Below are 55,101 nucleotides of genomic sequence, written 5' to 3'. Positions count from 1 at the left end.
GGCTTCTGCGACTCGATGCCGCCATAGGGCTTCTTCCAGCATCGCTCGACCTGCTGCTTGAACATCGATCCCCAGGTCGCGGAGTTGTCTGCGGCAGTGCCCTTGGCGGTGCCCAGGGCGGCATTCGAATTCAAGGTGTCGCCGGTCGCGGCCTTTCGCGACGGGTCCCGCTTGTCGAGCAGCGCCGCGATACTGACCAACGGATCTTCCGACCTGGGCTTCGCGTCCGCTTTGGCTTTCGCCTCGGCTTCGGCCTTGGCTTTTGCCTCAGCCTTTGCCTTCGCTTCCGCCTTGGCCTTTGCCTTCGCCTCAGCCTTGGCCTTTGCTTCCGCCTCTGCGTTCGCCTTCATCATCTCTTCCGCGATCGGATCGACCTTGGGCGGATCGGGCTTCTTGTCCGGCTTCGGCTCTTCCTTCGCCTTTTCGGTAACCTTGGGCGGATCCGGCTTTTTCTCGACCGGCTTCTCTTCCGCCTTGGGCGGCGCCATTTCGGTGACCACGGGCGCTTTTTCGGTCACCTTGCCGACCGCGTCTTCGATCGGCTTGGCCTCGGCAACCTTGTCCACCAGCGGCTTCGGATTTTCCTTCTTGCCGGTCTTGGTCCCGGCCATGACCTTGGCGAGCTGGTCGGGCGAAATGACATCGACGGCGACCGATTCCTCCGGCGTCATTTCGTAAGCCTTGGTCGAGAACGACACCAGTCCGTACCCCAGCACGAGGACGTGCAGGGCGACCGACGCAGCCAGTGTCTTGTCGATCTTGAGCTTCACTTAAGTCTTTCCGCTCCGCTCACGTACGTTTTTCCGCTCCGCTCGCGCACTTCAGCTTCCACCCCGTGCCAAAACGCTGGCGCTCACGAGCCCTGCTCGGGGACGATCACGATGTTCGCCTTGAACCCCGCGGTCCGAATATAACCCAACAATTTCATCATATCTGTGTAACAGACGTCCTTATCGCCGCGCAGATAGACCACGCTCTCGGCCTCCGACCGGGTTTCCCTTATAGCCTTGATTTTGGGCAACAAGTCGGCGGCAGGGATCAATGTATCCCCCAGATATAATTCGACATTCGAGTTGCAGGCGCCGCCGGTGCGCTTGACCGACAGCGTCAATGGCGGGGCGTTCGACGCCAGCGACTTGCCGCCGCTGGCGACCGGCAAATCGATATCGATGGTCGAGGTCATCAAGGGCGCGGCCACCATGAAGATGATCAAGAGCACCAGCATCACGTCCACCATCGGCGTGACGTTGATCTCCGCCATCACGGCGGCGCGTCGCCGGCCGCGGCGTCCACCGCCACCTGCCGAACCTGCCATGTTCATCGCCATGATCGGATGCCCACAATGCTCACGATTGACCGCTCCTCACGCCGTTTATCCGGGGGCATGATCTGGTCCAAAAACCGGTTTCCACTTTTCGGGATCATGCCCGCTCGTCGATCTGGCGCGACAGGATCGCTGAAAATTCGTCGGCGAACCCCTCCAGGCGCTGGGCCTGCCGGTTCACCTCGGAAATGAACTTATTGTAGAAAATAGTCGCCGGAATGGCAGCGATAAGGCCGATCGCGGTGGCAAACAGCGCCTCCGCGATGCCGGGCGCCACCACCGCCAGCGAGGTGTTCTTCGAGGCCGCGATCGACTGGAAGCTCGACATGATGCCCCAGACGGTTCCGAACAGGCCGACGAACGGCCCGGCCGAGCCGACGGTGGCCAGCACCAGAAGCCGCCGTTCCAGCCGCTCGACTTCACGGGCGATGGAGACGTTCATCACCTTCTCGATCCGCATCTGCAGGCCGGCAAAGGACCTGGTCTGGCTCTCGAACGAACGTTTCCATTCGCGCATCGCCGCGACAAAGCACGCTGCCATGGATTGCGTCGGCTTGGCGGAGAGCGAGCGGTAAAGCTCCTCGATCGATTGCCCGGACCAGAACGCCTGTTCGAAACGGTCCATCGCGCGCTTGGTGCGCGCATAGAGAAAGATCTTGTCGATGGCGATCGCCCAGACCCAGACCGAACAGGCGAGCAGCCCCATCATCACTGATTTGACGACCCAGTGCGCCTGCAGGAACAGCGAAATCAGCGACACGTCTGACGCGGCAAGCGACAGCGATTGCGTTTCGACCTGTTGGGCGCTGGCGGACGAAGCCGTTGCCAGAAGGCAGGCCAGCGTCACGAACTGCAGGAATCTCCGGATCACCAGATCATATCCTCTCAATGCTCTCGTTTGGGCATGATCCGCTTCGGAAAACCGCTTTTCCGGATCATGCTCTATCTCTTGTTTGGAGCATGATCTTTTCGGAAAACCGGGCCCCACTTTTCCGGATCATGCTCTGCCTCTTGTTTGGAGCATGATCTTTTCGGAAAACCGGGTCCCACTTTTCCGGATCATGCTCCTTCCCAAATTCCTCCGGGAGCGACTGGCTGCCCGTTCCACAGCCGCGCATCGGGCGCGGCGAAAAATGCGCCAGCGCGAGAGCCTCATTGGTGTCGCATGGGGGGCCCGTCCAAAGCCGGGTCCTGCTTCCCCTGCCAACGTGTCAAAACGAGGGCTATCCGCGCGTCTTTACGTCCCTAACCAGACGCTAATCTTGGTTAATGCGAGGTTACCAAAGGACAATTTGACTGCCGGAAATCAAGGCAGACCGGGCGGTTACGGGGGCTGGAACCGGGTTCCCTTGAGGGTATTGGCCTAACCCGTCACCCTGAGGTGCGCGCTCCTGCGCGCCTCGAAGGGCGACGGCCCTTCTGTGGCCGATTCATCCTTCGAGGCTCGCTACGCTCGCGCCTCAGGATGACGGTAATCACACCTTCGCATTCTCGCGACGCATTGCGCCCGAGGTTTGCTGGAAACTTCCCGCCCATAGAGAGGGCGCAGGGAAGACCGGGTGCGCGCTGCACCCGCGGTCTCGTGTGCGATTGTGCAACAAGATGGTGCACACGAGCATACAGGGCAGCGGTGAACACCCGGCCTTCCCTGCGCAATGGCTTTACGGCTTATGCCGTGATCTCCCCGGAGACGAGTTCCTAATTGACTCCGTCACCACCGGTTCAGCTTGCGCCTAGCCGACAGCTTGACGCCTGCAACGGGCGCCAGGACCACACGGTTTTGCCGTACGCTCGTCCGCGCCATCGTCTCAGCGCAAACCAGCGTCCACCGCAACCCGCCCAACGTCCGTGACGACGGCCGACGCCCTCTGAGTGGGACGGGATGGCGATAGATGCGCACTGATTTGGGTCGGCCGACAACAGAAATATTTCTGATATACAGAAATTTTCTACTTGACACGATTTCCGCAAATCAGAACTGATTTGCCCGTCGGGTTGTTTTGTCGCAGTCGGCGCCCGGAATCGCGCTTGCGCGAGGAGCAACGCAGCTCACGCCGGCAGCCCCGCCTCGGCGCAATTGACGAGCCGCGCCGGCATGCCGACGGCGGTACATCCGGCCGGCACGTCTTGCTCGATGAGCGCGCCGGCGCCGATCTTGGCGAAGTCGCCGATGCGAACGTCGCCCAGGATCGTGGCGCCGGTGCTGAGCAGCACGCCGCGGCCGATCCGCGGCGCGCGGCCCGGCATTGCCTGTTTCCGGCCGATGGTGACGTTTTGCAGGATCGTCACCTCGTCGCCGATGACAGCGAAGGCGCCGGCGATGATGCCGGTCGCGTGATCGAGAAACACCGAGGTGCCGATCGAGGCGGAAGGGTGAATGCTGACCTGAAGCGAATCCGACGACAGGCTTTGCAGCAACAGGGCGAGGTCGGTTCGCTCGTGACGCCAGAGCCAGCTGGACACGCGCCAGGCCTGCAGCGCGACGTAGCCCTTGAAGTTGAGCAGCGGCGGCAGCAGTCCTTTGGTCGCAGGATCGTGAATGGCAATGCTTTGCAGATCGAGGCTTGCCGCGTCGATCAGGTCGGGCGCGGCGTGAAAGGCCTCACGGGCCACGCGTGCGAACAACTCGTGGTCATCAGCGGTCTTGCCGAGCCGTTCGCCGATCTGATGAGCGAGCGCGCGACCGAAATCGGCATGATCGAGGATGGCTGATGACAGCGAGGCGCCGAACAGCGGATCGTTGGCGAGGACGCTTTCGGCCTCGCGGCGGAGGGATCCCCAGAGCTGGTCGACGGGTGCAATTGCGTTCTGGATCATCGCCATCATCTCGGGTGCGCCGGCCCGAAATATAGGTCGTCCGGGGGACTTCGCCAGCGCAAAGCGGTGCACGGATAGCAAACCGTTCGTCGAAACGTCAGGACTGTTCAAAGGCAGCCCACGCCGACTCGGCGGCCTGGCTTTGCCGTGCAAGGGGGCGGAAAAGACGAATTTCGATAGGGATATGCAAATCCGCAGCGCCCGCTTCGACCAGCCGGCCGGCAGAAATGTCCTCTTCGGCCAGAGTCCGCGGCAGCCATGCCACGCCGTCTCCAGCGCGCGCCATCGAAAGCAGGGTTGCTGCCAGATGGGAAGTAAAGATCGTTTCGAGCGCAAAGGCTCGCTCTTTCGTTCCCCATTGGGCGGCCACGATGCGTCCCAATCCCGACTGCGCACTATAGGCCAGGTATTTGACCGGCTTGCCGCCACGAAGCCGCCAGTGCGGAGCTCCGTTTTTGCCCGGCGCACTGAGCGGAACGAGCGTATCGGATCCGACCACGATGCTCCTGAACTGGCGGGACTCTAACCTGCTGCTCATTTGCCGGTGGTAGTGGCAAAGCAGAAACTGCGCATCGCCGCGCAGCATCATCTGCTCGCACGCCTGCATGCTGTCGGAAATCAGGTTGAGATTCCCAAGCGCCAGAACCCTTTCATTGCCGCGAACCCACTTTGGAAAAAAAGTGAAGGAGAGCGCGTGCGTCGCCGCGATCGACAAGAGCTTTGCACCGCGGCCGGAAACTTCCAGCGTGTCGCGGCGCAGTTGATGCACCGCGCGGGTCAGCATCTCCGCCTGATTGTGGAAATGCTCGCCCGCCGGGGTCAGCGCGACGCCATGCGTCGTGCGGGTGAACAAGTCAGCGCCGACCCAGCTTTCGAGCGCGCGAATCCTGCGGCTGAAGGCCGGCTGGGTGACGTGGCGTGCCTCGGCCGCCCTTGAGAAGTTCAGGGTTCCGGCGAGCGCCAGGTAGTCCTCGAACCAGATCAGTTCCATTGGTAATGCCGTATCAACATAACCAGTTCAGGCAATAGCATTGGCCTTGAAGCAAATCCAGCTTTACCAACCATCCCGAACAGGCTTGCTGCTGTCGTTATCAGCATGACCGGCGCCTCCAAACAACGGCCGATGGAAGGAAAACATCATGCGTATCGTCGACGTCGTCGAAATCACCAAGCCGATCGCCTCTCCGATCCGCAACGCCTATATCGACTTCTCGAAAATGACGGCGAGCCTCGTCGCCGTGGTAACGGATGTCATGCGCGACGGTCGCCGCGTCGTCGGATACGGCTTCAATTCCAATGGCCGCTATGGCCAGGGCGGCCTGATCCGGGAACGCTTCCGCAATCGCATCATCGAAGCCGAGCCTGCAAGCCTGCTCGACGACGCCGGCACCAACCTCGATCCGCATCGGATCTGGGCAGCGATGATGTCCAATGAAAAGCCGGGCGGGCACGGCGAGCGCTCGGTGGCGGTGGGCACGCTCGACATGGCGGTCTGGGACGCCGTCGCGAAGATCGCCGGCAAGCCGCTGTTTCGTCTCCTCGCCGAAAAGAAGGGCCGTGAGGCCAATCCCCGTGTCTTCGTTTACGCGGCAGGCGGCTACTATTATCCGGGCAAGGACAATTCGGCGCTGCAAGCGGAGATGCGCGGCTATCTCAACCGAGGCTACAACGTAATGAAGATGAAGATCGGCGGCGCGTCGATCGACGAGGACCGCGGACGGATCGAAGCCGTGTTGAAGGAGATCGGCTCGGAAGCGCGGCTTGCCGTCGACGCCAACGGACGCTTCGATCTCGAAACCGGTATCGCCTACGCGAAGATGCTGCGCGGCTATCCGCTGTTCTGGTACGAGGAGATCGGCGATCCGCTCGACTACGCGCTGCAAGCCGCCATGTCGGAATTCTATCCGGGTCCGATGGCGACCGGCGAAAATCTCTTTTCGCATCAGGACGCACGCAATCTGCTCCGCTACGGCGGCATGCGGCCGGACCGCGACTGGCTGCAGTTCGATTGCGCGCTGTCGTACGGACTTGTCGAATATCTGCGGACGCTCGATGTCCTGGCACAGCATGGCTGGTCGCCGTCCCGCTGCATCCCCCATGGCGGGCACCAGATGTCGCTGAACATCGCGGCAGGTCTCGGCCTCGGTGGCAACGAGAGCTACCCGGACCTCTTTCAACCGTATGGCGGCTTTCCCGACTCCGTTTGCGTCGAGGACGGCCACATCGTCATGCCCGACCTTCCCGGCATCGGCTTTGAGGGAAAATCCGACCTGATCAAGGTGATGCGCGAACTGGCTGAATAGCGGAACGCAGCTTCACGCGCACAAAGCAAACCGCCCGTCTGTGCTGATCACAAACGGGCGGCTCGTTAGCCTTCAGGCGCTATGGGGGCACATCGCCCGAGGCGTTAGCTCACGACTTGAAGTTCAGCTTTGCGGCTGATCGTTCGGCGGGGTCGGACGCGGCTTGTGCTGCGCCATGAACTGGTCGAACTCTTCCTTGTCCTTGGCGTGACGCAGGCGATCGAGGAAGTTGCGGAATTCGACCTGCTCTTCCTCGAGACGACGCAGCGTTTCGGTGCGGTATTCGTCGAAGGCGCGGTTGCCGCTCGTGGGCGTCCCGAAGCCGCCGAAGCCGAAGCCACGGCTCTCCATGCGGCCACGCATCCGGTCCATCTTGTACTGCATCCGCTCCATCTTGTTCTGCCAGCGATCCTGGTGACTCCAGCAACCCATTTTTCTGCTCCCGAGTGTGAAAAAGAGAAGGGCAAGCCCGATCGGCCACCAGATGATGAAGCCGAGGATGGTTACGGCGATCCAGCCGGGATGCCAGGGGCTATCCAGCATATGCGGGGGCCGATTGGTTTCTTCAGCGGGGCCGCGCCATCGATTGACATCTGCGGTGTAGGCCATTTCCCTCTCCATGACGGCGATCACGCCGTTGTGAATGTAAATAACATTTACATACCTAAACCATCCACGTTTTTTGTCAAGCGGGCGGCAAGCGGCCGTCGTTAAATTATTTTGGAGTGCCCCAAGGACCCGCCGGTGGAACCGGCGGCGGGCCGGACGGCTTCTCGCTCGCCGGGTCCTTCGCGGCAGGCCTGCGATCGGTCGGGAAGCCGAGACCGCGCAGATAGATCAGCACTTCGGCTTCCAGGAGATCCTCGGCCGACATCGGCAGCTTACGGCGCGCCGCATCGCCCCGCGCAAACAGCGACGCCACGCCGTGCGACATCGACCAGATGTGCAGCGCCATCATCATCGCCGGCGGCCGCGGCATGCCCGGCGGCACCAGCGCGGCGAGACGCTCGGCTGCCGCCCTGATTACGGCGAAGGCCCGTTCGCTTGCCGCCTGCAATGTGGGGCTAACATCGACCGGAAGCCCGGATTCGAACATCGCCGAGTAGAATGCCGGCTCGTTGCGGGCGAAGGCGAGATAGGCTTTGCCGAGCCGCTCGAACGCCGTGACGGTGTCGGGACGGCCGTCGTCCCAGGCCTGCAGCAACAGTGCCTCGAACTGCTCGAAGCCGCGCTGGGCGATCGAGGACAGCAACTCATCGCGGTCGCGAAAATGCCGGTAGGGCGCCGCCGGGCTGACGCCGGCCATCCGCGCGGCGTCGGCAAACGTGAAACCGGCCGCGCCCTTTTCAGCGATCAGGCCAAGCGCCGCCTGCAGCAGCGCCTCTTTCAGATTGCCGTGATGATAGCCGCGCTCGGGGCGGCGGGGTTCTTTGCGCCAACTCATGTGAAAGGCTTTTACATGAGTTGGCTATAAAGGTCACTTATTTTGGGCGTTCAGGAAGGTTAACGGGCGGCGATTCCCGCGGCTCACCGCGCCTTGTTCGCATTAGTCTTTTGCAGTTCCACAAAACCTTTGGCGGCCTGCTGCACTTCGTCCGACCAATCGGACATCTCCTGCACCTGGCGGATTTCGATGATCTCGTTCTCGGACGCCGGGCACTTGCTGGCCCAGGCGATCGCCTCTTCGCGCGACTTGACGTCGATCATCCAGTAGCCGCCGAGCACCTCCTTGGCCTCGGTGAACGGACCGTCGGTGACGACAGGCTTGCCTGATGCGAACGACACCCGCGCGCCCATCGACGGCGGGTGCAACCCGTCGAGCGCGATCAGAACTCCGGCTTCACTCAGCGCCTCATTGTATTTCATCATCGCCGCGACGCGCTCGGGATCGAGCTGCACATCCGGCGCCGCGGTCTCATAGCCCAGGGGGATCATCAGCATCATGAATCGCATGGTGGGATTTCCTGTTTAGATTCGGCGTCATTCCGGGGCGCGCGAAGCGCGAACTCCGATGTGCAATTGCACATCGGAGAATCTCGAGATTCCGGGTTCAGCCCTGCGGGCTGCCCCGGAATGACTTCGTTATTTCTTCCCAGCATGCGCGCGCAGGCGATCTTCCTGCTCGCGCAGTTCGGGGGTGAACGCCTCGCCAAAATCCTCGGCCGCGAACACCTGGCGGATTTCGATCTCGGCTCCACCATCGAACGGCGCGCGCTTCATCCACGCGATCGCATCATCGAGCGATTTCGCGTTGATCAGCCAGAAGCCGGCAACGAGATCGCTGGTCAGGGGGAACGGCCCTCTGACGGCACTGCCCTCTCCGCCCTGATATTTGACCCGCGCGCCTTTCGAAGACGGATGCAGGCCCTCGCCGGCCTCCATCATGCCGGCCTTGACCAGTTCCTCGTTGAACTTGCCCATCGCGGCCAGCATTTCCGTGCTGGGCATCACGCCGGCTTCGGTATCCTTGCTGGCCTTCACAATCACCATGAATCGCATCGTTTCGCTCCGTTTTTCTGTCGGGCCGGCCGGCTGCTCCGGCGAACCTTCGTCAACATGACGAACCGGGTTTTGCGGCGCCGACATGTCGGTGACAATTTTTTTGGAGGTAATGGGGGGCTTCCCCCTCATCCCCGCGCAACGGCTTCGCCGTTGTCGCTGGAGGAGCGGCCACTTGGCCGCGTCTCGAAGGATGCAGGCCCGTCTGTGGCCTCATGGTTCGAGACGGCGCTACGCGCCTCCTCACCATGAGGGAGTTCCTGTGCGCCCCTACCCCTGCTGTTTGACAAAAACGCCGTTTTCGTACGTCGCCCCGAAATAGACGTCGATGCGCCTGATCCTGTCGCCGGCAAAAGCGAAGAACTCCGTATTGCGGAAACTCTTGCCTTCCCTGGCGACGCATCGATAGGTCACGAACGCCGCCTCGCCCTCGACCATGATACGCTCGAGATCCTGTCGTTCGATCCAGTCGCTGTTCTGCCAGCACCGCTCGAAATAGGTCGCCTTGTCGATTTCGTCGTCATAGGGGCTGGTGAATCGGAAGTCATCGGTGAACGCGGCCTCGACCGCCGCGCGGTCATTCGCCAAATAGGCGGCGAACAGGTTGCGGATGATCCCGGTCTTGCTTGCGGAACTCATTCAGCGCTCCTTCGGCACCATACTGAAATAGGGCTCGGCCTCCTTCAGCACCCGTGCGAACGATGGCCGCGCCTTCAGTCGTTCGAGATAGGCGGCGAGGTTTGTCTCGCCGTCGCCGAACGGCAGCGCCATGCTGCCGTAGAACAGCGACGGCGCCGCGGCGCAGTCGGCGAGGCCGAAATCATCGCCCATCGCCCAGGCTCCGCCGGCCATCTGCCGGTCGACCATCGCGTATGAAGTGCGCAGCTGCGCCCGCGCCTCCTCGACCCCGTGGGGATCCTTCTTCCCTTCAGGGCGAAGCCGGTCGAGCATGATCTTCTGCATCGGCAGATGCACATAGAGATCGTAGAAGCGGTCGCGCAGCCGGGTCTGCAGGGCCCTGTCAGCGTCAGCCGGAATCAATCGCGTACGTCCGGGATAATGGCGATCAAGGTACTCGATCACGATGCTCGATTCCGGGACGATCTCGCCCCTGGCATCGTCCTGCAGCACCGGAAACTTTCCGATTCCCCACAGTTGCAGCAGCGCGGCGCGTTCGGCCGGATTGCCGAGATCGACCAGCTTCGGCGTGAACGGGACGCCGTTCTCATAGAGCGCAATCAGCGCCTTCCAGCAGAACGACGCCAGCGGGTGAAAATACAACGTCAACGACATCTAGACTCCGGATAGTTGAGGCACGCCAGCATGACGAACCAGGTTTTGCCTAACCGACATTTGCGGCGAACTATTTCGAAGCTGCCGGCGCGTAGCGCAGGATCACGATCCCGGTCGACAACGCCCGGCTGTCCAGCAGCTTCAGCCTGGTCCGCGCGCCCTGTTTGAACAACGGCGTTCCGCCGCCAAGGATGATCGGGTTCAGCGCGATGCGGAATTCGTCGATCACGCCGTGCGGGATCAGGTGCGACGCCAGATCGGCGCTGCCGAACAGAAAGATATCCTTCGGCGAATCGCGCTTCAGTTTGGTGACGGTATCGGCCACATCGTCCGCGAACATCCGCGTGTTGCTCCAACCGGATTGCTTCAGCGTGCGCGAGAACACGTATTTCGGCGCCGCATTCATGAAGTCGGCGACTTCGCCGGTCGCCTTCGGCCAATGATTTGCCATCAGCTCATAGGTGACGCGGCCGAACAGCAATCCGCCGGCGGCGTTGAGCTGCTCGATCGACAATCGCTCCAGTTCTTCGCCCCAGACGTCTTCATGCCAGGAGATGTCCCGGTTCGGCGCTTCGACGAAGCCGTCCAGCGTCATCAGGTTCCACATGATCAGCTTTGCCATCTCAGCGCTCCCTTAACCGATTGCGATTTGCAACTGGTTGTATCCTGAGATAACCGGTGCAATATTGCAAGCAGTTTTTTCGGGGACGCTTCCATGACCGACGATCAACGCTCCGGCTGCCCGATCAACCTCACGCTGGAAGTGGTCGGCGACAAATGGAGCCTGCTCATCATCCGCGACATGATGTTCGGCAACCGGCGGCATTTTCGCGAGCTCTTGACCAAGTCGGAGGAAGGCATCTCCTCCAACATCCTCGCCGACCGGCTGAAGACGTTGCTCGACGCTGGCATCATCACCCGCGAGGACGATCCCAGTCACAAGCAGAAGGGAATCTATTCGCTGACCGAACAGGGCATCGAATTGCTGCCGGTCCTCGCGCAGATGGCGGCCTGGGGTTACAAATATCTTCCCGTTTCCGAAGAACTCGGCATCCGCGCCAGGCTACTCAGCGAGGGCGGGCCCAAAATGTGGGCAGAGTTCATGGACGAGTTGCGCGAGACTCATCTGGGTCAGGTCCGGCGCAGGAAGGGACCGACGGTCGGTGAGCGGCTCCAGGCGGCGTATGAGAGTGTCGTCAACCGGACATAACGTTCAAAAAGCTCAATAATTCGCTCCGTATGAATACGTAGGCCGCAGGCATGGTCGGAGGCCTTCACTCTGCCCATCAACGTGCACACACGACAAATTATCGCGATGAATGAAGGCGCACAGGAAGCTCACACCGGGGAGCGCGTCGCACGAATTTCATCAGGCGAAACATTGGTCGAGCGAGATGGTTTACCGTTGATAAACGGGTATCTGCAACTTTTTCCCGTACTGAATTATCAGCCATCCATTTTTAAACAGCGCGCGGAGCCTCATGTGTTCAATCTGCAAAAGAAAGCAAACACCCAAAGCGCGCTTGCCCAAGCCGCTGCCATCAACAAGTCGCAGGCCGTGATCGAGTTCAAGCTCGACGGCACCATCGTCACCGCGAACCCGAATTTTCTCGGCGCCGTGGGCTACACGCTGGCCGAAATCCAGGGCAAGCATCACGGCATGTTCGTCGATCCGGCCGAGCGCGAGAGCGCGGCCTATCGCGAATTCTGGGCGCGGCTGAACCGGGGCGAATTCCAGGCCGCGCAATACAAGCGGTTCGGCAAGGGCGGCCGCGAGATCTGGATCCAGGCGTCCTACAATCCGATCCTCGATGGCGGCGGCAAGCCGGTCGGGGTCATCAAGTTCGCGACCGACATTACGGCGCAAAAGATCCACAGCATGGAGGACGCCGGCAAGATCGCCGCGCTCAGCCGGGCCCAGGCCGTCATCGAATTCAACATGGACGGCACCATCGTCACCGCCAACGAGAACTTCCTCGGCGCGGTCGGTTACCCGCTCGATGAGATCCAGGGCAAGCACCACAGCATGTTCGTGGTCCCGGAAGATCGCGACAGCGCGGCCTATCGCGAGTTCTGGGCGCGGCTGAACCGCGGCCAGTACGAAGCCGCCGAGTACAAGCGGCTCGGCAAGGGCGGCAAGGAAATCTGGATCCTCGCCAGCTACAATCCGATCCTCAACGAGGCCGGCAAGCCGTTCAAGGTGGTCAAGTTCGCCACCGACGTCACCGCGCAAAAGCTGAAAGCCGCCGACAATGACGGCCAGATCGCCGCGATCGTCAAATCGCAGGCCGTGATCGAATTCAACATGGACGGCACCATCCGCACCGCCAATCCGAATTTCTGCGCCGCGCTCGGCTATTCGCTGCCGGAAATCCAGGGCAAGCATCACGGCATGTTCGTCGAGCCGAACGAGCGTAACGCGCCGGCGTATCGCGAATTCTGGGAAAACCTCAACCGCGGCCAGTATCAGGCGGCGGAATACAAGCGGATCGCCAAGGGCGGCCGCGAGATCTGGATCCAGGCGTCCTACAATCCGATCCTCGACCTCAACGGCAAGCCGTTCAAGGTGGTGAAATACGCGACCGACATCACGGCCCAGGCGATCGCGCGCAAGAAGGCCGAGAACGCCCGCGGCCTGATCGAGTCGGTAGCGGCGGGCAGCGAGGAGATGAGCGCCTCGATCCGCGAAATCTCCGAGACCATGACCAAGTCCAAGGCGAATGCCGCGAACGCGACCGCCCGGGTCGACGCCGCGGACGCGCAAGCCGTAAAGCTCAGCGCCGCTTCGCAGGCCATGAGCGGGATCGTCGAACTGATCGGCAACATCACCGGACAGATCAACCTTCTGGCGCTGAACGCCACGATCGAATCGGCCCGTGCCGGCGAGGCGGGCCGCGGCTTTGCCGTGGTGGCCTCCGAGGTCAAGAACCTCGCCAATCAGGCCAAGCACGCCACCGACACGATCTCGAAGGAAATCGAACAGCTCAACGGCGTCGCCAGCGAGGTCGTGGGCTCGCTCACGGCCATCAAGGAGGCGATCGCCAGCGTCAACGAGTTCATCGCCTCCACGGCGGCTGCCGTGGAAGAACAGAGCGCCGTCACATCGGACATGTCGTCCAACATGCAACGCGCCTCCGCGGAATTGGCCTGATACGGGACAGCCAGCCCCTCGTATCGGATCAATCAGCCTTCGGGAGCCATCCCGAAGGCGAGCTTAACCGGCACCGCGGGCGCAGAAGCCGGCGGTGCCGGCTTTTTTTTGGGCATCGGCGTTCGCTCAGACCTGGTCCCACCGCCGCGTCACTTCCGTTGCGCCCTCCACCGTGGCCTCGAAGATTGGCGACGCCAGTACGGCGTGGATGTGCAGCGTGGTGGTGCCGGAATTGCGGAAGCCGTGCAGTTGCCCGGCCGGCACGATCAGGGATTGCCCCGACGTGACGATGCTGCGTTCCTCGCCGAGCCACATCTCGGCTTCGCCTTCGCGCACGGTGAGCACCTCCTCGACGGGGTGCGAATGCGTCGGGGCGCCGGCGCCGGGCGCGATCCATTGCTCGAAGATGCATAAATGTGCCGCGCCGTTGCGCGCCGAAACCAGCATGCGGGTTTCCACGCCCAGCCGCCATTGCTCCGGTGGCATATCCCTGACGTCGACCACCATCATTGCCGGACCCTTTCGGTCGCCGTGACCCGCGTGGTTCGAGAACGTGCGCCGGATGCGGCGCAGCATGCAAGCGCGGGCTACCGGCAGGTTCGAGACACAATGAACGGCGTGGGGTATAGAGCCAAGGAATCAATCACCAGCGGACCTCCTCCATGCCTCCTTCCCTATCAAAAGTCGCACTCGTCACCGGCGCCGCGCGCGGCATCGGCCTTGCGACCGCAAAACGCTTTCTCGCCGATGGCTGGCGGGTGGCGCTGCTCGACATCGAGGGCGAATTGCTGCGTGGCGCGGTCGCGGCGCTGGCCGATCCCGACAACACACTGGCGCTGCATTGCGACGTCAGCGATGCCGGCGCGGTGGCCTCGGCGATGACAAATATGATCGGGCGCTTTGGCCGGCTCGATGCGCTGGTCAACAACGCAGGCGTCGCGGTGTTCGCACCCCTGCTCGAGACATCGGACGAGGACTGGAACCGGATCCTCGCGGTCAATCTCACCGGGCCGTTTATCTGCACCAAGGCCGCCGCGCCCCTGATGCGCGAACATGGCGGCGCAGTGGTGAACATCACGTCGATCTCGGCGGTGCGAGCCTCGACGCTGCGCTCGGCCTACGGCACCAGCAAAGCGGGGCTTGCGCATCTGACAAAGCAGCTCGCGGTCGAACTGGCTTCGCTCGGCATCCGCGTCAACGCCGTCGCGCCCGGCCCGGTCGAGACCGCGATGGCGAAGGCGGTCCACACCCCGGAAATCCGCGCCGATTATCACGACGCCATTCCGCTCAACCGTTATGGCCTCGAAGAAGAACTGGCGGAAGCGGTGTTCTTCCTCTGCAGCGACCGCTCCAGCTACATCACCGGGCAGGTGCTGGCCGTCGACGGCGGCTTTGATGCCGCCGGCATCGGCTTGCCGACGCTGCGCGGCGAGCGAAGGAACGGTTGACCGAGCCTTGCCGGAGGCGCCAACGCTGACTAATTCAACTGCTCCGGGACGAAGGAGCCGCACATGCGAATGGCGCTCATCAAGGCAATTGTTGCGGCGGCGCTGTGCGCTGCGGTCTCACCTGTTCGTGCCGAGGTGCGCATCCTCGCCAGCCCCGGCGGACAGGTCGGCCCGTTTCTCGACCTGTTCGAGCGTTTGCGTGCGTCCGGCGAGCGCGTCGTGATCGACGGGCCATGCCTGTCGGCCTGCACGCTGGTGCTGAGCACGGTGCCGAACGAACGCATCTGCGTGACGCGCCGCGCGGTGCTCGGCTTCCACGGCGCGCGGTCGATCGACCGCCGCGGCCGGATGTATGCCGAACCGGAAGCGTCGCAGGCGGTGCTGGAAGCCTATCCGGAGCCGGTCCGTAACTGGATCAGCCGCCGCGGCGGATTGACGTCGCGGATGTTGCTGCTGCGCGGGCGCGAACTCGCCGCGATTTACCCGTCGTGCAGGTGAAGGGCTTTGTAGCGCCGTAGGGTGGGCAAAGCGCAAGCGTGCCCACCAATCTCTGCGCGACGCAGATGGTGGGCACGGCGCAAGTGCGCCTTTGCCCACACCCTACAACTTCAAATACCCACCGTCATGACTGCATATCTGCCGGGCAGTTGACCATCCAGGGCGTGCCGAACTTGTCGATGCACATGCCGAAACCATTGGAGAAAAAGGTCTTGGCAAACGGCATCTTCACGGTGCCGCCATCGGCCAATGCCTTGAAGCGGCGCTCGGCGTCGGCGGGATCATCGACCTGCAGCGCGACCGCAAAGCCCTGCGGCTGATGGAAGTCGCCGGGAAATGCATCGGAGGCCATCACCACCTCGCCGTCGACCGTGAAACTGGCGTGCATGATCTTCTTCTTCCATTCCGCCGGGGTCGGCATGTCGGCCGGCCCGCCTTCATAGCGCATCATCGCGTCAACCTTGGCGCCGAGCACTTTTTCATAATACTTCAGTGCTTCCTCGCAGTTTCCGTTGAAGAACAGATAGGGATTGACCTGCATCGTTGGCTCCTTGGCTGAACAGATTTGGCGTGGACGAATTTGCGATGAACGTGCGCTACTTCTCGGTGAGCTTCTTCAGATTGGCAAGACCAGTCTCGAAATCCCTGCCGATCATGCGGTCCAGGTTCATGAACATCTGCATCACCTTGGACAGGAACACGGCGGGCCCGGTCATCGTCCAGGTCAGATGGGTAGCATCGCCCTGCGGCAGCATTGTGAATTCGGCGGTGTTGTGACCTTCGAACGGCTTGAAGAAATCGAGCTTGATGAGGATCCTCGAGGGCACTGACGTTTCGAGGATTTCCATGCGGCCGGAGCCGACATTCTTGTTGCCGTCCCAGGCATAGACCGCACCCTTGCCGCTGTCCGCGCCGTCATAGGTGCGCTTCAGCGCCGGATCCCTGTCCTCGTAGGGCGACCAGCTGCGCCATTGGTGAAAATCGTTGATCAGCGGAAATATCCGGTCCGCCGGCGCCTTGATGCTGATGGCGCGCTGGACCTGGAACGTATCCGGCTTGGTCGCGGCCAGAATCAGCACGGCGGCGATGGCGATCGCCAGCACGACGGCGATGATGGCAATGATGTCGAGCATGTCGGGCTCCGTACGGGTTGGTGATTATGATGCAAGTCGGCGGCGGAAAGGAATGAAGTTGCGCAAGGCCGGATCGCGCAGCCACAGCCCGCCCCATACCATCAGGCCGAGATAAAGCCCGAACAGCGTGTGGGTGAACAGCGGGCTGTCGATCCGGACATGGATGCCATCGCGCCGCCGAGATAACCGGTCAGCAGGATTGCGCCGAGGATCGAGGTCGGCGGTACCGAATACAGCACGGTGCAGACGATGGTGATGATGCCGAGGCTGCGCGCCAGCGTTTCGCTCGAACCATAACCCATCTTGTCCATCGTTTCCGTGACGACCGGCCACGGCACCAGCTTGATGGCGCCGTCGAACAGCAGGAACACGATGACCAGGCCGGAGAGAATACGGCCGGTCAAGCGGGCAGTTTTGGCGACCGGCGCGGGCTCGGCAATCGCAGACATGGTGGACATGGCTTTCTCCTGTCATTTGCACAATTCCAGGACGAACGAGCCTGACGCAAACAGACAGGCGGGCCGAATTTTTTTCAGCGGCCGCACCTCACGCCGCACAAGCAATGGGAGGTGGGCCGCATGAATCGACGGAGCACGCCGCCAACGCAGTCTCCGGCGAGGGCATCTCTGATCGAGATGGCACACATCACCATGGCCGATTTCATGCGTGGGATCAGCGACATGCGATTGAAATAACCGCGCGCCCGGCACGAACCTTTCATCGCGAAGGCGCGACTAACGGCTGTCAATCGAAACAGCCACCCCCGGCAAAACCCATCCATTCTGGAGCACGACCAATGTCCTGCGAACAAAAGACGCTTGTCAAAACAACCCGGCCTGAGGACTCGATGTCCTACGCCATGATCGTCATCGGCGGCGGTGTCGGAAATCTCGCCGCAGCGATTTATTCTGCTGTTGCAAGCCGCGTCCTGACTGCGCAAGCGCCGGCGAGGGAACGCCATCTCCCGGCTGCATATTCTCAGCAGGGTTAATTGCGATCGCAGCTTCCGCGCAGCTTTTATAGCGAAAGCACGGCCAACAAAATTCATCGAAGCCCAATCATTGCAGATCATTCATTCTGGAGCACGACCATGACCCCCGACCAGAAAGCGCTTGTCAAAACGACCTGGAGCCTCGTGGTCCCGATCGCCGATACCGCCGCGACATTGTTCTACGACCGGCTGTTCGAAATCGACCCCTCGACGCGCCCCATGTTCAAGAGCATCGACATGCCGGAGCAGCGCAAGAAGCTGATGCAGGCACTGGCGACCGTGATCGGCGGTCTCGACAACCTCGCGCCGCTGATCCCGGTGCTGGAAACGCTCGGCAGGAAACACGTCGCGTACGGCGTCCTCGACAAGCATTACGACTCGGTCGGCACCGCATTGCTGTGGACACTCGAACAAGGCCTGCAAACCGCATGGACACCGCCTGTGCAGGACGCCTGGATCGCGGCATACACGGCGGTTGCCGGCGTGATGCGCAATGCGGCGAAGACGGTTCCGAACGCCGCATGACCGGCGCCGCCAGTGCTTGTCGAACCTCGGGCGAGGTTGAGGCGACATAGGTCCGTTCATCTCGAACGAGAGTGGAAGGACATGGATCCGCAATTGGAGCTTGATTCGATCCTGATCGCCCTGCGCGGCGCAAGCCTCGAGGAGCAAGCGGAGATCGGCCGGGGCGATCTGGCGTCCCTGCTTCATGTCGCGCCGCCGCAACTGGTCGACAAGATCATCAAGATGGCGCGGCGCGACAACCGGGTCAGGAATGCGCTCGCCGCGTCACGCTATTATTGCGGCCTTGGAAAGACGATTTGCGACAAGATTGATTCGGTGGTCAGCGCGCCGTTTCCAGCGGCGCTTCAGCCCAGGCGGAAGCCGTCCTCCAGGCGCTAGCTATCGATCCTGCTTTCCAATTCCGTCCACGCAATCAGACCAGGCCACGCAGAACAACGTGAACACGAAGATGTTCCAGCTTGGCTGGATGTCACACCACGCCGCCACGACAGGAACGGGCAAGGCGAACAGAAGCGGCCGGGCGATCCAGCGCAGGCAGAAAAATCTCGCGCTGGCGGGCTCGCCGAAAGCGACTTTTCGCAAAATGCCGATCATCACGAGCCCGTGCTCCACCTTTGCCGGTTAGTCGCGGGCGTTTGGGCGCGGTTCAAATCGGGGAGGCCGCATGGCCTGACGCCGCGCGAAACGAGGCTATTTCCCGGCCTTGGCGCCGCGCGGCTTGCTGTCGCGCATCAGGCGGTCGAGGTGCATGCGGATGTGGGCGGCCTCGGCCGAGGTGTTGGCCAGCGCGATGGCGCGGTCGAAGGCGACACGGGCTTCGTCGTTGCGCCCGAGCTGCATCAGGAAGGCGCCGCGCACGCCGAAGTAATGAAAGTAATTCGACAGCCGCGTCGCCAGTGGCTCGATCATGTCAAGCGCGGCTTCGGGACCCTTCACCTTCGAAACCGCGACCGCACGATTCAGCGTGACCACGGGCGACGGCTGCATGATTTCGAGCGCGCCATACAGCAGATCGATCTGGGTCCAGTCGGTATCCTCGGGCTTTTCGGCGCGGGCATGCAGGGCGGATATCGCCGCCTGAATCTGATAGGGCCCGCTGCGGCGATGGCGCATGGCCTTGTCGATCAGCGCCAACCCCTCGGCGATCATCTTGCCATTCCACAGCGTGCGATCCTGGTCGTCGAGCAGGATCACGGCGCCGTCGGCATCGAACCGCGCCGCGGCGCGCGCGTGCTGCAGCAACAGCAGCGCGGTCAGCCCCATGATCTCGGGCTCGCTCTGGAACAGCCGCAGCAACAGCCGCGCCAGCCGGATCGCTTCCTCGCACAAGGGACTGCGGATCTCGGCGGTATCGCCGCTCGCCGAATAGCCCTCGTTGAAGATCAGGTAGATCATCGCGGCTACCGCAGACAGCCGTTCGGTGCGCTCCACCGCGCCCGGGGTCTCGAACGGCACATCGGCGTCGGCGACGCGGGCTTTGGCGCGGGTGATGCGCTGCTCCATCGCGGCTTCCGAAACCAGGAAGGCGCGCGCGATCTGCTTGACGGAGAGGCCCGAGACGATGCGCAGCGCCAGCGCGATCTGCTGCGTTGCCGGCAAATCCGGATGGCAGCAGATGAACAGCAGCCGCAGAATGTCGTCGCGGTAATGCGAGCCGTCGAGCCGCTCGGCGAGTTGCTCCTCGGCGTCGTCGGTATCCGAGATCGCGTGGTCGTCCTCGGGCAACGGCTCCTGCTTGCGGCCTCGCCTGATGTCGTCGATCGCGACATTGCGCCCGACCATGATCAGCCACGCCGCGGGGTCGCGCGGCGGGCCGTTCTGCGGCCAGCTTTTCAGCGCCCGCAGGCAGGCGTTCTGGAAGGCTTCCTCGGCGGTGTCGAGATTGCGGAAATAGCGCAGCAGCGCGCCGACCGCCTGGGGACGCGCCGAGGTCAGCGCGTTATCGATCCAGGCGGTGTCGGTCATTTCGGGGCGCTCCCGGGTGTGAAATGGCCGACCGGGCGGATTTCATAGGCGCCGCCGGGATTGGCCTTGCCGAGATCGCGCGCGACGTCGAGCGCCGCGTCGAGATTCTCGCAATCGACGACATAGAAGCCGAGCAGTTGCTCCTTGGTCTCGGCATAGGGGCCGTCGATCACGACCGGCGGATCGTCCTTGCGCAAGGTGGTCGCCGACGTGGTCGGCAACAGCCGCGCCACCGGGCCGAGCCGGCCCTGCTTGGTGAGCTTGTCCTGCACGACCCGCAGTTTGGTCATGACCGCGGCGTCCTGTTCCTTGGTCCAGGAACCCGTAAAATCTTCGTCGTGGTAGCAAAGGATGGCGTACAGCATGCGACCCGCATCTCCGTTCTCTGTTATGACGAACGATTATGCCTGTAGCCGACAGGGGAGCGAAAGAAATTTTCGAATGTTCCGCGCGCTGTCAGGGACGGACAATCGGCGCAGGCGGCGGATTGAAATGCCGGCAGGTGCATGACAGCCATGACCGCGGCCGGAATCACGGTGAATTTGGCCGTCGGTATCTCCCTTGCGCGGTGAAAGGAGGCTAGAGGAATGGTTCAATCCATCAGACGGTCACGCTGCGTGGCGATACGAAGGGAAAATCAATGAAAAAAGGGGCGCTTGCGCTGCTGGTGCGTGGCGGGACCGATAACTGGGCAGCGTCGCGGTGGATGAAGCGGTTTGGCGACGTCTGCCCGGATCGCTCCATTGTGGAGATGCCGGATGCGTCGTTCAACCCGGCCGAGGTCCATTACGCCGCGGTGTGGAAGCCGAAGCCCGGGGAGCTCGCCGCGTTCAGGAATTTGCGTATCATCTTCAATCTCGGCGCCGGCGTCGATGCGCTGATGGTGGATTCCACGCTGCCCGACGTGCCGCTGGTGCGGGTCGCGGTCCCCGATTTGACCGAACGGATGACCGAATATGTCGTGCTGCACGCGCTGATGCATCACCGGCAGGAGCTTTATTTGCGCGAGAGCCAGCGGGTGAAGCGCTGGTCGCCGCAGCCGCAATGGGCGGCGGGCGCAATCACGGTCGGCATCATGGGGCTGGGTGCGCTGGGCGCCCATGCCGCCGGCGTCCTCAAGCATGTCGGCTTCAAGGTCGTGGGCTGGAGCCGCAGCCCCAAGGAGATCGCCGGCGTCCCCTGCTTTCACGGCGAACAGCAACTGGAAACGTTTTTGCGGCAGACCGACATTCTGGTCAGCCTGCTGCCGCTCACTGGCGATACGCGGGGTATCCTCAATCGCGGGATCTTCGAAAAACTCAACCGCTCAAGCCCGATGGGCGCGCCGGTCCTGATCAATGCCGGCCGCGGGGCTTCGCAGAACGAGGCGGATATTTTGAGCTGCCTGGAAGACGGCACGCTCGGCGGCGCCTCGCTCGACGTCTACGTCACCGAACCGCTGCCCGCCGACAGCCCGTTCTGGACCCATCCGAAGGTGGTGCTGACCCCGCACAACGCCGCCGACACCGATCCTGAGGAAATTTCGAAATACGTCGCGCGCCAGATCGAACGCTTTGAAGCCGGAGGCGCACTGGAGAACGTGGTGGATCGCAAGCAGGGGTATTAGCGAGGATAGCGTGTGCACGATGTCGTCCCGGCGAACGCCGGGACCCATAACCACCGGCGCACGTTAGTTAGCACGCTGATCGTTGTCTTCCTTTTCCGGCAACACCCGCCACGGCGTATGGGTCCCGGCTCAAGGCCGGGACGACAGCTACGCCCGCACCATCACATCAACCGCGCCGTTGACGAGCGCTTCCAGTTCCGCGCGCGGGATCTGGGCACGGGCGCGGATTGCGATGGTGTGGATGGTCGCCGACGCGAGATTCGCCAGCACTTGCGGATCGGCTGTGGCGGGCAGTTCGCCGCGCTCCTGGGCGATCTTGAACAGCCGCGCAAAGAATCGATCCATCTCGCCGAGGCCGCTGACCACCAGGGCGCGGATATCAGGGTCGAACACCGCTTCGGAGGTCGCGGTCATCACCGTGAAGCAGCCGCGCGGGCCGCCCTCACCCGACAGATACATGTCGAGCGCGATGCCATAGATCCGAAGCAGCATCGGCCGCAGCGGCAGATCGGCCGCAAAGGCCTCGCCCATCCGCGCGCGGGCGCGGTTGCGGTAGCTCTCATAGGTCTTCTTGTAGAGTTCGCGCTTGTCGCCAAACGCGCCATAGAGGCTCGGCCGGTTCATGCCGGTGGCGGCGCTGAGATCGTCGAGCGAGGTCGCGGCAAAGCCGTCCTTCCAGAACACATCGAGCGCGCGGGACAGCGCCACATCGGGCTCATAGGCGCGCGGCCGGCCGCGGCGCTTCGGCGGGACGCCGCCGGCCGGAGGCTGCGGCCTCGCAGGCTGAGGCTTTGCGGACTTCAGCAATGCAGCCTCGGGCCGGGCGCGCGGCGGCGGCGGACTTCTTTTTTGTACCATCTTGCAAATAATCCTTGACGCTTATTTATACGAAGCGGTACATAAATCAAGCTCAGCCGTCGCAACCGTCTGAACCCGAGCGTGAAGCCCCAAAAGTGAACCCCACAGGGAGATTCGACCATGGACCTTTATTTCTCGCCCCTCGCCTGCTCGATGGCAACCAGGATCGCGCTGTATGAGGCCGGCAGCCAGGCCAACTTCATCGAGGTCGACCCCAAGACCAAACGCGTGTTGAAGGACGATTCGGATTTTTACGCGGTCAATCCGCTCGGCCTCGTGCCCGTGGTACGGACCGACGACGGCGTGACGCTGACCGAGAACGCCGCGATCCTGCAGCACGTCGCCGAGCGCTTGTCCGATTCCACCATCGGCGCCAGACCCGGCATCGAACGCTCGAAGCTGCAGCAATGGCTGTGCTTCATCGGCACCGAACTGCACAAGGGCCTGTTCACGCCGCTGCTCGGCAAGACCGTGCCGGCGGAGGTCAAGGCCTATACGCTGGAGCGGTATCTGTCGCGTCTCGACTACCTCAATACATATCTCGAGGGGCGTGAATTCGTGCTCGACCATTTCAGCGTGGCGGACGCCTATCTCACCACCGTGCTGAACTGGAGCATCGCCACCCCGATGATTGACTTTTCGAAATATCCAGCCGTGAAGGATTATCTCGAGCGGATGAAGAAGCGGCCGAGCGTGGCGAAAGCGCTGGCCGAAGAGTTCGATCTCTACAAGGCCGAGATCGCGCGCCACAAGGCGGCGGCGTAAGGCACGGTCCCCTCCACGAGTCGTCCCGGCGAACGCCGGGACCCATACTCCGCGGCGGTCGCGATTTAAGGCGGTCGTCGACCATCGTGGCTAAATAGGTGGGCCGCGGCGTATGGGTCCCCCGATGCGCAATTGCGCATCTGAGCTCAAGGCCGGCACGACGCGGATGGTGTGTCTCATTTCGCCAGCAAACGCGCCTTCATATCCACCATCGCCTGCCCGAACACTTTTGTATCGTCGAGCGCGCGCGCCAGCACCAGCGCGCCCTGAATGGTCAGCAGCGCATCCGCGGATCGTCGCCGCGCAACGCCCGCACTGAAGCCGGCGCGCCGCAGCGTCTGCGCCAGCGCATCGTTCCAACGGCTGAAATAGTCCGCTACCTGCGAACTGAAAATATCGCGCGATGCCCCGAGCGCAATCACGCCGACCAGGCAAACGCGGTGGCCCGAGCGGAAATAGCGGTCGACACAAGCGGTCATGTCGGCGATCGCCTGTGCGGGATCATCGGAGTTGCGCAGGACTGCGAAGATATTGGCCTCGAACCAGTGGTCGATCTCGGCCAAGACTTCCGCGGCCATCTGCGCTTTGCCGTCGGGGAAGAAATGATAGAGGCTGCCCTTGCCAAGGCCGGTGGCCTTACTGATCAGCGCCAGCGTCGCGCCTTCATAGCCGTGGCTGCGGAACACCTCCGAGATCAGCGGCAACAGATCGGCGCGTTCGGAAACGGTCTTGGCTATAGTTCCCTTGGCTATAGTTCCCTTGGCCATGGCTCCGCTAGAACGGGCTCTCGCTCAAGCCCGCGACATCCGCCGGACGCGGTCCGGGCGCGGCCCAGTGAAAGCGGCGGTCTTTCTCGGCTATCTCGACATCGTTGATGCTGGCCTCGCGCCGGCGCATCAGGCCGTGCTCGTCGAACTCCCATTGCTCGTTGCCGTAGGAGCGGTGCCACTGCCCGGCAGCGTCATGCCATTCATACTGGAAGCGCACCGCGATGCGGTTGGCGTCGAACGCCCAGAGATCCTTGATCAGCCGGTATTCGTGCTCCTTCGCCCATTTGCGGGTGAGGAATTCGACGATCGCATCACGGCCCTGAAATAATTCGGCGCGGTTCCTCCATCGGCTGTCCTCGGTATAGGCCAGCGAGACGCGCACCGGATCGCGCGAATTCCACGCGTCCTCCGCCATGCGGGCCTTCTGGGCTGCGGTCTCCCGCGTGAACGGTGGCAACGGCGGACGCGACATCTGACATCTCCAGCTTTGAACAGGGCTGGAGACTGTACCGATCGGTACAGAGAGTCAAGCATTCCGCAAAATCAATCCAGATCGGCCTTCAGCAGCAGCCGGAGCGATTTCGGGATCGGCTGCGCCTTGCCCTCGCAGATGAACGCGACGCGCACCTTGGCAGTGACCAGCGCCTCTTCGCCGCGCCGCACTTCCTGCGCCAGCGTGATCGAGGCGCCCTTCACCGCGATCGGCCAGGTCACCACATCGAGCAGATCGTCCATCCGCGCCGGGCGCAGGAAATCGATCTCCATCGATCGCACCACAAAGGCAAAGCCCGGCGTCTCCGCCTGCGCCTGCTCGAACAGCGCATGCTGATCGGCGCCCATCAGCCGCAAATGGTTGGTGCGGCCGCGTTCCATGAAGCGCAGATAATTGGCGTGATAGACGATGCCGGAGAAATCCGTGTCCTCGTAATAGACGCGGACCTGCATGTGATGGCGGCCCTCGCGGACCGCGCCGTCGATGTGGGGTAAAGTCAATTGCGGCCCTCGATCGCCTGGAAAGCCATCGTTTTGCGCAAAATCCGCCTGCCGCGCAAGCGTAACGCCTGCGGCGGATTACGCTACCACCGCGCCCTGCCCGCCCAGCGTCACCAGAACGATCTCCGGGGGAACGCCGATGCGGAACGGCATGATGCTGCAGCCGAGGCCACCGGATACGACGATGTCGTGCTTCATGCGGATGTGGCCATAAGCGAGCCGCTGGCCCGACGGTGCGACTGGCGACCAGCCCAGCAAGCGCACCTGACCGCCATGGGTATGACCGGAGAGCTGCAGTGACACCCGCTCCGGCACACGCTTGGCGATGTCGGGCTCATGCGCCAGCAGAATGATCGGCGCGTCATCGGTGACCTTCGCGAGCGTGGCGCCGAGATCGTCGACGCCGACCCGCCGCACCGGCCTGAAACGGCGTGCCGGGAAATAGGCCAGTTGATCGCCAAGGCCGGCCAGCCAGAACGGACGCCCGTCCTTGGTGAGGCGCCTGGCGTCGTTATCGTAGACCGGAATACCGGACGCTTCCAGCGCGCGGCGGGCGATGGTGTGGCCCTTGCCTTCGCGCTGCACTTCCTTGTCTTCCCACCAGTCGTGATTGCCGAGAATGGCGTGCACGCCGAGCGGGGCCTTCAGGCCGGCCAGCACTGGTGCCCATTCGCTCGCCGGTATGAAGCGCGTTACCTTGCGATGGCCGGCCACGTAATCGCCGAGCATGACGATGACATCGGCCTTCAGGGCGTTGGTTCGTTCAACGATTCCCTGGATGCGGTCGAGCGACATCCAGGGATCGCAGGCGTGCAGATCGGTGATGACGGCGATCTTGAGCTTGAGATCGGTGGGCCATTGCGGCGGCGCAAGGTTGTAGCGCGTGACGCGAAGCTGCAGCGCGGGTTCGGAGAATCCGTAGGCCGTGGTCGTGACGCCGAGGGCGCCCAATCCACCAAAGAGTCGAAAGAAATGTCGGCGTGAAATCATGGCTGGTCAATCGTGATGCATCGCAAACATGGGCGGGTATTGGGCCGGAATTGGGGAGCGTTTGTGCAGATCGTCAGCAGTTGCATTAAGGTTACCACCTGTTCTCTCCGACCAGCGCATCGAGCCGCGCCCTCAATTCGTCGGAGGCGCGATAGTACCAGACGCCGCCCAAAAGATCTCGAAAACGGTCGCTGGCCTGCGCCTCGCGCTCGATGCGGTCGATGGTTTCCATGCTGATGACATCCTCGAGCGGACCGGCGGCGAGCAGCGACAGCAGCGCCGGGTTGGTCTCGATCTCCAGGATCGCGACGATCAGGTCAATAGCCCCGTCCGGATCCTCACCACGCAATTCGCTCTCATAATCCATCATCGCGAAGAAATTGTCATCGCGGTCGCAGTCGGATTTCGAATGTTGGTCGACCCAGGCGCGCGCCAGCTCCGGCAGCGTCATGGCTTCGCAATCGAGCGGCTGTTTGGGGGTCCGTCGCGCGATGTCGTCGGCCTTCCAACCCTTGAGGTCGGCGATCGCCTGGATCCGTTGCTTCAACGGCTTGTTTGGACCGAGCAGAATGCCGCCGAGCAGCCAGCGCAGCCGGGCGTTATCCTTCGCCTCGGCCTCGATCCGGTCGATCACGCTTTCGCCGTGGGCATACATCAGCGACATCATGAACTTTTCATTGAGTTGCATCACGGTCGGCTTGTCGGATTCACTGCGCAGCACTTCAAGCGCAAGATCGAGCGCGCGATCCGGCTTGCGGTGCGGCAGATGATCGAAATAGAGCTTGGCCGCCCAGGCGCCGGAGGTCTGGTCGCGCTTGCTCAGCCGCTGCAACACAGCCCACAATGAGGCCAGTTCGCCGACCGGCATCGCGTTGAGGAAGGCGTCAGTATCGTCGGGCGTGCCGAGTTCCGGCGCCGCCGCGACAACGGCCAGCACCTTGGCGTCTTCGGTCGATTTCATCTGGCACTCCACGGCAAAAACAGCCGGTCCCGCGCGATGCGCGCGCCGCCGACTTGTTGATGTTTCCTGTTAGTGCGTGATCAGGCCGATCCGGTTCGAACGCGTTAGTCGTCGCTGTCGCTGCCGCCGAACAAGCCGAACTGCGCCGGATCGCGGGCGGGTTCGGCGAGGCCGAGATGCTTGAAGGCGTGCGAGGTCAACAGCCGGCCGCGCGGGGTGCGCTGCAGGTAGCCGCACTGGATCAGGAACGGCTCGATGATGTCCTCGATCGCATCGCGCGGCTCCGACAGCGCCGCCGCCATGGTTTCCACGCCGACCGGACCGCCGCCGTAGTTCAGCGCGATCGTCGAGAGATAGCGCCGGTCCATCGCATCGAGGCCGGCGGCATCGACTTCCAGCGCGCTCAGCGCGTGGTCGGCGATGGCGCGGTCGACGGAGCTGGCATCCGCGGCGGACGCAAAATCCCGCACCCGGCGCAGCAGCCGACCGGCGATGCGCGGGGTGCCGCGGGCGCGGCGCGCGATCTCGTTGGCGCCGTCAGGCGTCATGCCGATGTTGAGCACGCGGGCACCGCGGGTGACGATCTTCTCCAGCTCTTCGACAGTGTAGAAATTCAGCCGCACCGGAATGCCGAAGCGGTCGCGCAGCGGATTGGTGAGCAGGCCCGCGCGCGTCGTGGCGCCGACGAGGGTGAATTTTGCCAGCTCGATTTTTACCGATCGCGCCGCCGGGCCCTCGCCGATGATGAGGTCGAGCTGAAAGTCCTCCATCGCGGGATAGAGCACTTCTTCCACCGCCGGGCTGAGGCGATGGATTTCGTCGATGAACAGGACGTCGCGCTCTTCGAGATTGGTCAGCAGCGCTGCGAGGTCGCCGGCCTTGGCGATGACGGGACCGGAAGTGGCGCGAAAGCCGACGCCGAGTTCACGCGCCACGATCTGCGCCAGCGTGGTCTTGCCGAGACCGGGAGGGCCGACGAACAGCACGTGATCCAACGCCTCGCCGCGCTTGCGCGCCGCCTCGATGAAGATCGAAAGGTTTTTGCGCGCCTGCGCCTGGCCGACGAATTCGGACAGCAATTGCGGACGAAGCGCGGTGTCGCCGACATCGTCGCTGCGGCGCTCGGGGGTGACGATGCGGGAGGGCGTGTTCATGCGGCAATTCTAGCACGATGCAGGGGTTTCGCGAGCCACCAGCACAGGCTGGCCGGAATGAGCGCCAGCACGGCGAGGACCGCTGACAGCGACAGCGCCTGTCGTGCAGACCGGACGTCCGGCAAGATCACGGCCGATGATTCCGAGGGCACCATGAAGGTGCCGAATACGACGAAACCGGCGACGGCAATGGCCGCGGCGAGCCACGCCATCCAGATCATGTTGATGCCGCCATAGACCGCAACCAATGCGAATACCAGGCCGGCCGCGACCGATGGCAGAAACGCCGCGAGCATCGTTGCCAGTGCGAGCAGCACGATCGCGACAGAGACCATGGTGCGCAGCGCTTCGAGTTCGAGAAGCGCGAGAAACATCTGCAGCAGCGCGGTTCCGAAACCGACCACGATCAGCGATATCAGCGCCGCAAAGGTCAGCGGTCCTGCAATCGAAAAAATCAGGACGATGCCGATCGCGCGCGCGAAACGCCCGGCAACGGCGCCTGCCGAATAGTCGCGCGTGACGTTGCGGGAGGGCGTGTTCATGCGGCCGTTTTCGGAAACAATGGCCGGAAAAACGACCGTTCATAACGGATGAAGCAGCGCGTCCGCTGTGCAAAGGCGACGGCCTTCTGGCAGTCGGGATCGGTGCTGGCATCCTTGCGATACTGTTCATAGGCCGCGAGGCTTGGAAAGCTGAACATCGCCAAAGCGACGTCGCTCTCGCCTTCGGATGGCAGAAAGTAGCCGTGATGGATGCCGCCAAACCGCGGCAGCAACTCAAGCCACATCGCACCGTAAGCCTCGAAATCGGCGAGCTTGTCCGGATCGAGCTGGTAACGCAGATAACACGTAATCATTTTGTAATGCTCCAGCGCGGTTCGCTCACTTCGCGAGTTCCTTCAGGCCCAACCGGATCAGCTGCGCTGTTTCCGCATTCTCGCCGGCGCTGCGCGAGGCGGAGGCAATGGCGGCTGCGGCCTGCGGCTGGCCGTAACCGAGATTGACCAGCGCCGAGATCGCGTCGGTGACCGGACGCGGCGCGCGATCATTGTCGATGGCGCCGGAGAGATGCACCAGCGCCGGATCGACGTTGGCAAAGGCCGGCGCCTTGTCCTTCAGTTCGGTGACGATGCGTTCGGCGACTTTCGGCCCGACGCCGGGTGTGCGCGTCACCGCGGCCTTGTCGCGCAGCGCTATCGCGTTCGCAAGCTCGGCCGGCGGCAAGGTCGAGAGCACCGCCAGCGCGACCTTGGCGCCGACGCCCTGCACGGTCTGCAGCAGGCGGAACCATTCGCGCTCGATGTCGCCGCGGAAACCGAACAGCTTGATCTGGTCCTCGCGCACATAAGTTTCGATCGAAAGCACCGCGGCCTCGCCGGGCGCGGGCAGCGCCTGCAGCGTGCGCGACGAGCAATGCACCTGATAACCGACACCGCCGACGTCGAGGATCACGTAGTCCTCGCCGTAGGAGTCGACCAGGCCTTTGAGTTTACCAATCATTGCCACAATCCGGATTGGACGCTCGTGACCGCATTGGTGAGGGACGCACCGGCAGATGGGTTCCCTCCCCCCTTGCGGGGGAGGGTTAGGGAGAGGGGTGCAGCTTGCTCGAATGCCTGACGCATCGCAAAGGCAGAATCTTCATCATCGATCGCGCTGCAAAGCTCATTGATACATCGCGGTCGTGCATCTTCGGCCAGAGCCCGGGGCTTACCCCTCTCCCCAACCCTCCCCCGCAAGGGGGGAGGGAGCCTGAACAGCGCGCCCACCTCACTTAGTACTGTGCCGTAATTACCGATCATAGGCCCGCCACCTTCAGCCGCAGCGCCGTGCTGGCGCGGTGGTGGGCGTGCGTGATCGCGATCGCCAGCGCGTCGGCGGCGTCGGTGGATTTCGGCTCGGCCTTCGGCAGCAGGATCTTGAGCATGACAGCGATCTGGTTCTTGTCGGCATGACCGGCGCCGACCACCGTCTTCTTGACCTGGTTGGGCGCGTATTCGGCAACCGATATGCCGAACATCGCCGGCGCCAGCATGGCGACGCCGCGCGCCTGGCCGAGTTTCAGCGTCGCAACGCCGTCCTTGTTGACAAAAGTCTGTTCGACCGCGGCCTCCATGGGACGGAAATCGCCGAGCACGGCGGCGAGGCCTTCATGGATCGCGAGCAGCCGGCTCGCCAGCGGCTGATCGTCCGGCGGCTCCACCGAGCCGCAGCCGATGAAGACCAGCCGGTTGCCCTCGGTCTCGATCACGCCCCAGCCGGTGCGGCGCAGGCCGGGGTCGATACCGATAATCCGGACGGGTTGGCGAATCGGAGGAGATGTCATGGCCTGTGATAACGCCAGAGCACCGTGAACGAAACATAAAGAGAACGGTCATCCCCTGCCCAGGTCGGCAAGACCAGCGTTGTCATCCGCGCGAAAGCGGGGATCCAGTATTCCAGAGGTGGTTGTGAAAAGGCCGAAAGGCCGCGGCGTACTGGATCGCCCGGTCAAGCCGGGCGACGACAGTTGAGAATGGGGCGGCAATCGAGAGGCTACCCGCCCATCTTCGCCATCAGCGCGTCCGAGACTTCGAAATTGGCGTAGACGTTCTGCACGTCGTCGTGCTCGTTCAAATGGTCGATCAGCTTCAGCAGCTTCTCGCCGGTCTCGTCGTCTACCGGCACCGTGTTCTGCGGCTTCCAGGTCAGCGCCGCCTTGCGGGCCTCGCCGAATTTCGCTTCCAGCGCCTTAGCGACCTCGCGAAACGTTTCCTTGGAGGCATAGATTTCGTGGCCGTTCCCGCTCGAAATCACGTCGTCGGCGCCGGCTTCGATCGCGGCATCCAGCATCGCGTCATCGGACGCGACCTTGGCGTCGTATTCGATGATGCCGGTGTGGTCGAACATGAAGGAAACCGATCCGGTTTCGCCGAGGTTGCCGCCGGACTTGGTGAAGTAGGAGCGGATATCGGAGGCCGCGCGGTTGCGGTTGTCGGTCAGCGCCTCGACGATGACGGCGACGCCGCCGGGGCCATAGCCCTCGTAGCGAATCTCGTCATAGTTTTCGCCCTCGCCGCCGCTCGCCTTCTTCACGGCGCGCTCGATCGAATCCTTCGACATGTTTTCCTGGCGAGCGGAAATGATCGCCGCGCGCAGCCGGGCGTTCATCGCCGGATCGGGCTGGCCCATCTTGGCCGCGACGGTGATTTCCCGCGCCAGCTTGCCGAACAGTTTCGACTTCTGGGCATCCTGCCGTCCCTTGCGGTGCATGATGTTCTTGAATTGGGAATGGCCGGCCATGCGGGGTCTCTTGGATTCGTTCGTGAGCGGAATTGGATGAAAACGCGGCCTTATAGGCCGTCAACCGGCCAAAATCAAAGATTCAAGGCCCGTTCTGGTACTTAAGTAGTGCCCGTAAGATGGAATATGAGGCAGTTGTTAACCATGACTTCATGCCCGGATGAGAGGATGCGCCCCACATTCTCAACTTTTAAGAGCCCTCATGGCGTTCGGTTTATTTCGAAAGCGAGAGCCGGAAGCGACCGCGGCTGCCGTCGAGCTTAAGGTTCCGGCGGTTGTGGCTGCGACCGACGCGCCCGCGCCCGAAGGCGATTCGGCCAAGGATATCCTTGAACTGCTGGAACTCGAACTCGGCGGCATGATCCGCCAGCTCGAGCGCGCGGCCCATTCGGTCGCCGGCGGCGCCGAGGCCACCGCAACGACGCTGACCACCATCCGCCACCGCACCGATGCGCTGACCGGCCGCACCACCGCGGCCCAGAGCACCGCGACCACCTTCTCGCAGGCGGCCGACAAATTCACCCATTCGGCCCAAGGCATCGGCGAGCAGGTCCGCGACGCCGGCAAACTCGCCGACCAGGCCAGCGAGGCCGCCCGCGAAGCCCGCGCCAATGTGGACCGGCTGCGCGAATCGTCCGCGGCGATCGGCAATGTCGTCAATCTGATCGCGCAGATCGCGCGGCAAACTACACTGCTGGCGCTCAATTCCACCATCGAGGCCGCGCGTGCCGGCGAAGCCGGACGCGGTTTTGCGGTCGTCGCCACCGAGGTGAAGGCGCTCGCGGTGCAGACCCAGAACGCCACCGAGGAAATCACCAGGAAGATCGAAGCGCTGCAGCGCGACGCCGCCGGCTCGGTCGACGCCGTGCATCGGATTTCGCAGGCGATCGAATTGATCCGGCCGGTGTTCGACAACGTCAACGGCGCGGTTGCCGAGCAAAGCCAGACCACCGGCGAAATGTCCGACAATGCCGCCTCCGCCTCGCGCTTCATCGTCTCGGTCGGCGAAAGCGCAACCGAGATCGACGTTGCGACCAAGCAAGCCGAAGCGCATGGCGAAAGCGTCGCCAATGCCGGCCGCGCGGTCACCACCTTTGCGCAGAAGCTCAAATCGCGCTGCGCGGTGCTGCTGCGTCAAAGCGAGCGCCAGGGCCAGCGCAAACAGGAAAAGCTGCCTTGCAGCCTCCAGATCGAAATCCAGACCCCGCGCGGCCTGATCACGGCGCCGGTCTACGAGATTTCGATCGACGGCATTCTGATCAGCGGTCCCGACGCGGAGAAGCTGGCGCCAAACCAAAGCCTCGACGCCACGCTGCCGGATATCGGCGCCTGCAAAATTCGCGTCAGTGAGCGTTCCAAGGCCGGCGCGCAGGCGCAGTTCGAGCGGCCGGATGCCGCTTTGCGCGAGGCGATCGAAGACAAATTGTGGGCGATCCACGACGAGAACACCGAATTCGTCACCCGCGCCATGGAAGCAGGCGCGGCGCTGACCAGGATTTTCGAGCAGGGCGTCGCCAGCGGCGCGATCTCGATGGAAGACATGTTCGACACCAACTATGTCGAAATCCAAGGCAGCAACCCGGTGCAGTACCGCACCAGGATCCTTGACTGGGCGGACCGCGCGCTGCCGCCGTTCCAGGAAGCCTTCCTCGCCAAAGACAAGCGCATGGCGTTCTGCGCGATGATTGACCAGAACGGCTACCTGCCGGTTCACAACAAGATCTACTCACACCCGCAGCGGCCCGGCGACGTCACCTGGAACACCGCCAACAGCCGCAACCGCCGCATCTTCAACGATCCCGCGGGCCTCGCCGCCGGCCGCAACCAGCGCGCCTACCTGGTGCAGAGCTACGCCCGCGACATGGGCAACGGCAACACCGTGATGATGCGCGAGATCGACGTGCCGATCCGCGTCAAGGGCCGGCACTGGGGCGGTTTCCGCACGGCCTACAGGCTTTAGATTCTTGATTGACGCGTTTTCTTGACGCGAACCGGTAACCACCCACGGATCAAGTCCGAGGGCATGCTTCGCTCGAAAACGCTCCAGCAGTTCGCTCTCAGGCAAGACGCCAAGGCGCGAATCGCGTTCTAGACTTGGAATTGGAATGCGCTCGCCGCGGTGGGCCGATCATCGGCTCTGACTGGAGAAAGCTCGAGCATGTCCTTTGTGCAGCGTGCGGTCCTGGACACTCACTCCAACCAGACACTGGCCGAACGGCTCATTGACCAGCTTGCCGACCGCATCGGCGGGCTCGGCGTGGAGCTTGCCGACATCGCCGGCAACGTCCAGGAGGTCGCAAGCCGCGTCGCGAACCAGTCGGACCGGTTCCACCACTTGCAGAAGACGGCCCAGACGATGGTCTCGGCCAACCGCGACATCGCCAATGCATCGCAGGCGGTGCAATCGACCACGTCCGCAGCCGTCGGGGAGATCGTTCAGTCGCGCAGCGCGGTGGATACGGCCGTCAAGCACATCGCCGAACTCGTCGAAGCGGTCGGCCGCATCGAGGCCCGGCTCAGCGCCGTCGGATCGGCGTTGTCGCAGGTTGCAAAAGTCTCCGGCTCGATCGAGGCGATTGCGAAGCAGACCAACCTTTTGGCGCTCAATGCCACGATCGAGGCGGCGCGCGCCGGAACCGCCGGCCGCGGCTTTGCCGTGGTCGCGAACGAAGTGAAGAGTCTGGCGGAAGGAACGCGCCAGGCCACGCAGCAGATTTCCGAGACCATGCGCGATCTCGACGGCCAGATCGGCAGCCTGATCGGCGAAAGCAGCGACGCCTCGCTCCGCGCCAAGAGCGCTGGTGAAGGCGCACAGCAGATCAGCGGCATCATCGCGCGCGTGCATCAGGGCATCGCGTCCGTAGGCTATGAGATCGACGGCGTCGCCAGGGCCGCGACGTCCAATCTCGGCCATTGCGACCGCGTGATCGAGGAACTCAGCCAGCTTGCCCAAGGCGTCGATTTGTCTTCCAGCGAGTTGAAGCAGGCCGACGGCCGGGTGGCGAAGCTGCTCGAACTGTCGGAAGGCCTGATCGTGCTGATCGCCGACAGCGGCGTCGAGACGGCGGATGCGCCGTTGATCCGCGTGGTGATGGATACCGCAAAGCAGATTTCCGACGCGTTTGAGGCCGCCGTCGCGCGCGGCGAGATCACCGTCGAGCAGTTGATGGACGAGAAATACCGCGAAATATCAGGGACTGATCCGAAGCAATATCTGACCGACTATGTCGCCTTCACCGACCGCGTGCTGCCCTCCATCCAGGATCCGATCCAGAAGAGCGATCCGCGCATCGTGTTCTGCGTCGCCTGGGCCAAGGGCGGCTATCTGCCGACCCACAATCCGAACTACCGCCTGCCGCAGGGGCCCGACCCCGTCTGGAACAACGCCAATTGCCGCAACCGCCGCCTGTTCAGCGACCGCGCGGTGAAGAAGGTGGCTGACAACACAAAACCGTTCCTGCTGCAGACCTACCGCCGCGACATGGGCGGCGGCAATTTCGTGCTGATGAAGGACCTCTCCTCCCCCATCCACGTGCGCGGCCGCCATTGGGGCGCTTTCCGCATGGGCTTTCGGCAATCCTGAACGACAGACGTCAATACGCCCTGCCCGGCGCGCGCTGTCACACCACTGACATGCGCATTTGAAACTAACGGTGATGCTGTGCATTTCCTTTTGCGCTTCCCTGGGCGGAGTATTCTGATGACCCAAAAACCACTGAATGGCTCGATCCATGACCGCATCCACGCGGAAATGATGGACAATTTCGACGAGGAACTGGAACTGGAAATCGACGACGACCTCCTCGACGCGCTGACCAACGAATTCGAGGGGGATCCCGCCGAGAAAACCGTCGACCGCCGGCTTTATTTCAAGGAACTGTTCCGCCTGCAGGGCGAACTCGTCAAACTGCAGAGCTGGGTGCAGCACCAGAAGCTGAAAGTGGTTGTCATCTTCGAGGGACGCGATTCAGCCGGCAAGGGCGGCGTCATCAAGCGCATCACGCAGCGGCTGAACCCGCGGGTCTGCCGCGTCGCCGCACTGCCGGCGCCGAACGAGCGCGAACGCACCCAATGGTATTTCCAGCGCTACGTGTCGCATCTGCCGGCCGGCGGCGAGATCGTGCTGTTCGACCGCAGCTGGTACAACCGCGCCGGCGTCGAGCGCGTGATGGGCTTTTGCAGCGACGCCGACGTCGAGGAGTTCTTCCGCTCGGTGCCGGAATTCGAACGCATGCTGGTGCGTTCCGGCATCATCCTGATCAAATACTGGTTCTCGATCACCGACGAGGTGCAGCATCTGCGGTTCACCATGCGGATCCGCGATCCCCTGAAGCAGTGGAAGCTGAGCCCGATGGACGTGGAAGCGCGCAGCCGCTGGGAGCAGTACATCAAGGCCAAGGAAGCGATGCTGGAGCGCACCCATATTCCGGAAGCCCCGTGGCACCTGGTCGAGGCCGTCGACAAGAAGAGGGCGCGGCTGAACTGCATCGCCCACCTGCTTGAACAAATCCCCTACAGCGACGTCCAGCAGGATCCCGTCATCCTGCCGCCGCGCGTGCGCCATCCGGACTACCAGCGCGGGCCGGTCCCGCCGGAGATGTACGTGCCGGCGCGTTACTAAGCGCGTAGCCAATGCAGCGGGCCGCGCAGCTAGCGCAGGGCTGCGGGCAATTCGAAGCCCTTGTACTCGCGCAGCAGCATCGCCTTGAGCACCGGCGTTTCCGGGCGGGCATCGGGCGCCGGCATCGGATTGCTGTCCGCCTTGATGAAATCCGGTGGCGTCCCCGGCAATTTGTAGAGATTGAAGCCGTTCCGCCGCACCGCGAAATCGGCCTGCAGATAGCCGTCCGCCATCATGGTGCCGGCGGGCGCGAGGTAGAAGCCGTCCTCACGATAAGGCCCGAGCATCGAATAGGTCTTCGAGCCTTTCCGGACGCCGCTGAGCTGGCTGCTCAACCTGACCAGTTCGGTTTCGCGGCCGTCGATGTTCACGTAGACCCGGCGCAGCGGCAGTTCGGCAGCGTCCTGCGTCACCACGCTGACGAGCACGAGCACATGCTTGGCGAGCGCGCGGTGTTCCTCGGGACTGGAAGCCCAGGAGAAGTCCACCGACGATCCTCTTGCCGCGCCCTTCGGCGCGACTTTCGCCGTGTTGGTCGCGGACTTCTCCAGCCGCCCGGTCATGTCTTGCAGCGACACCGGGTCCTGCGATACCGGGCGCTGGGTGAGCTTTTGCGCGGACGCCGGCTGCGACAGCAGCAACGCCAGCAGGAGAACCAGAAACCTTTGCATCACACCTTCTCGTAAGCCGGTTCAGTGGCCAGTCCAAAATCCCGGCACCGCCGGCTCCAGCCTGCCGCCCGCCCGCACCGGCGCTATTCGCAGCGCCAGCCCGGTGGCATCGTCGGTTTCGACCGCGACGCCGCTTAGTGTCGCCACACCGAACGCCGGTTCGAATCGGCCGGAGGGAATGCCGGTGACGAAGCGGTGCAGCGGCTCTTCCTTCTGCATGCCGATGATCGAATCGTAATCGCCAGTCATGCCGGCGTCGCTCATATAGGCGGTGCCGCCGGGCAGCACCTGATGATCGGCGGTGGGCACATGGGTATGGGTGCCGACCACCAGGCTGGCGCGGCCGTCGCAGAAAAATCCCATGCCCTGTTTTTCGCTGGTCGCCTCGCCGTGGAAATCGACCACGATGGCGTCGGCGGCTTCACGCAGCGGACAGGCGTCGAGCTCCTTGCCGACCGCGTTGAACGGATCGTTGAGCGGCTCCATGAAGACGCGGCCCATCGCGTTGATGACCAGCGCGCGCTTGCCGTTCTTGGTGTCGATCAGCGCGGCGCCGCGGCCCGGCGTATGGCGCGGAAAATTCAAGGGGCGGATCAGGCGCGGCGCGCGCTCGATGAACACCAGCGCCTCCTTCTGATTCCAGGCGTGGTTGCCGAGCGTGACCGCATCCGCACCGGCGTCGAGGAAATCCTGATAGATCGCCTCGGTGATCCCGAAGCCGCCGGCCGCGTTCTCGCCGTTGACGATGACGAGATCGAGCGACCAGTCTCTGACCATGCCGGGGAGATGCTCGGAAATAGCGGTGCGGCCGGTCTTGCCGACGACGTCACCGATGAAGAGGATGCGCAAAATTCAGCTCCGGAAATCGAACACTTTCTTTTCCGTTAGCACATAATCCAGCGCCACGTCGTGCGGCTGCGCCGGAACCGCCTTTATTTGCTGCACGGCAAACGCAGCGCCGACGGCGATAATGGCTTTCGCCTTGCGCAAATGCTCCAGCGTGAAATCGTAATGTCCGGCGCCGTAGCCGATCCGGTGCCCGGCGGCGTCGAACGCCGCCAGCGGCACCAGCATGATGTCGGGAATGAGCTCGGCGGCGGCCGGTGACGGCTCGGGAATGCCGAGTGGCCCGAGCATCAGCCGATCGTTCCCGGACCACGCACGGAAGGCAAGCGACTTGCCACGCGCCATCACCGCCGGCAGCGCCAGCTTCGCGCCTGCTTCCGCGAGCTTGCGCATCAAGGGGGCCGGGTCGATCTCGTTGCGGATTGGCGAATAACCCGACACGACCATGCCCGGCGTGATCTCAAACGGCAGTCCGCGCTTGGCGAGGGCTTGCGCGGCAGCCGCGCGCTGCTCGTCGCTCAATGCATCGCGCTTTGCCAAAGCGGCAGCGCGAAGGTCTGCTTTCGAAGCACTTGCCGTCATGCAGCGTTCTGTTCCGCCGAACATCGCCCGCGAAGACGGACGAAGCGAAAGTTGCAGGGCCTGGGTGGTGAAGCCGGTAGAGTAAAAGCTCGACGCAAAAATCAACCGAAACAAAGTGCGAAGCCGCAGTGGCCGTTGAAGCGCTCGATCCCGGAGTTCCCTACGAAAGTAGGTGGGCACCATATGACCGGATCCACGGACCCGGCCAGGGACAGTTCCCTGAAGGATCGATAAGGCCCCGGGGATATATGGCTCCTGACGCGCGACGCAGCTTCGCCCACCCAATGTAGGCGTTAAAGGTCCAATCCGCCAGCACTAAGCAACGGGCAAGCCTCGATACCAAGACATCAACGGACTTCGCGCGCTTTCCACCCTCCCCTGGAGGGTAAGAAGTCAACCGATCGCGACGCCGCCGCCGATGGTGCGGTTCAGCATCTGCGTGGTCTTTTCGATGCGGTCGGCCGCGGCATTGAGCGCGTTGGCGACCGCGGTCTGCGTCGTCCTAGCGCGATCGGTGGCTGCGACGCGCACGTTGCGCAAGGCTTCGAGTTCTTCCTCGAGCGCACGGATACGATGGTTGGCGTCGAGCAGTTCGTCGCACACGGTCAGCGCCGCCATCACGGTAAGCCGCGCATCGCCGATCTCGCCGAACTTGCCGCGCAGCGATTCGACGCGCGTTTCCAGGCTCTCGGCGAGCTTGAGCAGACGCCACTTCCTGCCCTTCCTCGCAGGCCATGCGGTACTGCCGGCCGTTGATGGTGACGTTGATGTGGCTCATGAGCTTTCTCCGGCGTCCAGCACGGCGCGGATGGTGCCGATCGCGGCGTCGAGTTTTTCCGATATCTCGCGGTTGGTGCGCTCCAGCCGCCGGGTCTTCACTAGCGAGCCGTCGAGTTCGTCGGCGAGGCGCGAGCGGTCGGCGCCGAGTGCCTGGATCCGGCTCGCAAGTTCATTCTCGTCACGGTCGGCATCGCGCCGCCGCTCGGCCGCAGCTTCCAGCGCATCCAGCGCCGCCATCAGCCGCCTTGTTGCAGCGTCGATGTCGGCAAAGGCGAGCTCGGGGTTGCCGGCCCCGTTGGCGGGACGATCGCTCATGAGAGACAGCGCGCACCTTCGGTTAAGCCGGCCGCACAGCAAAATCTGCGGTTCGGCAAGCGGTTAGGCCGCTAAATTTACGTGGCAAGCGAGGACAGCGCAACGCCCGCGCGAAGCTATGCACCGGTAGATCGGGCGAGCTTCGCGCCGGTCCCGTGGAAACCCGGTATCCGCTCTTTTGGATCATACGGATAAGCAACCTTTCGCACCGGAAGTGCGTTTCCTGAGCCTTGGACTCCGGGAATTGAGGTGCTATCCAGCCCTTAAGTCCTTCTGCCGAAGGGCAGCCCCATCACTGCAGTTCGCCGGCGGGCGGACATCAACCTCCTCATTTCAAGCGGATTTTCATCATGACGCAGGTCGATCATTCCCGTATGGCCAATGCGATCCGTGGCCTTGCCATGGATGCCGTCGAGAAGGCTAAATCCGGTCATCCTGGCCTGCCGATGGGCGCCGCCGACATCGCGACCGTGCTGTTCACCCAGTTCCTGAAATTCGACGCCGCCGAGCCAAAGTGGCCGGACCGCGACCGTTTTGTCCTCTCGGCCGGGCACGGCTCGATGCTGCTGTATGCGTTGCTGTACCTGACCGGCAACAAGGACATGACGCTCGACCAGATCAAGAACTTCCGCCAGCTGGGATCGCTGACGCCGGGTCACCCCGAGAACTTCCACACCAAGGGCATCGAGACCACGACCGGTCCGCTCGGCCAGGGCATCGCGACCTCGGTCGGCATGGCGCTGGCGGAGAAGATGCTCGCCGCCGAGTTCGGCAAGAAGGTGGTCGGCCATCACACCTATGTGCTCGCCTCCGACGGCGACCTGATGGAAGGCGTGTCGCAGGAAGCGATCGCGATGGCCGGGCACTGGAAGCTCAACAAGCTGATCGTGCTGTATGACGACAACGGCATTTCGATCGACGGCCCGACCTCGATCGCCGATTCGGTCGATCAGGTGAAGCGCTTCAAGTCGGCCGGCTGGGCCGCCGAACTGATCGACGGCCATGATCCGAAGGCGATCGCCGCCGCCATCACCCGCGCCCAGAAATCCAACAAGCCGTCGCTGATCGCCTGCAAAACCACGATCGGCTTCGGCGCGCCGACCCGCGCCGGCACCGCAAAAGCCCATGGCGAAGCGCTCGGCGCCGAAGAACTGAAGGGCGCCAAGGAAAAGCTCGGCATCTCGCTCGAGCCGTTCTCGGTGCCCGACGACGTCCTGAAGGCGTGGCGCGCCGCCGGCAGCCGCGGCGCTGCCGCACGCCAGGAATGGGAAAGTGTCTTCGGCGAACTGGGTCCGCGCAAGCGCGCCGAATTCGAGCGCCGGCTGCGCCATGAGCGCCCGGCCTCGCTCGCCAAGGCGCTGCGCGACCACAAGAAGAAGCTGCTCGAGACGCCGCAGAACGTCGCGACGCGGAAATCCTCGGAATCGGCGATCGAGGCGATCGTCGGCGCAATGCCGATGGAATTCCTCGCCGGCTCGGCCGATCTGACCGGCTCCAACAACAACAAGGCGAAATCGGCTGTGGCATTCTCAGCCAAGACGCCGAAGGGTCGCTTCATCCATTACGGCATCCGCGAGCACGGCATGGCCGCGGCCATGAACGGCGTCTTCCTGCATGGCGGTTTTGCGCCCAATGGCGCCACCTTCCTGGTGTTCACCGATTACGCGCGTCCTGCGATGCGGCTCGCGGCGCTGATGGGCGCGGGCGTCGTCTATGTCATGACCCATGATTCGATCGGGCTTGGCGAAGACGGACCGACGCATCAGCCGGTCGAGCATCTGGCGGCGCTGCGCGCGATTCCCAACATGCGCGTGTTCCGGCCCTGTGACGCCGTCGAGGTCGCCGAATGCTGGGAGCTCGCGCTCAACCGCATCGACGGCCCGACGGTGCTGGCGCTGACCCGCCAGAACCTGCCGCAATTGCGCACCACTGCCCCATCAGACAATCCCTGCAGCCATGGCGCCTATGAACTGGTCGCCGCGCAAGGCGAGGCAAAGGTCTCGCTGTTCGCCTCAGGCTCCGAGGTCGAGATCGCGGTCGCCGCCCAGAAGCAGTTGGCCGAACGCGGCATCGCGTCGCGGGTGGTTTCGGTGCCTTCGCTCGAATTGCTGCTGGCGCAGCCGGCGGACCGCCAGAAGGCTGTCATCGGCAATGCGCCGGTCAAGATCGCGATCGAGGCCGCGGTGCGGTGGGGCTGGGACGCCCTGATCGGCCAGGATGGTGAATTCATAGGCATGCACGGCTTCGGCGCCAGCGCGCCCGCCAAGGACCTTTACAAGCACTTCGGCATTACTGCCGAGGCTGTAGTTAACGCCGCCCTGAAGCGCCTCTAGAGCCGGGGCTCTAGATTCTTGTTTTGACGCGTTTTCTTCACGCGAACCGGTATCCACTTCGCTCGAAAACGCTCTGGTGCCCGTTTCCGAAGTTCGCGCGCCATTTTCGGGCCTGCGAACTTCGGACACAAAAGGGCAGTAGACGACAGTTAACTTCGGTGTGCCGCTTATCGAAGTTCCTGACCGTGCTCTGCGCAACCATTGCAGGAACTTCAACTCGGCGGCGCGCTGCTGACGGTTGAGCTTGTTGGCAAAAAGGTCTACCTAAAAGCTCATCTTGACCGTTCTCGCCCGGCAGAACCGGGCGATCCGCCGTAAGCACCGCCGTGGAACCTCTCCACGGGGGTGACACCAGCTATTAAAGGAGAAACGAGCATGGCAATCCGGGTCGCGATCAACGGATTTGGCCGCATCGGCCGCAATATCTTGCGGGCGATTGCGGAATCCGGCCGCAAGGATATCGAAGTCGTAGGGATCAACGATCTCGGCCCGGTCGAGACCAACGCCCATCTGCTGCGTTTCGATTCCGTGCATGGCCGTTTCCCCGGCACCGTGACCGTCGACGGCGACTCGATCAACCTCGGCAACGGCAAGATCAAGGTTTCCTCCGAGCGCGATCCCTCGAAGCTGCCCTGGAAGGAGCTCGGCGTCGACATCGCGATGGAATGCACCGGCATCTTCAGCGCCAAGGCCAAGGCCACTGCGCACCTGACCGCCGGCGCCAAGCGCGTGCTGGTTTCCGCGCCGTCTGATGGGGCCGATGCCACGATCGTCTACGGCGTCAACCACGACAAGCTGACCCGCGACCATCTCGTGGTCTCCAACGGTTCCTGCACCACCAACTGCCTGGCCCCGATCGCCAAGGTCCTGAACGACACCGTCGGTATCGAAACCGGCTTCATGACCACGATCCACGCCTATACCGGCGACCAGCCGACGCTCGACACCCTGCACAGCGACCTCTATCGCGGCCGTGCGGCAGCGATGTCGATGATCCCGACCTCCACCGGTGCCGCCAAGGCGATCGGCCTGGTGCTGCCCGAGCTTCAGGGCAAGCTCGACGGCGTCGCGATCCGCGTGCCGACCCCGAACGTCTCGGTGGTCGATCTCAAGATCGTCGCCAAGCGCGCCACCGACGTGAAGGAAATCAACGAAGCGATGAAGCGCGCTTCCGAGCAGGAGCTGAAGGGCATTTTGGGCTACACCACCGCGCCCAACGTCTCGATCGACTTCAACCACGATCCGCACTCGTCCACCTTCCATGTGGACCAGACCAAGGTGCAGAACGGCACGCTGGTGCGGGTAATGTCCTGGTACGACAATGAATGGGGTTTCTCCAACCGCATGGGCGACACCGCCGTGGCGATGGGGAAGCTGCTGTAAGCTTACGTCTCGTGTCCCGGACGCGGCGCAGCGTGTCTTCACGCTGCTCCGCAGAGCCGGGACCCATACCGCGACCAGCCCCACCATAGGTCCCGGTTCTGCACAGCGGCGCTTCGCGCCGCAGTGCGCCCGGGACAAGAGACAGCCCCAATGACAAAATCATTCCGCACCCTCGATGACGTCGACGTGAAGGGCAAGCGCGTGCTGCTGCGCGTCGACCTCAACGTTCCCACCGACAATGGCCGCGTCACCGACGCCACCCGGCTCGAGCGCGTCGCCCCCACCATCACCGAGATCTCCGGCAAGGGTGGCAAGGTCATCCTGCTGGCGCATTTCGGCAGGCCGAAGGGACGCGACGCCAAGGAGTCGCTGAAGCCGGTCGCGGCGGCGCTGGCGCAGGTCATCAAGAAGCCGGTCGGCTTTGCCGATGACTGCATTGGCGAGGCCGCGGCGAACGCGGTTGCCGCGATGAAGGATGGCGACGTCCTCTGCCTGGAAAACACACGTTTTCACAAAGAGGAAGAAAAGAACGATCCGGCCTTTGTCGGCGAATTGGCAAAACTCGGCGACATCTGGGTCAACGATGCCTTCTCAGCCGCACACCGCGCCCACGCCTCGACCGAGGGCCTCGGCCACAAACTGCCGGCCTATGCCGGCCGCACCATGCAAGCCGAACTCGACGCGCTCGGCAAAGCGCTGGAAGCGCCAACCCATCCCGTCATCGCGATCATCGGCGGCGCCAAAGTCTCCACCAAGATCGACCTTCTGGAAAACCTCGTCAGCAAGGTCGACGCGCTCGTCATCGGCGGCGGCATGGCCAACACCTTCCTGCACGCGCAGGGCGTCGGCGTCGGCAAATCGCTGGCGGAAAAGGATCTCGCTGCGACCGCGCTGAGGATCATGGAAAAGGCCGAGGCCGCCAACTGCGCCATCATCCTCCCCGTCGACGCCGTAGTCGCCTATCATTTCGCGGCCAATTCGCCCTCGCATGCCTATGGCCTCGACGCCATTCCGGCCGACGGCATGATCCTCGACGTCGGCCCGCAATCGATTGCGCGGATCCACGCCGCGATCGACGACGCCGCAACGCTGGTCTGGAACGGCCCGCTCGGCGCCTTCGAAATGACGCCGTTCGACCGCGGCACCATGGTATCGGCCAGGCACGCCGCCGAGCGCACCAAGGCCAAAAAGCTGATCTCGGTCGCGGGCGGCGGCGACACCGTCGCGGCCCTGAACCAGGCCGGCGTGGCCGGCGATTTTTCCTATGTTTCGACCGCGGGCGGCGCGTTTCTTGAATGGATGGAGGGGAAACCCCTGCCCGGCGTCGAAGTTCTAAAAGTTCGCTAGTACCTTCAACTGACAGCAGATCGAGCGCTTAGGCGCTGTAAATACAAGGAGAATTCGGATGGCTCGGATTACGTTGCGTCAACTGCTCGACCACGCGGCGGAGCATGATTACGGCGTGCCGGCCTTCAACATCAACAATATGGAGCAGGCACTCGCCATCATGGAGGCCGCCTCCAGCCTCGATGCGCCCGTCATCATCCAGGCCTCGCGCGGCGCGCGCTCCTACGCCAACGACATCATGCTCAAGCACATGATGGACGCCGTCACCGAAATCTATCCGCAGATCCCGGTCTGCGTGCATCTCGATCACGGCAATGCTCCCGACACCTGCATGACCGCGATCCAGGCCGGCTTCACCTCGGTCATGATGGACGGCTCGCTGAAAGCCGACGGCAAGACGCCCGGCGATTGGGATTACAATGTCGGCGTCACCAAGACCGTCACCGGCATGGCCCATCTCGGCGGCATCTCGGTGGAAGGCGAGCTCGGCGTGCTCGGCTCGCTCGAAACCGGCATGGGCGACAAGGAAGACGGCCACGGCGCCGAGGGTAAATTGTCGCACGACCAGCTGCTGACCAACCCGGACGAGGCGGTAAAATTCGTCCAGGAGACCAAGGTCGACGCCCTGGCGATCGCAATGGGCACCTCGCACGGCGCCTACAAGTTCACCCGCAAGCCCGACGGCGACATCCTCGCCATGAACGTGATCGAGGAGATCCACCGCAAGCTGCCGAACACGCATCTGGTGATGCATGGTTCGTCCTCGGTGCCGCAGGACCTGCAGGAAATCATCAACGCCAACGGCGGCAAGATGAAGCCGACCTGGGGCGTACCGGTTTCCGAGATCCAGCGCGGCATCAAGCACGGCGTGCGCAAGATCAACATCGACACCGACAACCGCATGGCGATGACCGGCCAGATCCGCAAGGTTCTGAAGGACAATCCGGAAGAGTTCGACCCGCGCAAATATCTCAAGCCGGCGATGGAAGCGATGACCAAGCTGTGCAAGCAGCGGCTGCAGGAATTCAACACCGCGGGCCAGGCCAGCAAGATCAAGAAGGTGCTGACCACGGCCGAAATGGCCAAGCGCTACAGCAAGGGCGAGCTTGACCCGAAGGTCGCCTGAGACAGCGCCATCGCGCCGCGGAGGCTGCCGGCCGCGACGAACGTTTTCTAGGCAATTGCCCGAGAACCGCCTATTTTGGTTTGCAAGGCAGGTGTCTGGAGAACGGATCGATGAATCTCGCTGACCTCAACAAGGTCGCCCTCGCCATGGTCACGCCAGGCAAGGGCGTACTCGCCGCCGACGAATCCTCGGGCACGATCAAGAAGCGCTTCGACGCCATCAGCGTCGAATCGACCGAGGAGACGCGCCGCGACTACCGGGAAATGCTGTTTCGCTCGCAGGAGGCGATGAGCAAATACGTCTCGGGCGTCATCCTCTATGACGAAACCATCTGGCAGAATGCCAAGGACGGCACGCCACTGGTCAAGCTGATCGAGCAGTCCGGCGCCATCCCCGGCATCAAGGTGGATGAGGGCACCCAGGGTCTGCCGGGCTGCCCCGGCGAACTGATCACGGCCGGGCTCGACAAGCTCGCCGAGCGCCTGAAGAAATATTACGAGCGCGGCGCACGGTTCGCCAAATGGCGGGCGGTGATCGACATCGGCCAGAACATTCCCTCCATGACCGCGATCCATGTCAACGCGCATGCGCTCGCCCGTTACGCCGCGCTGTGCCAGCAGGCGCAGATCGTGCCGATCGTGGAGCCGGAAGTGTTGATGGACGGCGATCACGACATCGACCGCTGCTACGACGTAACCCAGCGCGTCCTGAACAAGACATTCCAGGAATTGCGGGTCCAGCGCGTCGCGCTGGAGGGCATGATCCTGAAACCCAACATGGCGATCGCAGGCAAGAAAAGCGCAAAGCCATCGCCCGTCGAAGAGGTCGCGGAGAAGACCATTCGGCTATTGAAGAGCTGCGTTCCCGCGGCCGTGCCCGGCATCGCCTTTCTCTCCGGCGGACAATCCGACGAGGATGCGACCGCGCATCTCAATGCCATGAACCGGATCGGTGGCCTGCCCTGGAAACTGACCTTCTCCTACGGCCGCGCGCTGCAGGCGGCGCCGCAAAAGGCGTGGTCGGGCAAGGCCGAGAACGTCGCGGCCGGCCAGCGCGCCTTCACGCACCGGGCGCGGATGAATGCGCTGGCGAGCAAGGGTGAGTGGGACGCCGGCCTGGAAAAGAAGGTGGCATAGCATTGGCCGCCAAACCCGTTCCGCAGCGCCCGGTGCCGCGCCTCTATCTCGCGACACCGGTCGTGGACGACCCGTCGCAGCTCATCGCCAGCCTCCCCGGCCTGATCGCCGCGGCCGACGTCGCCGCGGTGCTGCTGCGGCTGCGCGAGACCGACCAGCGCACCATGATCTCGCGCATCAAGGCGCTGGCGCCCATTGTTCAGGACGGCGGCGCGGCGCTGCTGCTGGATGGCCATGTCGAGCTGGTGGCGCGCGGCGGCGCCGATGGCGCGCATCTGACCGGGTTAGCTGCCATCGAGGACGCCTTCCCGTCCCTGAAGCCCGATCGCATCGCCGGCGTCGGCGGCCTCGCCACGCGGCACGATTCGATGGCCGCGGGCGAAGCGGGTGCGGACTACGTGCTGTTCGGTGAGCCCGACGCCAAGGGCGAACGCCCCTCGGCGGAGGCGATCGCCGAGCGCCTGCAATGGTGGGATGAATTGTTCGAACCGCCCTGCGTCGGCTATGCGGCCTCGCGCGAGGAGGCCTTCGAATTTGCCGCCGTGGGTGCGGATTTCGTGCTGGTCGGCGATTTCATCTGGGCCGATCCGCGCGGGCCCGAGGCGGCGCTGATCGATATCGAGCAGGCGATCACGCAAGCGCACGCCGCCGCGTTTGGAAAAAACAAGAGCACGGACGACACCACCGAGCAGACGACCGGACGGGGATAGCGCCGGAGATGAGACTGCTGCGTCCGATATCGATCCTTGGCTGCTGCCTGATGGCGGCGGCCGGCGCATCGGCGCAGATCTCGCTGACGCCGTCCGCAGCGCAGACGCCCGCGCCCGCCAGCAAGCCGGCCGCGAAGAAAGAGGCGCCCAAGGATGCTCCCAAGGAGGCCCCGAAGCCGAAGGCGCCCGCCGTCGCCAAGAAGCCTGCGGCCACGCCCAAGCCGGCCGCGACGCCCACTCCGACAGCGTCACCGACGCCCAGCTTTGACGATCCCAATGTCGATCTCGTCTACGGCGCCTATCAGCGCGGCCTCTACAAGACCGCGCTCGATCTGGCGCTGACGCGGGCGCAATATGCCGGCGACGCCAAGGCGATGACGATGATTGGCGAACTCTACTCCGGCGCCCTCGGCGTCAAGCGCGACTACGCGAAAGCCATCGAATGGTACCAGCGCGCCGGGGACGCCGGCGACCGCGAGGGCATGTTTGCGCTGGCGATGATGAAGCTTTCCGGCCGCGGCGGCCCGGTCAACCGCGAGCAAGCCGTCAAGCTGCTGGCTTCCGCCGCCAAGCTCGGCAGTCCCAAGGCGGCGTATAACCTGGCGCTGCTGTATCTCGACGGGCAGACACTGCCGCAAGACGTGAAACGTTCCGCCGAATTGCTGCGGATCGCAGCCGACGCCGGCAATCCGGAAGCGCAATACGCGCTCGCGACCTTCTACAAGGAAGGCACCGGCGTGCCCAAGGACCTCGACAAGGCGGTGCGCCTGCTGCAGGCCGCGTCGCTGGCCGACAATGTCGATGCCGAAGTCGAATACGCGATCGCGCTCTATAACGGCACCGGCACGCCGAAGAACGAGGCCGCCGGGGTGGCGCTGCTCCGCAAGGCGGCCCGGCAAAACAGCCCGATTGCGCAGAACCGCCTCGCCCGCGTGCTGGTCAGTGGACAGGGCGCGCCGGTCGACAAGGTCGAGGCCCTGAAATGGCACATTGTCGCCAAAACCGCCGGCAAGGGCGATCCGATGCTGGACGAGGCGCTTGCGAGCCTCAGTCCCGAGGACCGCGCCAAGGCCCAGGAGGCCGCCCGCAAATGGATCGGCAACGACAAGAAATGACGCCTTGACGGCGACACATCGTCAGGGCACCCAGTCCCTCACCCCTTAGCTCAGCCCTTGGGCGGCATTGGCCGTTTTCCTCCTAACCCATAAGCCTCGCATCATGCTGCATTCAGCCCTTATCAACGTCATGGTGAAAGCCGCGCGCAACGCCGGCCGCAGCCTCAAGCGCGACCTCGGCGAGATCGAGCATCTGCAGGTGTCGCTGAAGGGGCCGGCGAATTTCGTCACCAAGGCCGACAAGCGCGCCGAGGAACTGCTCTATGCGGATCTGACCAAGTCGCGTCCGGGTTACGGCTTCATCGGCGAGGAAGGCGGCACCCGCGAAGGCGCCGACAAGAGCCACACCTGGATCGTCGATCCCCTGGACGGCACCACCAACTTCCTGCACGGCATTCCGCAATTCGCGATCTCGATCGGCCTGCAGCGCGAAGGCGTCATCATTGCCGGCGTGATCTACAATCCCGCCAATGACGAGCTCTACATCGCCGAGCGCGGCAAGGGCGCCTTCCTCAACGAGCAGCGGCTGCGTGTCGCCAACCGCCGCAAGCTCGACGAATGCGTGATCGGCTGCGGGCTGCCGCATATCGGACGCGGCGATCTTGCCCAGTCCCGGCAGGAAATGACCGCGATCCAGGAAAAGGTCGCAGGCCTGCGCCGGTTCGGCGCCGCCTCGCTCGACATGGCCTTCGTCGCCGCCGGCCGCCTCGACGGCTATTGGGAACGTAATCTGCAGCCCTGGGACATGGCGGCCGGACAGATCATGATCCGCGAAGCCGGCGGCGTCGTGTCAGGCATGGCGGGCGACGACGATCCGCTGCAGACGGGACACCTGATCTGCGGCAACGAGTTCGTGCACAAAGAGTTGGTGAAGATTCTGAAGCCGCTGTAACGGCGCTGGAGCCTGCCGGTCGAGGCGGGGCAGGCCGGTTCTGGCGAATGATCGCTACTCCGCGGCCCTCGGCGCCGCCTGCGGCGGCTTCGCTTCCGCCACCACTTCCCGGTCCCCCGCCAACGCCCGCTGCACCACGACGAAGAACACCGGAACCATCAACAGCGCCAGGATCACCACCGCGATCATGCCGCCCATCACGCTGGTGCCGAGCGCCTGCTGGCTGGCGCCGCCGGCGCCGGTCGCGATCACCATCGGCAGCACGCCGCAAACGAAGGCGAGACCGGTCATCAGGATCGGGCGGAAACGCAAGGTACAGGCTTCGATCGTCGCTTCAACCAGCGGCTTGCCTTGCGCGCGCAGCTCCTTGGCAAACTCGATGATCAGAATGGCGTCTTTCGCAGCCAGTCCGATGATGGTGATCAGGGCGACGGTGAAGTAAACGTCGTTCGGCAAGCCGCGCAACGACGCGGCCAGCACCGAACCGCAGATGCCGAGCGGCACCGTCAGCAGCACGGCGAGCGGAATGGTCCAGCTTTCATAGAGCGCCGCCAGACACAGGAACACCACCAGCGCCGACAGGCCGAGCAGGAACGGCGCTTGCGAGCCCGAGAGCTTCTCCTGCAGCGATTGTCCAGTCCACTCATAGCCGAAGCCGCGCGGCAGCTTGCCCGCGAGCCGCTCCATCTCGGCGATGGCATCGCCCGAGGTGAAGCCGGGCTTGGCTTCGCCGCTGATGCGTACCGCGGGATAGTAGTTGAAGCCGGCGATCTGCGTCGGCCCCTTCGACCATTCGACGGAGGCGAACGAAGACAGCGGCACCAGCTGGCCGCGGCTGTTCTTGACGTTGTAGTTCAGGATGTCGTCGGCATTCATGCGGCTGCCGCGGTCGGCCTGCACGATCACGCGCTGCATCCGGCCCCGGTTCGGGAAGTCGTTGATGTAGTTCGATCCGAGATTGGTCGAGATGGTGTTGTTGATGTCCTCGAAGGTGACGCCGAACGCGCCGGCCTTTTCGCGGTCGATCATCAGATTGACCTGCGGACCCGGCGGCAGGCCTTCGACATAGACCTTTTGCAGCACGCGGCTGGCATTGGCTTCCGCGATCAGCTGCTCTGCGGCGCTGACCAGCGCCGGATAACCCTTCTGGCCGCGGTCCTGCAGGCGGAACGAGAAGCCCGAGGAGTTGCCGAGATTGTCGATCGGCGGCGGCTGCAGCGCGGAAATCCGGGCGTCACGGATCGACGACAAATCGCGGTTGATGTCGTTGACGATGGCGGCTGCCGAATCCTTCGGCCCGCGATCCGACCAGTCCTTCAGCGTGATGAAGGCCTGGGCGGTGTTGATGCCCTGGCCGAGGAAGCTGAAACCGGTGAGGAACGTGACGTTCTCAACGCCGGAACGCTTGGCCAGATATTGCTCGACCTTCTCGACCGCCGCCTCGGTGCGGGCATAGGACGAGTCAGCCGGTGTCTGCACGTCGGTGGTGATGAAGCCCTGGTCGTCGACCGGCAGGAAGCCGCCGGGCAGGCGAATAAAGGCCCAGCTCAGCCCGACGATCAGCGCCGCATAGATCAGCATCAGTCGGCCGGTTCGCTTCAGCGAATGTCCGACGACGCGCGTATAACCGTCCTTGGTGCCGTCGAGCGCGCGGTTGAACCAGCCGAACACGCCCTTCCTGGCATGGCCGTGGCCGGCCGCGACCGGCTTCAGCAAGGTCGCGCACAGCGCCGGCGTCAGCGACATCGCCAACAGCGCGGAGAACGCGATCGCCGCGACCATCGTTACCGAGAACTGCCGGTAGATGACGCCGACCGATCCCGGAAAGAACGCCATCGGCACGAACACCGCGATCAGCACCAGCGTAATGCCGATGATGGCGCCGGTGATCTGCGACATCGCCTTGCGGGTGGCCTCCTTCGGCGGCAGGCCCTCTTCGGCCATGATACGCTCGACGTTCTCGACCACCACGATGGCGTCGTCGACGAGGATGCCGACCGCCAGCACCATGCCGAACATCGTCAGCATGTTGATGGAGTAGCCGGCCGCAAGCAGGATCGCGCAGGTGCCGAGCAGCGCCACCGGCACCACGATGGTCGGAATGATCGTGTAGCGGATGTTCTGCAGGAAAAGGAACATCACGATGAAGACCAGCACGATGGCTTCGACCAGCGTCATCAGCACCTTCTCGATCGAGGCCTTCACGACAGGTGTGATGTTGTAGGGGATCTCATAGGCGATGTTGGCCGGGAAGAAGCGCGACAGCTCCTTCATCTTGGCCTCGACCGCGCTTGCTGTCGCCAGCGCGTTGCCGGTCGGCGACATCAGCACCGACAGACCCGCCGTCGGTTTGCCGTTAAGCCGCGTGTTGAACTGATAGCTTAATCCGCCGATCTCGATCCGGGCGACGTCGCGCAAACGCACCGTCGAGCCGTCCGCATTGGCACGCAGGATGATCGCGCCGAATTCGTCCGGCGACGAGAGCTGTCCCTTGACCAGCACCAGCGCCGAAATCTTCTGGTCATCCGTGCTCGGCTCGGCGCCGATGCTGCCGGAGGCGACCTGCGCGTTCTGCGCCGTGATCGCCTTGTTGACGTCATCGGCCGTCAGCCCATAGCCGACCAGCCTGGCCGGATCGACCCAGATACGCAGACTGCGTTCGGTGGAATAGAGCGTGGCGCGGCCGACGCCGGGAATGCGCCTGATTTCGCCGAGAACGCTGCGAATCATGAAGTCGCCGAGGCCGACCTCGTCGAGGCTGCCGTCGGTCGAGCGCAGCGTGATGATCTGCAGCACGGCGCTGGAAGCTTCCTCGATCAGGATACCCTGCTGGATCACCGCGCGCGGCAGACGTGCCTCGACGCGCTTGATGCGATTCTGCACCTCCACCGACGCCGTCCCGGTGTCGGTGCCCGGCACGAAATTGGCGATGATCTCGACCTGGCCCAGCGAGTCGCTGGTGGACTCGAAGTTCAGGATGCCGTTCGCGCCGTTGAGCTCTTCCTCGATCAGCCGCGTGACGCTGTTGTAGAGGTTTTCCGGCGACGCGCCGGGATAGCTGGTCGAGATCGAGATCGAGGGCGGTGCGATGATCGGATACTGCGCGATCGCCAGCAGCGGGATCGAGATCGCGCCGATCAGACAGATGAAAAGCGCGACGACCCAGGCGAAGATCGGCCTGTCGATGAAGAAACTCGGCATGGAGTCTACCGTGTCGCTTGCGCGGACGGCCTGGCACCGGCGAAATCGGCGGACGCGTCGGCCTCGGTCAGCAGCTGCGGCCGGACCTTATCGCCGGCGGCAAACTTCTGGAAGCCCTCGACGATGACCCTGTCACCCGCCTTCAAGCCCTCGGTGACGAACCACTGGCCGCCCTGCAACGAGCCGGTGCGTACCGGCTGGACGGCGACGAGGTTGTCGCTCTTGACCACGAACACTTCGCTGCCGCCACCGCCATTGCGCTGGATCGCCTGCTGCGGAACTGCGATGGCGTCGGTATCGATGCCCTGCTCGATCAGCACGCGGACATACATGCCCGGCAACAATTCGCGCCTCGGATTGGGGAACTCGCCGCGCAACGTCACCTGCCCGGTATGGGCATCGACCTTGGCCTCCGAGAACAGCAATCGGCCGGCAATCGGATAGACCGAGCCGTCGTCCAGCACCAGGCGAACCTTCATGGCGTCAGGCGCGATACGGTCGAGATCGCCGCTCTCCACCGCCCGGCGCAGCTGATTGAGCTCGTTCACCGATTGGGTGAAATCGGCATAGATCGGATCGAGTTGCTGGATGGTCGCAAGGCTCGTGCTTTCGTTCTGCACGACGAGCGCGCCTTCGCTCACCAGCGCGGCGCCGACGACGCCGTCGATCGGAGCGCGGATGGTGGCATAGTCAAGATTGAGTTTCGCGCGGGCGACGTCGGCCTTGCGGCCCTCGACGTCGGCAGCCGCCTGACGCTCGGCCGAGATGGCCTTTTCGTTCTCGGCTTCGGGGGCTGCGCGTTGGCTGGTCAGCGTGGCGATGCGGCGCGCATGCGATGCGGCCTGATCGAGCGTGGCTTTGGCGCGCGCCAGCGCCGCTTCTGTCGATTGCACCTCGACCTCGAACGGCCGCGGATCGATCCTGTAAAGGGCGTCGCCGGCCTTGACCTCGCTGCCCTGATGGAACAGGCGCTCGACTACGATACTCGACACGCGCGGGCGCACTTCGGAAACACGGGTCGGCGCGATACGGCCCGGCAATTCGCGGACGATCGCACGCGCCTGCGGCCTCACGGTGACGACGCTGACATCTGGCTCGGAGGAAGGTGGCACAGCAGCCGTTGCAGCTGTCGGCTCTTTACATCCTGCCAACAACGGCGCCATCGCAACGAGCACCAGCGCGATGCATGATTGCGCACGAATTCCAGACATCAGAAATATCGCCCCTTTAGTCGAGTTGAAGCGCAAACATCTGTTTGCGCGATCGCGAAGACACCGCGTTCTTGTTGAGGCAAGGATAGGGTGAGTTTGCTGCGATGCAATGCGCATTCGCGGCGGCCCAATGTCACACGACGCTATCGCACTGAACAAACAGCGGTTTTGTTGACTCACCGGATTGTGACAACGTCACGCTTCAGCGCGTTGGAATGGAACGCAACAAGTGTGAGCGGGAACCCAGCGCGCAAAAAGCGGCATCCCGCGAATTTGCGGAAAACTGACGCGAATCACCGGCACCCGTTAACCAGCCACCTTCATCCGGTAGTGGCTGATGCCCCATTCGCTGCCGTCGGCGTAACCGAACAGGCCTGACGTCGCGAGAAAGAACCAGCGCCAGCGCCGCATCCACAACGCGGTCTCACCGCCATAGACGGGACGCAACACCGCTTCGATCTCCTCGCGGTGCAGATCGAAATTGGCCAGCCAATCCTGCGCGGTGCGGTGATAATGCAGTCCGCTCCAGCGCCATTCCTTTTCGATTTCGAGCAGATCGGAATACTGCCGGATCAGATGGTGGCTCGGCATCATGCCGCCGGTGAAGAAATGCTGCGCGACCCAGTCCTCGCCATCGGCGCGGTCGAACAGATATGCGCCCGAGCGATGGGTGAAGATGTGCATGAAGAAGCGGCCGTCGGGCTTCAGCCACGAACGGAGCCGCGACATCAATTCGCGCCAGTTCAACAGGTGCTCGAACATCTCGACGGAGACGATGCGGTCGAACTGCGTCTGCGGGTCGAACAGATTCATCTCCGAGGAAACCACACGCAGATTCTTCAATCCGCGCTTGCCGGCTTCGCCCTCGATGAATTCGCGTTGTGAGGCGGAGTTCGATACTGCCATCACTTCCGAATGCGGGAATTGCCGCGCCATCCACAGCGACAGCGAACCCCAGCCGCAGCCGAATTCGAGAATCGATTGGCCGTCGGCGATATCGGCATGCCCGACGGTCTGGCGCAGCGCCTCCTCTTCGGCCTCCTGCAACGTCGTGGCCGGCTCGCGGTAGAAGCACGAGGAATATTTGCGGTGTGGCCCGAGGACGAGCGAGAAGAACGCCGACGGCACCTCGTGATGCTGCGTGGTGGCCTCGTCGCTGTATTCGGCGATGGCGCGCGCGGCCATCTCGTCGGCAAACCAGGCGTCGCTTTCGGCGTTGCCGATGGCGAGCCTTGTTGCGGTGCGCGAACACAGCCGGTGGATCGCCGCACGGATGATGACGTCAGGCAGCGGCACCCGCTCAGCGGTGCCGATGATCGTGGAGACAAAGCTCATGTGACCACTCCCTTTTCTGAGCACGATCCTTTTTAGAAAACCGGCCTCCACTTTCGGGGACCATCTTGCGGCGACAGCGAGAAGAACTGACGGGCACACAACTGACAGCCGCGATAGCGGTCATGACGCGAGCGCAGCAGTTGCGGCTCCAGCGACGGAATGCCGGTTACGC

Annotated in this window: 58 protein-coding genes, 1 other RNA gene and 2 pseudogenes (2 of these 61 running past the window's edge); 20 read left to right on the top strand and 41 right to left on the bottom strand. The window is 63.4% G+C overall.

Going from position 1 to position 55,101, the window contains the following annotated elements:
* The 5 genes from tolA to ABIE49_RS26360 all read right to left on the bottom strand — a co-directional run.
* A protein-coding gene (gene tolA, locus ABIE49_RS26380) for a cell envelope integrity protein TolA (protein WP_192736828.1) crosses the window boundary here: on the bottom strand, nt 1-770 show its 5' portion. It extends 208 nt beyond the left edge of the window; only the first 770 of its 978 coding nucleotides appear in the window; its start codon is at nt 768-770; its stop codon lies beyond the left edge, outside the window.
* Between the two features lie 83 nt (nt 771-853).
* On the bottom strand, nt 854-1,327 hold the full coding sequence (locus ABIE49_RS26375; RefSeq protein ID WP_192736829.1) for a biopolymer transporter ExbD: 474 nt from the start codon (nt 1,325-1,327) through the stop codon (nt 854-856).
* 94 nt (nt 1,328-1,421) lie between these two features.
* Nucleotides 1,422-2,105 carry a protein TolQ gene (gene tolQ, locus ABIE49_RS26370; protein WP_192736952.1) on the bottom strand — a complete coding sequence of 228 codons (684 nt, stop codon included), beginning with the start codon at nt 2,103-2,105 and terminating at the stop codon, nt 1,422-1,424.
* Nucleotides 2,106-3,373: 1,268 nt separating this feature from the next.
* A complete protein-coding gene (locus ABIE49_RS26365) occupies nt 3,374-4,141 on the bottom strand; it encodes a serine acetyltransferase domain-containing protein (RefSeq protein ID WP_192736830.1) in 768 nt (255 codons plus the stop codon).
* Between the two features lie 97 nt (nt 4,142-4,238).
* On the bottom strand, nt 4,239-5,132 hold the full coding sequence (locus ABIE49_RS26360) for a LysR family transcriptional regulator (protein ID WP_192736831.1): 894 nt from the start codon (nt 5,130-5,132) through the stop codon (nt 4,239-4,241).
* 148 nt (nt 5,133-5,280) lie between these two features.
* Here ABIE49_RS26360 and ABIE49_RS26355 point away from each other — a divergent pair, with 148 nt between their 5' ends.
* Nucleotides 5,281-6,444 carry a mandelate racemase/muconate lactonizing enzyme family protein gene (locus tag ABIE49_RS26355; protein WP_192736832.1) on the top strand — a complete coding sequence of 388 codons (1,164 nt, stop codon included), beginning with the start codon at nt 5,281-5,283 and terminating at the stop codon, nt 6,442-6,444.
* 123 nt (nt 6,445-6,567) lie between these two features.
* Here the strand turns inward: ABIE49_RS26355 and ABIE49_RS26350 are convergent, their stop codons facing one another.
* The 7 genes from ABIE49_RS26350 to ABIE49_RS26320 all read right to left on the bottom strand — a co-directional run bounded on the left by ABIE49_RS26350 (nt 6,568) and on the right by ABIE49_RS26320 (nt 10,858).
* Nucleotides 6,568-7,053 carry a DUF2852 domain-containing protein gene (locus ABIE49_RS26350; protein ID WP_192736953.1) on the bottom strand — a complete coding sequence of 162 codons (486 nt, stop codon included), beginning with the start codon at nt 7,051-7,053 and terminating at the stop codon, nt 6,568-6,570.
* A gap of 106 nt (nt 7,054-7,159) precedes the next feature.
* Nucleotides 7,160-7,888 carry a TetR/AcrR family transcriptional regulator gene (locus ABIE49_RS26345; protein ID WP_192736833.1) on the bottom strand — a complete coding sequence of 243 codons (729 nt, stop codon included), beginning with the start codon at nt 7,886-7,888 and terminating at the stop codon, nt 7,160-7,162.
* A gap of 83 nt (nt 7,889-7,971) precedes the next feature.
* Nucleotides 7,972-8,397 (bottom strand): YciI family protein, encoded by a 426-nt coding sequence (locus ABIE49_RS26340; protein WP_192736834.1) that lies wholly within the window; start codon nt 8,395-8,397, stop codon nt 7,972-7,974.
* 129 nt (nt 8,398-8,526) lie between these two features.
* Nucleotides 8,527-8,943, bottom strand: a complete 417-nt coding sequence (locus ABIE49_RS26335) for a YciI family protein (protein WP_192736835.1) — start codon at nt 8,941-8,943, stop codon at nt 8,527-8,529.
* 270 nt (nt 8,944-9,213) lie between these two features.
* Nucleotides 9,214-9,582, bottom strand: a complete 369-nt coding sequence (locus ABIE49_RS26330; RefSeq protein WP_192736836.1) for a nuclear transport factor 2 family protein — start codon at nt 9,580-9,582, stop codon at nt 9,214-9,216.
* The gene (locus ABIE49_RS26325) at nt 9,583-10,236 is read right to left on the bottom strand and encodes a glutathione S-transferase family protein (protein WP_192736837.1); all 654 of its coding nucleotides are present in this window, start codon (nt 10,234-10,236) and stop codon (nt 9,583-9,585) included.
* 70 nt (nt 10,237-10,306) lie between these two features.
* Nucleotides 10,307-10,858 carry a dihydrofolate reductase family protein gene (locus ABIE49_RS26320; RefSeq protein ID WP_192736838.1) on the bottom strand — a complete coding sequence of 184 codons (552 nt, stop codon included), beginning with the start codon at nt 10,856-10,858 and terminating at the stop codon, nt 10,307-10,309.
* 93 nt (nt 10,859-10,951) lie between these two features.
* On the opposite strand from ABIE49_RS26320, the gene ABIE49_RS26315 reads away from it, so the two are divergent.
* Together ABIE49_RS26315 and ABIE49_RS26310 are read left to right on the top strand one after the other, a co-directional pair.
* On the top strand, nt 10,952-11,446 hold the full coding sequence (locus ABIE49_RS26315) for a winged helix-turn-helix transcriptional regulator (RefSeq protein ID WP_192736839.1): 495 nt from the start codon (nt 10,952-10,954) through the stop codon (nt 11,444-11,446).
* Nucleotides 11,447-11,719: 273 nt separating this feature from the next.
* Nucleotides 11,720-13,387, top strand: a complete 1,668-nt coding sequence (locus ABIE49_RS26310) for a methyl-accepting chemotaxis protein (RefSeq protein ID WP_192736840.1) — start codon at nt 11,720-11,722, stop codon at nt 13,385-13,387.
* A gap of 126 nt (nt 13,388-13,513) precedes the next feature.
* On the opposite strand, the gene ABIE49_RS26305 is transcribed toward ABIE49_RS26310, so the two are convergent.
* Complete coding sequence (locus ABIE49_RS26305) at nt 13,514-13,897, bottom strand: cupin domain-containing protein (RefSeq protein WP_354066982.1); 384 nt, start codon at nt 13,895-13,897, stop codon at nt 13,514-13,516.
* 152 nt (nt 13,898-14,049) lie between these two features.
* Between ABIE49_RS26305 and ABIE49_RS26300 the strand changes: the two genes are divergently transcribed.
* Nucleotides 14,050-14,835: an SDR family NAD(P)-dependent oxidoreductase gene (locus tag ABIE49_RS26300; RefSeq protein WP_192736841.1), complete on the top strand. Its 786-nt coding sequence runs from the start codon at nt 14,050-14,052 to the stop codon at nt 14,833-14,835.
* A 69-nt stretch (nt 14,836-14,904) separates the two neighbouring features.
* A complete protein-coding gene (locus ABIE49_RS26295; protein WP_354067613.1) occupies nt 14,905-15,333 on the top strand; it encodes a hypothetical protein in 429 nt (142 codons plus the stop codon).
* Between the two features lie 124 nt (nt 15,334-15,457).
* Here ABIE49_RS26295 and ABIE49_RS26290 read toward each other — a convergent pair whose 3' ends face one another.
* The 3 genes and pseudogenes from ABIE49_RS26290 to ABIE49_RS26280 form a co-directional block, all read right to left on the bottom strand.
* The gene (locus ABIE49_RS26290; RefSeq protein ID WP_192736843.1) at nt 15,458-15,874 is read right to left on the bottom strand and encodes a VOC family protein; all 417 of its coding nucleotides are present in this window, start codon (nt 15,872-15,874) and stop codon (nt 15,458-15,460) included.
* A 55-nt stretch (nt 15,875-15,929) separates the two neighbouring features.
* Entirely contained in the window at nt 15,930-16,466 is a 537-nt protein-coding gene (locus tag ABIE49_RS26285) for an SRPBCC family protein (protein ID WP_192736844.1), read from the bottom strand.
* 24 nt (nt 16,467-16,490) lie between these two features.
* Nucleotides 16,491-16,915: pseudogene (locus ABIE49_RS26280) on the bottom strand (DoxX family protein).
* A 641-nt stretch (nt 16,916-17,556) separates the two neighbouring features.
* Between ABIE49_RS26280 and ABIE49_RS26275 the strand changes: the two are divergent.
* Nucleotides 17,557-17,982, top strand: a complete 426-nt coding sequence (locus ABIE49_RS26275) for a globin family protein (protein ID WP_192736845.1) — start codon at nt 17,557-17,559, stop codon at nt 17,980-17,982.
* Nucleotides 17,983-18,063: 81 nt separating this feature from the next.
* Complete coding sequence (locus ABIE49_RS26270; RefSeq protein WP_192736846.1) at nt 18,064-18,360, top strand: hypothetical protein; 297 nt, start codon at nt 18,064-18,066, stop codon at nt 18,358-18,360.
* Here the strand turns inward: ABIE49_RS26270 and ABIE49_RS26265 are convergent, their stop codons facing one another.
* The 3 genes from ABIE49_RS26265 to ABIE49_RS26255 all read right to left on the bottom strand — a co-directional run bounded on the left by ABIE49_RS26265 (nt 18,361) and on the right by ABIE49_RS26255 (nt 20,312).
* The gene (locus ABIE49_RS26265; RefSeq protein WP_192736847.1) at nt 18,361-18,579 is read right to left on the bottom strand and encodes a hypothetical protein; all 219 of its coding nucleotides are present in this window, start codon (nt 18,577-18,579) and stop codon (nt 18,361-18,363) included.
* Nucleotides 18,580-18,672: 93 nt separating this feature from the next.
* Nucleotides 18,673-19,947, bottom strand: coding sequence for an RNA polymerase sigma factor (locus ABIE49_RS26260; RefSeq protein WP_192736848.1), 1,275 nt, complete (start codon nt 19,945-19,947; stop codon nt 18,673-18,675).
* Nucleotides 19,944-20,312, bottom strand: coding sequence for a YciI family protein (locus tag ABIE49_RS26255; RefSeq protein ID WP_192736849.1), 369 nt, complete (start codon nt 20,310-20,312; stop codon nt 19,944-19,946). The genes ABIE49_RS26260 and ABIE49_RS26255 overlap by 4 nt, the downstream gene beginning before the upstream one ends.
* 275 nt (nt 20,313-20,587) lie before the next feature.
* Here ABIE49_RS26255 and ABIE49_RS26250 point away from each other — a divergent pair, with 275 nt between their 5' ends.
* A complete protein-coding gene (locus ABIE49_RS26250) occupies nt 20,588-21,553 on the top strand; it encodes a 2-hydroxyacid dehydrogenase (RefSeq protein WP_192736850.1) in 966 nt (321 codons plus the stop codon).
* Between the two features lie 147 nt (nt 21,554-21,700).
* Here the strand turns inward: ABIE49_RS26250 and ABIE49_RS26245 are convergent, their stop codons facing one another.
* Nucleotides 21,701-22,411, bottom strand: a complete 711-nt coding sequence (locus ABIE49_RS26245; protein WP_192736851.1) for a TetR/AcrR family transcriptional regulator — start codon at nt 22,409-22,411, stop codon at nt 21,701-21,703.
* 120 nt (nt 22,412-22,531) lie between these two features.
* On the opposite strand from ABIE49_RS26245, the gene ABIE49_RS26240 reads away from it, so the two are divergent.
* Nucleotides 22,532-23,176, top strand: a complete 645-nt coding sequence (locus ABIE49_RS26240; protein WP_192736852.1) for a glutathione binding-like protein — start codon at nt 22,532-22,534, stop codon at nt 23,174-23,176.
* A gap of 176 nt (nt 23,177-23,352) precedes the next feature.
* Here ABIE49_RS26240 and ABIE49_RS26235 read toward each other — a convergent pair whose 3' ends face one another.
* The 11 genes from ABIE49_RS26235 to ABIE49_RS26185 all read right to left on the bottom strand — a co-directional run bounded on the left by ABIE49_RS26235 (nt 23,353) and on the right by ABIE49_RS26185 (nt 31,325).
* Entirely contained in the window at nt 23,353-23,943 is a 591-nt protein-coding gene (locus ABIE49_RS26235) for a TetR/AcrR family transcriptional regulator (protein WP_210337318.1), read from the bottom strand.
* Nucleotides 23,944-23,950: 7 nt separating this feature from the next.
* Nucleotides 23,951-24,418, bottom strand: coding sequence for a nuclear transport factor 2 family protein (locus ABIE49_RS26230; protein WP_192736853.1), 468 nt, complete (start codon nt 24,416-24,418; stop codon nt 23,951-23,953).
* A gap of 71 nt (nt 24,419-24,489) precedes the next feature.
* Entirely contained in the window at nt 24,490-24,939 is a 450-nt protein-coding gene (ybgC, locus tag ABIE49_RS26225; protein ID WP_192736854.1) for a tol-pal system-associated acyl-CoA thioesterase, read from the bottom strand.
* 78 nt (nt 24,940-25,017) lie between these two features.
* Nucleotides 25,018-25,929: a metallophosphoesterase gene (locus ABIE49_RS26220; RefSeq protein WP_192736855.1), complete on the bottom strand. Its 912-nt coding sequence runs from the start codon at nt 25,927-25,929 to the stop codon at nt 25,018-25,020.
* A 91-nt stretch (nt 25,930-26,020) separates the two neighbouring features.
* Nucleotides 26,021-26,890, bottom strand: coding sequence for a DUF6869 domain-containing protein (locus ABIE49_RS26215; protein WP_192736856.1), 870 nt, complete (start codon nt 26,888-26,890; stop codon nt 26,021-26,023).
* A 104-nt stretch (nt 26,891-26,994) separates the two neighbouring features.
* Entirely contained in the window at nt 26,995-28,044 is a 1,050-nt protein-coding gene (gene ruvB / locus ABIE49_RS26210; protein ID WP_192736857.1) for a Holliday junction branch migration DNA helicase RuvB, read from the bottom strand.
* Nucleotides 28,041-28,586 carry a hypothetical protein gene (locus ABIE49_RS26205; RefSeq protein ID WP_192736858.1) on the bottom strand — a complete coding sequence of 182 codons (546 nt, stop codon included), beginning with the start codon at nt 28,584-28,586 and terminating at the stop codon, nt 28,041-28,043. Before ABIE49_RS26205 ends, ruvB begins: the two co-directional genes overlap by 4 nt.
* Nucleotides 28,583-28,900, bottom strand: a complete 318-nt coding sequence (locus ABIE49_RS26200) for an NIPSNAP family protein (protein ID WP_192736859.1) — start codon at nt 28,898-28,900, stop codon at nt 28,583-28,585. The genes ABIE49_RS26205 and ABIE49_RS26200 overlap by 4 nt, the downstream gene beginning before the upstream one ends.
* Nucleotides 28,901-28,925: 25 nt before the next feature.
* Nucleotides 28,926-29,543 (bottom strand): Holliday junction branch migration protein RuvA, encoded by a 618-nt coding sequence (gene ruvA, locus ABIE49_RS26195; protein WP_192736860.1) that lies wholly within the window; start codon nt 29,541-29,543, stop codon nt 28,926-28,928.
* A gap of 298 nt (nt 29,544-29,841) precedes the next feature.
* A complete protein-coding gene (ruvC, locus tag ABIE49_RS26190; RefSeq protein ID WP_192736861.1) occupies nt 29,842-30,369 on the bottom strand; it encodes a crossover junction endodeoxyribonuclease RuvC in 528 nt (175 codons plus the stop codon).
* A 209-nt stretch (nt 30,370-30,578) separates the two neighbouring features.
* Nucleotides 30,579-31,325 carry a YebC/PmpR family DNA-binding transcriptional regulator gene (locus ABIE49_RS26185; RefSeq protein ID WP_192736862.1) on the bottom strand — a complete coding sequence of 249 codons (747 nt, stop codon included), beginning with the start codon at nt 31,323-31,325 and terminating at the stop codon, nt 30,579-30,581.
* Nucleotides 31,326-31,527: 202 nt separating this feature from the next.
* Between ABIE49_RS26185 and ABIE49_RS26180 the strand changes: the two genes are divergently transcribed.
* From ABIE49_RS26180 to ppk2, 3 genes are all read left to right on the top strand, one after another.
* Entirely contained in the window at nt 31,528-33,285 is a 1,758-nt protein-coding gene (locus ABIE49_RS26180) for a methyl-accepting chemotaxis protein (RefSeq protein WP_192736863.1), read from the top strand.
* Nucleotides 33,286-33,483: 198 nt separating this feature from the next.
* Nucleotides 33,484-34,908 carry a methyl-accepting chemotaxis protein gene (locus ABIE49_RS26175; protein WP_192736864.1) on the top strand — a complete coding sequence of 475 codons (1,425 nt, stop codon included), beginning with the start codon at nt 33,484-33,486 and terminating at the stop codon, nt 34,906-34,908.
* 117 nt (nt 34,909-35,025) lie between these two features.
* Nucleotides 35,026-35,946, top strand: coding sequence for a polyphosphate kinase 2 (gene ppk2, locus ABIE49_RS26170; protein WP_192736865.1), 921 nt, complete (start codon nt 35,026-35,028; stop codon nt 35,944-35,946).
* A gap of 29 nt (nt 35,947-35,975) precedes the next feature.
* Here ppk2 and ABIE49_RS26165 read toward each other — a convergent pair whose 3' ends face one another.
* The 6 genes and pseudogenes from ABIE49_RS26165 to ABIE49_RS26140 form a co-directional block, all read right to left on the bottom strand.
* Nucleotides 35,976-36,617, bottom strand: coding sequence for a hypothetical protein (locus ABIE49_RS26165; RefSeq protein ID WP_192736866.1), 642 nt, complete (start codon nt 36,615-36,617; stop codon nt 35,976-35,978).
* Nucleotides 36,618-36,638: 21 nt separating this feature from the next.
* Nucleotides 36,639-37,466, bottom strand: a complete 828-nt coding sequence (locus tag ABIE49_RS26160; protein ID WP_192736867.1) for a TIGR00282 family metallophosphoesterase — start codon at nt 37,464-37,466, stop codon at nt 36,639-36,641.
* Nucleotides 37,467-37,469: 3 nt separating this feature from the next.
* A complete protein-coding gene (locus ABIE49_RS26155) occupies nt 37,470-38,045 on the bottom strand; it encodes a 5-formyltetrahydrofolate cyclo-ligase (protein WP_192736868.1) in 576 nt (191 codons plus the stop codon).
* 116 nt (nt 38,046-38,161) lie between these two features.
* Nucleotides 38,162-38,322: non-coding RNA, 6S RNA (gene ssrS, locus ABIE49_RS26150), on the bottom strand.
* Nucleotides 38,323-38,438: 116 nt separating this feature from the next.
* Nucleotides 38,439-38,823 (bottom strand): annotated as a pseudogene (locus tag ABIE49_RS26145) (cell division protein ZapA).
* Nucleotides 38,820-39,140: a DUF4164 domain-containing protein gene (locus ABIE49_RS26140; RefSeq protein ID WP_192736870.1), complete on the bottom strand. Its 321-nt coding sequence runs from the start codon at nt 39,138-39,140 to the stop codon at nt 38,820-38,822. Before ABIE49_RS26140 ends, ABIE49_RS26145 begins: the two are co-directional and overlap by 4 nt.
* 350 nt (nt 39,141-39,490) lie before the next feature.
* On the opposite strand from ABIE49_RS26140, the gene tkt reads away from it, so the two are divergent.
* The 8 genes from tkt (at nt 39,491) to ABIE49_RS26100 (ending at nt 49,182) form a co-directional block, all read left to right on the top strand.
* Nucleotides 39,491-41,473, top strand: a complete 1,983-nt coding sequence (tkt, locus tag ABIE49_RS26135; protein ID WP_192736871.1) for a transketolase — start codon at nt 39,491-39,493, stop codon at nt 41,471-41,473.
* Between the two features lie 375 nt (nt 41,474-41,848).
* Entirely contained in the window at nt 41,849-42,856 is a 1,008-nt protein-coding gene (gap, locus tag ABIE49_RS26130; protein WP_192736872.1) for a type I glyceraldehyde-3-phosphate dehydrogenase, read from the top strand.
* Nucleotides 42,857-43,006: 150 nt separating this feature from the next.
* A complete protein-coding gene (locus ABIE49_RS26125) occupies nt 43,007-44,203 on the top strand; it encodes a phosphoglycerate kinase (RefSeq protein WP_192736873.1) in 1,197 nt (398 codons plus the stop codon).
* Nucleotides 44,204-44,261: 58 nt separating this feature from the next.
* A complete protein-coding gene (gene fba / locus ABIE49_RS26120; protein ID WP_192736874.1) occupies nt 44,262-45,329 on the top strand; it encodes a class II fructose-bisphosphate aldolase in 1,068 nt (355 codons plus the stop codon).
* 110 nt (nt 45,330-45,439) lie between these two features.
* Complete coding sequence (locus ABIE49_RS26115; protein ID WP_192736875.1) at nt 45,440-46,465, top strand: class I fructose-bisphosphate aldolase; 1,026 nt, start codon at nt 45,440-45,442, stop codon at nt 46,463-46,465.
* 2 nt (nt 46,466-46,467) lie between these two features.
* Entirely contained in the window at nt 46,468-47,175 is a 708-nt protein-coding gene (locus ABIE49_RS26110; RefSeq protein ID WP_192736876.1) for a thiamine phosphate synthase, read from the top strand.
* 8 nt (nt 47,176-47,183) lie between these two features.
* Nucleotides 47,184-48,290 carry a tetratricopeptide repeat protein gene (locus ABIE49_RS26105; protein ID WP_192736877.1) on the top strand — a complete coding sequence of 369 codons (1,107 nt, stop codon included), beginning with the start codon at nt 47,184-47,186 and terminating at the stop codon, nt 48,288-48,290.
* Nucleotides 48,291-48,393: 103 nt separating this feature from the next.
* Nucleotides 48,394-49,182, top strand: a complete 789-nt coding sequence (locus ABIE49_RS26100; protein ID WP_192736878.1) for an inositol monophosphatase family protein — start codon at nt 48,394-48,396, stop codon at nt 49,180-49,182.
* Between the two features lie 54 nt (nt 49,183-49,236).
* Here the strand turns inward: ABIE49_RS26100 and ABIE49_RS26095 are convergent, their stop codons facing one another.
* The 4 genes from ABIE49_RS26095 to ABIE49_RS26080 form a co-directional block, all read right to left on the bottom strand.
* Nucleotides 49,237-52,383 carry a multidrug efflux RND transporter permease subunit gene (locus ABIE49_RS26095; protein ID WP_192736879.1) on the bottom strand — a complete coding sequence of 1,049 codons (3,147 nt, stop codon included), beginning with the start codon at nt 52,381-52,383 and terminating at the stop codon, nt 49,237-49,239.
* A 5-nt stretch (nt 52,384-52,388) separates the two neighbouring features.
* A complete protein-coding gene (locus ABIE49_RS26090; protein ID WP_192736880.1) occupies nt 52,389-53,594 on the bottom strand; it encodes an efflux RND transporter periplasmic adaptor subunit in 1,206 nt (401 codons plus the stop codon).
* Between the two features lie 306 nt (nt 53,595-53,900).
* Complete coding sequence (locus ABIE49_RS26085; RefSeq protein WP_192736881.1) at nt 53,901-54,929, bottom strand: SAM-dependent methyltransferase; 1,029 nt, start codon at nt 54,927-54,929, stop codon at nt 53,901-53,903.
* A gap of 32 nt (nt 54,930-54,961) precedes the next feature.
* On the bottom strand, nt 54,962-55,101 hold the 3' portion of the coding sequence (locus ABIE49_RS26080) for a hypothetical protein (RefSeq protein ID WP_192736882.1). 142 nt of this gene lie beyond the right edge of the window; only the last 140 of its 282 coding nucleotides appear in the window; the start codon falls outside the window, past its right edge; it ends in the stop codon at nt 54,962-54,964.

It is taken from the genome of Bradyrhizobium sp. OAE829 (assembly GCF_040546575.1).
Taxonomy (GTDB): domain Bacteria; phylum Pseudomonadota; class Alphaproteobacteria; order Rhizobiales; family Xanthobacteraceae; genus Bradyrhizobium.
Note: the sequence above shows the minus strand (reverse complement) of the source record. Positions and strands in the feature narration are given on the sequence as shown.

Excerpts from the sequence above, each read along its gene's own strand:
- ABIE49_RS26375 (WP_192736829.1), bottom strand. The coding sequence starts at position 1,327 with ATGGCGATGAACATGGCAGGTTCGGCAGGTGGCGGTGGACGCCGCGGC.
- ABIE49_RS26365 (WP_192736830.1), bottom strand. The coding sequence starts at position 4,141 with ATGATCCAGAACGCAATTGCACCCGTCGACCAGCTCTGGGGATCCCTC.
- ABIE49_RS26360 (WP_192736831.1), bottom strand. The coding sequence starts at position 5,132 with ATGGAACTGATCTGGTTCGAGGACTACCTGGCGCTCGCCGGAACCCTG.
- ABIE49_RS26355 (WP_192736832.1), top strand. The coding sequence starts at position 5,281 with ATGCGTATCGTCGACGTCGTCGAAATCACCAAGCCGATCGCCTCTCCG.
- ABIE49_RS26350 (WP_192736953.1), bottom strand. The coding sequence starts at position 7,053 with ATGGCCTACACCGCAGATGTCAATCGATGGCGCGGCCCCGCTGAAGAA.
- ABIE49_RS26345 (WP_192736833.1), bottom strand. The coding sequence starts at position 7,888 with ATGAGTTGGCGCAAAGAACCCCGCCGCCCCGAGCGCGGCTATCATCAC.
- ABIE49_RS26340 (WP_192736834.1), bottom strand. The coding sequence starts at position 8,397 with ATGCGATTCATGATGCTGATGATCCCCCTGGGCTATGAGACCGCGGCG.
- ABIE49_RS26335 (WP_192736835.1), bottom strand. The coding sequence starts at position 8,943 with ATGCGATTCATGGTGATTGTGAAGGCCAGCAAGGATACCGAAGCCGGC.
- ABIE49_RS26330 (WP_192736836.1), bottom strand. The coding sequence starts at position 9,582 with ATGAGTTCCGCAAGCAAGACCGGGATCATCCGCAACCTGTTCGCCGCC.
- ABIE49_RS26325 (WP_192736837.1), bottom strand. The coding sequence starts at position 10,236 with ATGTCGTTGACGTTGTATTTTCACCCGCTGGCGTCGTTCTGCTGGAAG.
- ABIE49_RS26320 (WP_192736838.1), bottom strand. The coding sequence starts at position 10,858 with ATGGCAAAGCTGATCATGTGGAACCTGATGACGCTGGACGGCTTCGTC.
- ABIE49_RS26315 (WP_192736839.1), top strand. The coding sequence starts at position 10,952 with ATGACCGACGATCAACGCTCCGGCTGCCCGATCAACCTCACGCTGGAA.
- ABIE49_RS26305 (WP_354066982.1), bottom strand. The coding sequence starts at position 13,897 with ATGATGGTGGTCGACGTCAGGGATATGCCACCGGAGCAATGGCGGCTG.
- ABIE49_RS26300 (WP_192736841.1), top strand. The coding sequence starts at position 14,050 with ATGCCTCCTTCCCTATCAAAAGTCGCACTCGTCACCGGCGCCGCGCGC.
- ABIE49_RS26295 (WP_354067613.1), top strand. The coding sequence starts at position 14,905 with ATGGCGCTCATCAAGGCAATTGTTGCGGCGGCGCTGTGCGCTGCGGTC.
- ABIE49_RS26290 (WP_192736843.1), bottom strand. The coding sequence starts at position 15,874 with ATGCAGGTCAATCCCTATCTGTTCTTCAACGGAAACTGCGAGGAAGCA.
- ABIE49_RS26285 (WP_192736844.1), bottom strand. The coding sequence starts at position 16,466 with ATGCTCGACATCATTGCCATCATCGCCGTCGTGCTGGCGATCGCCATC.
- ABIE49_RS26275 (WP_192736845.1), top strand. The coding sequence starts at position 17,557 with ATGACCCCCGACCAGAAAGCGCTTGTCAAAACGACCTGGAGCCTCGTG.
- ABIE49_RS26270 (WP_192736846.1), top strand. The coding sequence starts at position 18,064 with ATGGATCCGCAATTGGAGCTTGATTCGATCCTGATCGCCCTGCGCGGC.
- ABIE49_RS26260 (WP_192736848.1), bottom strand. The coding sequence starts at position 19,947 with ATGACCGACACCGCCTGGATCGATAACGCGCTGACCTCGGCGCGTCCC.
- ABIE49_RS26255 (WP_192736849.1), bottom strand. The coding sequence starts at position 20,312 with ATGCTGTACGCCATCCTTTGCTACCACGACGAAGATTTTACGGGTTCC.
- ABIE49_RS26250 (WP_192736850.1), top strand. The coding sequence starts at position 20,588 with ATGAAAAAAGGGGCGCTTGCGCTGCTGGTGCGTGGCGGGACCGATAAC.
- ABIE49_RS26245 (WP_192736851.1), bottom strand. The coding sequence starts at position 22,411 with ATGGTACAAAAAAGAAGTCCGCCGCCGCCGCGCGCCCGGCCCGAGGCT.
- ABIE49_RS26240 (WP_192736852.1), top strand. The coding sequence starts at position 22,532 with ATGGACCTTTATTTCTCGCCCCTCGCCTGCTCGATGGCAACCAGGATC.
- ABIE49_RS26235 (WP_210337318.1), bottom strand. The coding sequence starts at position 23,943 with ATGGCCAAGGGAACTATAGCCAAGGGAACTATAGCCAAGACCGTTTCC.
- ABIE49_RS26230 (WP_192736853.1), bottom strand. The coding sequence starts at position 24,418 with ATGTCGCGTCCGCCGTTGCCACCGTTCACGCGGGAGACCGCAGCCCAG.
- ABIE49_RS26220 (WP_192736855.1), bottom strand. The coding sequence starts at position 25,929 with ATGATTTCACGCCGACATTTCTTTCGACTCTTTGGTGGATTGGGCGCC.
- ABIE49_RS26215 (WP_192736856.1), bottom strand. The coding sequence starts at position 26,890 with ATGAAATCGACCGAAGACGCCAAGGTGCTGGCCGTTGTCGCGGCGGCG.
- ruvB (WP_192736857.1), bottom strand. The coding sequence starts at position 28,044 with ATGAACACGCCCTCCCGCATCGTCACCCCCGAGCGCCGCAGCGACGAT.
- ABIE49_RS26205 (WP_192736858.1), bottom strand. The coding sequence starts at position 28,586 with ATGAACACGCCCTCCCGCAACGTCACGCGCGACTATTCGGCAGGCGCC.
- ABIE49_RS26200 (WP_192736859.1), bottom strand. The coding sequence starts at position 28,900 with ATGATTACGTGTTATCTGCGTTACCAGCTCGATCCGGACAAGCTCGCC.
- ruvA (WP_192736860.1), bottom strand. The coding sequence starts at position 29,543 with ATGATTGGTAAACTCAAAGGCCTGGTCGACTCCTACGGCGAGGACTAC.
- ruvC (WP_192736861.1), bottom strand. The coding sequence starts at position 30,369 with ATGACATCTCCTCCGATTCGCCAACCCGTCCGGATTATCGGTATCGAC.
- ABIE49_RS26185 (WP_192736862.1), bottom strand. The coding sequence starts at position 31,325 with ATGGCCGGCCATTCCCAATTCAAGAACATCATGCACCGCAAGGGACGG.
- ABIE49_RS26180 (WP_192736863.1), top strand. The coding sequence starts at position 31,528 with ATGGCGTTCGGTTTATTTCGAAAGCGAGAGCCGGAAGCGACCGCGGCT.
- ABIE49_RS26175 (WP_192736864.1), top strand. The coding sequence starts at position 33,484 with ATGTCCTTTGTGCAGCGTGCGGTCCTGGACACTCACTCCAACCAGACA.
- ppk2 (WP_192736865.1), top strand. The coding sequence starts at position 35,026 with ATGACCCAAAAACCACTGAATGGCTCGATCCATGACCGCATCCACGCG.
- ABIE49_RS26165 (WP_192736866.1), bottom strand. The coding sequence starts at position 36,617 with ATGCAAAGGTTTCTGGTTCTCCTGCTGGCGTTGCTGCTGTCGCAGCCG.
- ABIE49_RS26155 (WP_192736868.1), bottom strand. The coding sequence starts at position 38,045 with ATGACGGCAAGTGCTTCGAAAGCAGACCTTCGCGCTGCCGCTTTGGCA.
- ABIE49_RS26140 (WP_192736870.1), bottom strand. The coding sequence starts at position 39,140 with ATGAGCGATCGTCCCGCCAACGGGGCCGGCAACCCCGAGCTCGCCTTT.
- tkt (WP_192736871.1), top strand. The coding sequence starts at position 39,491 with ATGACGCAGGTCGATCATTCCCGTATGGCCAATGCGATCCGTGGCCTT.
- gap (WP_192736872.1), top strand. The coding sequence starts at position 41,849 with ATGGCAATCCGGGTCGCGATCAACGGATTTGGCCGCATCGGCCGCAAT.
- ABIE49_RS26125 (WP_192736873.1), top strand. The coding sequence starts at position 43,007 with ATGACAAAATCATTCCGCACCCTCGATGACGTCGACGTGAAGGGCAAG.
- fba (WP_192736874.1), top strand. The coding sequence starts at position 44,262 with ATGGCTCGGATTACGTTGCGTCAACTGCTCGACCACGCGGCGGAGCAT.
- ABIE49_RS26115 (WP_192736875.1), top strand. The coding sequence starts at position 45,440 with ATGAATCTCGCTGACCTCAACAAGGTCGCCCTCGCCATGGTCACGCCA.
- ABIE49_RS26105 (WP_192736877.1), top strand. The coding sequence starts at position 47,184 with ATGAGACTGCTGCGTCCGATATCGATCCTTGGCTGCTGCCTGATGGCG.
- ABIE49_RS26100 (WP_192736878.1), top strand. The coding sequence starts at position 48,394 with ATGCTGCATTCAGCCCTTATCAACGTCATGGTGAAAGCCGCGCGCAAC.
- ABIE49_RS26095 (WP_192736879.1), bottom strand. The coding sequence starts at position 52,383 with ATGCCGAGTTTCTTCATCGACAGGCCGATCTTCGCCTGGGTCGTCGCG.
- ABIE49_RS26090 (WP_192736880.1), bottom strand. The coding sequence starts at position 53,594 with ATGTCTGGAATTCGTGCGCAATCATGCATCGCGCTGGTGCTCGTTGCG.
- ABIE49_RS26085 (WP_192736881.1), bottom strand. The coding sequence starts at position 54,929 with ATGAGCTTTGTCTCCACGATCATCGGCACCGCTGAGCGGGTGCCGCTG.